The organism is Coxiella endosymbiont of Ornithodoros amblus, assembly GCF_019425495.1.
Lineage (GTDB): Bacteria > Pseudomonadota > Gammaproteobacteria > Coxiellales > Coxiellaceae > Coxiella.
The window spans coordinates 1-44,906 of record NZ_VFIV01000005.1 but is presented as its reverse complement, the minus strand read 5'-3'; the positions used below and the strand labels follow the sequence as shown (position 1 = coordinate 44,906).

Genomic DNA, 44,906 nt, shown 5'->3' with positions numbered 1-44,906 from the left:
AGATGAGATCATACAATAATTTTATCGGTATCGATATTGGTAAATGTTCATTTACAGTAGCTGTTTATGGCAGTAAATCTACGCGAGGGAATATGAGAATAATTCCCAAGGCATTAATACTTTCCTGGATAAAAAATATTTTAGATGGGAATCTATAATAAAATTTAATTATAGCAACACCTCCTATATTTAAGCGGGATTCAGAGTGCCCTTCATCCTCAGGCTAACTCAGTTTACTGGGGGAACTTAATTGGTTATATAATTTTTAACCGATTCAGAAATTTATTCCAAGAGGCAGTTTATGGTCGAGCTTTTATCATTTTTTAACGGGGTCGATTCAAAAAAGACTATGGTATGCGATAATCGTTTCTAATTTTCTATTTTTACTTACTCACTTTTACATCTGGCTTACATATGCGTATGCAGTTCTATTTACCGGGCCTTTTCTGGGAGCAGCTCTACTCACGCCATAAGATCATATCATCCTTGACGTCGCCGTCTCTCAGATTCTTATCAGCGTATGGGCGCTCTTCATTTTAGGATTTAGGCTTCCTCAAATTTAATCTCGGCCGTAAAGCACTAGAGATTTCTTTCTTTAAATAAATAACTTTGATTAATCCCAATAAACTAATTAACAACCAAGCAAACTCGATAATGATTGAAGGTGAATTCCAGTTGAAATATAAGGAAATTAAAATTAGCCCTGAGCCAAGCAAATTCATTAAAAAATATATAACCTGATTTTAATTAATCTTAATTAATCCACAATAAAAAAATAAGCTAATAAAACTAAAACGACGCCGCCAATAATGTCATCGTATTAATTTCCAAAGCGTTATAATGCACCATACTCACATTACATTACACTACATTCCACCTGATAACCGCCATATTTTCGGATATTAATGACGCCGTTATCCAAAATAAAGTATTGACCTTTAATGCCCAAGAGGCGACCAGTTATCGAATAGGTTTTTTCAAACAATAAGTTTTTAATTTTACTCGGATATTCCAATACGGGATAATTCAATTGAGTAATCGCGGCGGTTTCAATTTTACGAACATCGCCAGTCTTAAATTGAGCGATAACGGCAGAAAGCGAAGATTCCGCTTCTTTTAACAATGCATCTCGCGCCGCTATTAAATCAACATCGTCGGTTTCATTTCTTAACATGCGCCGCCAATCCGTACGGTCAGCAATAAACGCTTTTAAAACTACTTCTACCTGGCCAGCTTGATAACGATTAGCCGTGCAAAAAATGGGAATAGCCTGAACCGCACCTTGATCGATCCAACGCGTTGGAACTTGAGTATCGCGGGTAATCCCCACTTTTAACCCCGAAGAAATGGCCAAATAAATCACATGACTTTGATGACAGTAAGTGTGCACCCAATCATCTGTCGGGCAACCACCTATTTCTACCCGGCAACGCTCAGGATGAATAATGCAAAGATTGCATTCTTGTAAGCGGCGTAAACAGAGAAAGCAAAAACCCTGCTGAAAACTCTTATTTGTTTTACGTCCGCACTGGATACAATGGATCAACCCCGTATGATTAAGTGAAATAGATTTCCCCAACCATTCATTCAACCATACTTCTTCCTCTGCAAAAGGCAAAAAATAATCGATCGTCGTGTTCAATACACTTTTTAATTTTTTTAAATTCCCATTAAATTTCATAATATTTTAGACCGTTTTGGCTCCCTGATCCCCTCCCCCGCCGGGAGAGAAGAGAATGGGGGTGGGTAAATAAAATATACTCCTCCACTGGATTCCACCCAATAAAATGTTCTTGAATTATCCTCTCGATAACCACTGGTGTACAGTAGTGGTACCAAATACCATCAGGATACACTACCGCAATAGGTCCTTGGCAGAAAATTCGAAGACAATTAGCTTTAGATCGAAAAATATATCCTTCTCCCGTTAGCTTCAACTCATCCAAACGCTGTTTTAAATAATCCAGTGACTCCAAACCCACATTCTTGAGACAAAAATTGGGTTCGTCTGATCACAACATAAAAAAATATGATGACGAATTTCTCCAACTTTAATACATCAAGCTTCCATTGCAATTTTTCATCGGGCAGGATACTCATGCTGTTGCTCGAATACAGTTATAACTAAAATCCAACATCCGTTGGAGCGGCACTTTAGCCTTGGCCATGATTTCGGAATCTAAAACAATTTCATTACTTCCAGTAATTAAGGATTGCTCCAAGCTCTGTAAATTATTCATAGTCATCCACGGGCAATGACCGCAACTTCGGCAAGTCGCTCCATGGCCGGCTGTCGGCGCTTCAATAAAAGTTTTGTGGGGAGATAGTTGTTGCATTTTGTAAAAAATTCCTCGATCAGTCGCCACGATAAACGTATCATTCGGCAATGCTTGTGATGCTTTTAACAATTGTGTCGTTGAACCAACAACAGTCGCCTGTTCGATAATGGAAGGCGGCGATTCTGGATGAACTAAAACAGCCGTGTGAGGATATTGTTTACGTAGTTCAGCTAAAGCCTCCCCCTTGAATTCTTCATGCACAATGCAGGCGCCTTTCCACAAAATCATATTGGCTTCAGTTGTTTTTTGTAAATAACTGCCGAGATAACGATCCGGTGCCCACAAAATCTTTTTCCCTTCGTCATCGAGATGCTGGATAATTTCAACCGCATTCGAAGAAGTCACCACCCACTCAGCACGCGCTTTCACCGCGGCAGAAGTATTGCAATAGACAACAACTGTTCGATCAGGATTTTCATCACAAAATTGAGAAAATGTCTCAATCGGACATCCCAAATCCAACGAACAGGTAGCCTCCACCGTCGGCATGAGCACCCGTTTGTTGGGACTTAGTATTTTTGCACTTTCGCCCATAAATCGGACTCCGGCAACCATCAAAGTGGTTGCCGTTTGCTCCACCCCAAACTGGGCCATGGCCAGGGAGTCACCCACAAAGCCGTCGGTTTCATCGGCTAAGGCCTGGATTTCTGAAGGCGTATAGTAATGCGCCACCAGCGTCGCGTTTTCGGCTTTCAACAGATCGCTAATGCGGTCAATTGACTGCTTGAGTTCGTTTGAAAGAATTGTTGACATGATAATTTATAAACGAGCTGTTTCCGGCTTTCTCCCGTCGTTGGTTCCCTTACTGCCTCAGGAGAGGTGGTTGTACCTACCCTAATTTTTATTGGCGCCGGATGTCGGATAATACGCTTTCCATGTCTCGAAACCACCGATTAAACTGTAGACCTCTTTAAAACCTTGCTTAATCAAATGTTGAGCTACCGATTGGCTGCTAATACCATGGTAACAGTACACCAAAATGGGTTTCTCTTTATCCGCTTTTTCAAAATACTCCTGCAATTTTGCCATTGAAAGATGCAAAGCGTTAGCAATATGTTCTTCTTCATGGCTGTCTTGGTCGCGCACATCGGCAATGACGATGTCGCGCTTTTTTACCAACTCCCATGCTTCAACATGGGAAATTTGCTTATACATCATTTAACGCCCTCTTGAATAAGCTCCCCGCTAACTATTCAGGTACCTAACGTGAATGCTCAAAACACCTAGTTTTGACCCACAGGCTGAATAGTTACGCTCCTCGCATTATAACTTACCACCTCATACCCGCTCAATGCTTTCAGTTGCGAACAAATAATCCAGCCAAACATCCGACAAAATCTCTTGGGTCCGGTTTTGTAATAATCGTTCGTCGATATTTTTGATATCAATTAACTCCATCGGCTGGTGCTGCCAGGAACACGCATACACAGCTTTAGTCCGCTTTCCCGTAGCCGGGTCGATTTGCCATTGCAAACATTGTGCACAAACGCCTTTTATCATGCATTGCATCGGCCCATAAATGGAGGCGATAAATTCTGTCTTCGGCTTAAAGTATTCCTTCAAAAGCCCTTTCCGCGCTTTCTGAATGCCTCTTAATAAAGAGGTCGGCCCGATCACATAAACTTGATCAACGGATTCTAGCGGGATAGCTGGTTTTTCTAAAGTATAATTACGCAATACTGAGATTAATTCGCCTTGCATCGCTTTATCTTGAGGCCGATGAAGATCTACATGCCCGTCCTTCTCACTTACCCACAAAATGGAATCACTAGCGGCTTCAAGCTCCCCTTGCCAATACAATGCCTTTAACTTTTCGATTAAAGCCACGTAGAACACGCGGTGTCCCGCTTTACGTAATGCCGGCCCTAAAGAACGCAGGTGAGCTGCTGCCATTGAGCCGCCCACGACCATAATAGTTTTGGAATTGCCTTCGGGGATTTTCGCGCAACAACCCGTCGGCCCCATAATAGAAATCGGTTGCCCTGGTTTTAACGTGGCCACCAGCCGGGAACTTCCACCGCGTTCTAACACCATAAAGCCAATGACATCGGCTTCAGAGCTCTCATTCACACCAATCATCGCCAACGCTTCCGTCTGTAATCGGGTATCAGCAATGAGCGGCGATAGACACTCGTAATTTTGCAAGCGGTAAAATTGGCCAGCCCGGAAATTCCGTGCCGCCATCGGTGCTCGAATGCGACACTCCACCATCTCAGAGGTATGGCGGCGCACATCGACAACTTCTGCCTGAAATAATGCGTTCATCTGCTCTCGGAAATCCTCATACCCCTTTGGGTCACTATTAAATCGATGATTAGGCTCTAATGCCTTGACAATTTTCGGGAACGCGCGTTTCGCAGAAGCGATGGCTTTAACCACGCTCCCATGAAAGACAGGGTGCGTATCACCTAAAAAAGACACCCGGTGCTCTTTTTCTTCATAGCTGGTAAATGGGCCAAAATTTTCGGACTTGCAATGCTCTATTTCACCACCTTTGAGCGGCTCCAACTGATTGTTTGCGAACTCAAAGCGCTTATAATTAAATCCCTCCCGTAAAAATGTTCTTTTATGTTCATAAATATAAGCAATGTTGGGTTTCGCGCCCGTCGCTACAAAAATTGATCGAGCGGGCAAGGTTTGTTCTTCGTCAGTAGTCATCCAAATACCTTCTTCATCCATCACCCGCCGTCGGCAAACCAAGGCCGTTGCCCAGCCGTGCACGTCTATCTTTACAGCTTTTGGCTCCAGGCCTTCTGCGTAATAAATTCCTTCCTCGAGGGCTTTAATTACTTCTTCGTGATTGTGTTTATAGGCAGGTGATTCTTGCATCGTGCGGCGATAAGCTACCGTTATGCCGCCCCATTGGCAAAGAAGCGGGATAAAATTCACCGACCGTCCTTCTTTTGGTGCTCGGCAGCGTTCGTTTATGACTGCCTGACCATGCTGTAAAAATTCATCGAGAATAGCTAAAGAAATGCTATCAAAACGGGCCCTTACCGAACCTTCTCCAAAAAATTGCACGGCTTTTTCATAACGACGGGCAATTTTTTCGACCTGGGCGATATAATACGCTTGCACTTCCGTCGCGGTATCAATAGCCGTTAATCCACCACCGATCACGACAGCCGGTAATCGAACCTGCAAATTGGCCAAACTCGAGGGCTTGGCTGCCCCGGTCAACTGGAGTGCCATCAAAAAATCATTCGCTTGTCGCATTCCAGGCGCTAAGCTATTCGGGATTTGTAACTCACGAGGAAGTCCTGCCCCCACAGCAAGGGCGAGGTGGTCAAACCCTAAACGCCAAGCATCTTCCACCAACAAAGTCCCACCAAAACGAATGCTCCCAAATACTTGAAAATGTGGTCGGCGAAGCAAGCTAAGGTAAATCAGTTTTAAGAAATTTTTATCCCACCGAACCGTGATTCCATACTCCGCCACGCCTCCAAACCCTACCATCACCCGATTATCTAACCGCTCTCTTAATTCCTCGTAGCTGCGAAGGGGATTGAGAAGTAACTCGCGCGATAAAGGCTCGATTTTTAACCCATCAGCCCCCACTACCGCAAAGCCTTCCATCAGAAGATAATGAGCTAAAGTGAAACCCGCTGGCCCCATCCCCATAATTAATACTTTTTTGCCGTTATAGGGCTTCGGGACATATTGTTCTTGACGTAAGGGATTCCAACGCGTCAATAAATCGTAAATTTCTACTCCCCACGGAAGGTTAAGCACGTCGGTTAAAATGCGCGTTTCCACTTGGGGAATATTAACGGGCTCCTGTTTCTGGTAAATACACGCTTTCATGCAGTCATTACAAATGCGATGACCAGTTGCGGGACACAATGGATTGTCGATCATCACCACGGCTAAGGCAGCAATTCCAAAACCCTTCTTTTTTAAAGTGTGCATTTCTGAGATTTTTTCATCCAGCGGGCATCCTGTAAGCGTTTCGCCGAGTGGATTAATTTTCAACCCTTGGCTGGGGTCACTTTTCTTTACGGGGAACCCTTTGGAACAAAAATCGCCGTCTGTTTTGTGACAATAAATGCAATAATGCACATGAGCTAGAGTCTCTCGCCGATCCATTCGCGGGTCGGTCAACCCAAACCCATCACGATGACGTCGCGATTCACGGGGCCCCTCTATTCGCCCAAAAGGATCCTCGGGCACAGGATGAATTTCCACCAAATTTTCATAGTTTAAATGTTTATGCATCCGAAAACTCACCCAGTTTTTTACGGCCGCCTGCCCAGCGCGCTGACTCATCGCTGCAACGCACCAAGAGGTCAACCTTTCGATTGGTTCTGCATTGGCTTTAGAATCTTGTAATAATTGTTGCCCCCAAGTAGCAATCGCTAATTCCCGATCTTCAGTTTCTAAACCATTCTCCACTAGTTGTTCGGTTACCCAGTGGTTCAAAGAAGCAAAATTGTCTACTTCTCCTGCCTTTTTTAAAGCCCGCCGGGCTTCGCGAAGCACATAGAATTTTTTAAAAGCAAAAATAGGGCTTTCTTTTAAAGTTGCTGTCTGCAATCGTTTTACCGCTTCTTTAATAGAAAAAAGATCAGCAAGAAAAGCCTCTACATACGGACCGCATTCGATCAACAATTCGCTTAGTCCTTGAGATGACAAAAGGTCTCTTTTACGATAACGAAGTAATCGTGCATGTAATACGGCGTTCGCCGCTTTCAAAAACTCCAAGAAGGCAGAATCGACCTTACTTAAGCCATCCACCGTGAATAGCTCGCTAAAGCTGAAACCTTTAAAGGAAAATGAAGAACTAGTCATGGCATCCATTTCGCTTTAGAATGTAAAATCTCATGCATTAATTGTAGCAGAGGCTCTTCTATGTTTATAAAGAAAAAAAATGCTCATAAATTCCCTGCCGCCTACATCAGCGAAATAGACAAACGTCTGGCGGAATTCGATCGCACCCACGCCTGGTCTGCAAGGCAAATGGCTGAAATTAAAAAATATCAGCGTATTTTTCAACTGCGCAGTCAGCCCTTGCAACCTGAAAAGAAACCCTCAATTTGGGATTTTTGAGAATAACATCACCCTCGCTTTGCGGGGGTGATGTTAAAACTAAATTACAATAAAGGAGAAGCGGTACTGCGCGTCTTCAAGCTTTCTTCCTGAGAGGCCTCCGTTTTCACATCGGGATTTCTAAAGCGCAACATCTGCACTACTAAGCCAAAACCTACCGCACTTCCAATTCCGAGTCCTTATTTCTCTGAGCCCTCCAATAAAGCTCCCACCAAACTTCCCAGGCCAGCCCCGATACCAGTTTCTACTACAAAAATCGCTACATAGCAAATACATCGGCCTGTCAGATATTTATCTGCATATTTACCGAAATAGCTGCTCTAGGTGCATCAGAGTTAGTTGAGCGATGTTGTTCTCCCATTTTTGTTTTCTTTCTTTCTTCCCCAAGCATGGGAGGGATTAGGACTGTCCATTTCAATTTTGGCTTCGTCATTCCTGCACGGGGATGACGGACTTTAATTTCGAAACTTGAGACAACCCAGCAAAGGGGATTAATTGTTTCATGAAATTATTGAATAATCCCTTACTACTACAAGAGTTCCTCCAATTTCCCCGTTTCGAATAATTCTCCCACAATATCACAACCCCCAATAAACTCGCCCTTAATATAAAGCTGAGGAATTGTGGGCCAATTTGAAAATTCTTTAATACCTTGACGAAGTTCGGGTGATTCCAGAACATTGAAGCTCGTAAAATCGATTTTACATTGGCGTAAAATTTGCACGACACGTCCCGAAAAACCACATTGGGGAAAATCAGGTGTTCCTTTCATATACAACACTACCGGACTGCTCGTGACTTGCTGTTGAATTTCTTCGTGTACTCTCATTGTTAACCTCTCTCATATTCATCAGGGGTATAAGTTTTCAAGGAAAGGGCATGGATATCCGATTTCATATGACTGCCCAAAGCATTGTAAACCAGTCTATGTCGCGTAAGTACCGTTTGTCCTTCAAAGGTAGGGCACAACACGACTGCCTCAAAATGGTGACCGTCTCCTTCAGCGGAAATCACAAGACTTTCCGATAAACCCGTTTCGATCCATTGTTTGATATCACGAGTTGTAACCATATAAAATAACCCCCTATTATTCGCTCCAGGAAATTAATTTAGCTATAACTGAGTTGGAGGCTATTATAACATGACCTTTGTGGTAATCGATAATTGTATCCGCTGTAAGTACACTGATTGCGTAGAAGTTTGTCCTGTGGATTGTTTCCGTGAAGGACCCAATATGCTTGTGATCGATCCTGATGAATGTATCGATTGTAACCTCTGTGTTCCTGAATGTCCGGTGGATGCGATCTTTTCAGAAGATGACCTTCCCGAAGAAAAGCATGCCTTTCTTGAAATGAACGCCGACCTGGCAAAACGATGGCCTCTCATCACTGCCAAAAAAGAAGCCCCTCCTGATGCGGACGACTGGAGGGAGATTCCCAATAAATTTCAATATTTAGAAGAAGAGTGGCGCTAATTAAAAGCGCGTTAATCGAACGTTGGCTTGTTGGCAATCTTTTAAAAATTGTTCACTTTGCAAATAATCGTGTTCCCGTCGTCGGGCATCTACAATAGCATCTTTGTTAGAGTCGTCCACCCACCCCGGGTGACACATAATAACACCTCGCTGATCAATCCAATTTAGAAAACGTGGAAAATACTCTGCATAATCAATTTTATTTGAAAATCGTATTTTGATTCTCCTAGAGCAACTTCGTGTTGGTTTCGGGCGTTTTGCCTTTTCCACATGGCATTCTTCACACTTCTTCCCGCTTTTATTCGGCCTCAATTGCCTACAGACAGTGTAAAAGGAATCGCCTGGGGAAATCAGTGGCAATGGGGATATAGTAAACACCAATTCTTAGCCCCATGGTTGACCGCATTGTTCATTAAAATTTTTCATGCGGTAGATTGGCCTGTTTATTTCGTCAGCCAACTTATGGTCGTTACCTGTTTTATTGCTATTTGGCGACTCGCCCGTTTTACTAGCACCCACACAAACGCTAGTCAGCATGGGTATGGACTGGCGTGATGGTTGGGCTGGCCATGGATACTAAATACGAATCGATTCCTGCTCCATGCGCCGTTTTTTTATTTTTATTAATCAACCCTATTGGGCGGCAAACGTTAGTCACTCCAAAACCTTATTTAAGCTTCGTTATTGCTCTTCTTATTTTTATCCCTAATCTAATTTGGTTAATTCAATATTATTTTGCACCCCTGAATTATGTGAGTGATGAATTAACTTCACAAGTACCTTTTTGGCGCCGGCATTTTTACTATGCCTTCCGTTTTTTATATAAAAATATAAGATTATTAATACTTTTTTAGCGTTAGCTACTCCTCTTTATTTTTGTCAGCGCGATAAAAAATAAAATCGAGTTTATTGGACTGACAATTTTTGTAGATAGTAGGAGTAACTCCTTATTACTTTAACACTATTATTTTCAACAATCAGAGGCTTTTATTTAATCAGTCGGTGGGGTTACTTTTTTCATTAAGCGGCCTTTTATTAATCGCGTTAATCAAACCCATAATCGACAAAAGACGACTACTTCACTTTTTAAGTTTAATATCTCAATTCTAATCTCTTTTATTCCCATTGGTTATACTATAATTATACGCAAAAGCTAACGACTGCTTATAGCAATTTATTTCCAGCTCCGACTTTTGCTCAACGCCTTGAAAAAAATTTGACGGGAACATTATCCCCATCAGCCCCTAGTATACGTTGCTGGTTCACGCGTCCCTCTTCATTACTTATCCAGTTACGCTCATCCCAAGCTATCGCATATTTCAACTTGGATAATCGGCAAAGCCCTTAGATCGATGAAACAAGCCTTAAAAAGAAAGGCGCTTTATTTATTTATTGGGGAGATCATTTTCCGCCCTCTATCTTTAAACGGTATCCCAATCTAATTTTACTACCGACGCAACAGTTTTTTCCGAATTATTCCAGAAAAAATAAAACTGCTTATTTAAAGCATTTCACTTCTACCACCGGTGAAATATGACAAACACTAATGCTCAAATCAATTGTTTATCTCAAAAGAAATTATCTATTTCTTGTATTGTTCCCTTATACAATGGATAGGGAAATGTATTGTATTTTTTCCCAGCACTTTGTAACGAAATTTCTCAATATGCTGATCAATTGGAGATTATCGCTATTGATGATGGCAGCACGGATCAAACCCGAACTGATTTTAGCCAACTTTATCAGACGATCCCTGAACTCAAAACAATCTTTATCTCGCGACGTTTCAGCAAAGAAAAATCAATCAGTGCGGGAATCGATTACGTAAACGGTGATGTTACGTTGATTATCGACGGTGACTTTCAACACCCCTTTTCAGCCATAAAGGAATTTCTACGTCGTTGGACTGAAGGTTACGACATAGTTTACGGTATTCACCATGATCGTAAGTAAGAAGGATGGTTTAAAAAAAATTGTATCGGTTTATTTTACAAATTTACCCAATTTTTTATGGAAGTTCCAATCCCTAAAGACGCGGGTGATTTTCGTTTACTGGATAAAAGGGTGGTTGAAGCGCTACAGGCTTGTCCTGAAATAATCGCTTTATGAAAAGTCTATACGCCTGCTGGGTAGGCTTCAACTCCGTTGGCGTTGAATTTGAAGTACAGGCTCGTCAAGCCGGTAAACCATCGTGGAGTTTTAAACGTTTATTTAGTCTCGCTTTACACGGCATCTTTTCGTTTTCGGATGTGCCCTTACGTTTCTAGAGCCTTTTAGGTTTTACTATTTCCAGTATCTCCTTTATTTATGCCTTATGGATTATTTTAAACACATTATTGTTTGGCGTTGATTTGCCCGGTTTCGCAACCATTGTCGTTGTAATTGTATTTTTTAGTGGCATCCAGCTTTTATCGATCGGCATTTTAGGTGAGTACATCGGCCGAATTTTCACCGAAGTCAAACAGCGGACCCGTTATTTAATTGCAAAGAAACACGGCTTCGATGATTAGGCCATCATTCATCACGTTATTTTCTGATTCCTCAGATATAAATCATTTACCAATAAAATGGTAAAATTAATTAAAAGTGGAGCAGAAATACACAATACAATCAAATCAAAAACAAAACTTAAATAATTCTGAGCAAGCCATTTTCGATGTAAAGTAGCGGGTGAAACAAAAAGAAATACGAAAATGTAAGAAGCATATAATGCAAACATCCACAGCCAATTTTGATAGCCAACCCACTGAGCGCTCTGATAAAAATCTTGCCATACAGTAAGCATTTTTGTCACTAACAAAGTCCACGCTGGGGAAAAAACCAAAAAAAATCGTTATCGGTAATCCAGAAAACACCAATAATACTAAGCCTTGTATTAACAGATCATCGACAAAAAATCTGGCAGCTAAACTACTTAATATAGATAACCAATAAAAAATAACGAACAAACACCGATAATTAAAATAAAAAATCCCAGATAAATTAACGACAATTTAGAATAAACGACACGGAAGGCCGTTTTTAAACGAGCAGGCCCAGAAACAAAAATGGAATGCGCCCTATACAGCGCCACCGACCATAAATACGTGATTAATAGCACTGTAATAAAAAGCACAATTAAACGGACCTAACTCTCGGTGGAAACACCTCCTAAATAAATAGGAGCATTTTTAATTATTGAGATTAATGAAATTAACGGAAAAATAGCTTTAAAAATGCGACTATAATATTTAAACGATCTGCCAATTAAATAAGGAAGCGCTTGAGGCTGATTGGGATACAAACTCATGCGAACTATCCTTCGCTAGGTAAAAATCGTTCACCATATTGTTTTACTAAGCGTTTTAAAATTTTAACGACATCGGCCTCTCCACGACTCTTGGCATACTGTACTGCATCGGTCCACCCCGAAACGGTGCAAACCCAATGCTAAATACGATCACTACATCGGCTAAATTTTCCTAGCCGATCATTTTCTCATCCAAACATTTTTTGACTTCATTAACGAGTTGTAGTATTAGTCGTAATATTAATTGGTCAGTTAAATTAGGATTCATTGATTCAGCTGTAGACTTTGATTCGATACGTTTTGTTTTGATAATGATAAAAACCCTTGACCCGCTTTAGCGCCTAGATGGCCTTTTTTAACAAAGATTTTTAATTGTTCTGAAACTTCGGGATTCTTGTAAAAATTTTTCAGATGTTGAGCAACAGACAAGCATATATCCAACCCAATCCGATCGGCTAGCTCGATTGGGCCAATTGGCATCCCAAAATCAGTTGCCGCTTTATCAATTTTTTTATGGAAAACCCATTGTCTAAAAAAACGGTTCGCTTCTAATAAATAAATCATTAATGCCCGATTGACTAAAAATCCTAGACTGCTGCTGCTCACCACCAACGGCAATTTATCAATAGCTCCCACAAAAGCTAATGCTTTTTCAGCAATATCCACCGATTTCTGCTGACTACTTGCCACTTCAACCAACGGTAATTTAGCCAGGGGATTGAAAAATGAATAGCCACTAAACGCTCAGGATTTTTTAATACCGAACTTAATTCATCTAAAGAAAGACTGGACGTGTTAGTCGCTAAAATAGCCTCTGGTTTTAATTGCAGTTCGATAGCACTTAAAACCTCCTATTTATATCCTAAAAAAACACCTTCAATCAATAATTAAACCGCTTTTTTAATGCCCGCTCCTTCCACGTATGGCTCCAATCGATCTATGGCTGCCTGAATTAAGCGCGGGATTTTTAATTTTTTTTCATAAAAAGTATGCACCCACTTTATTAGAGCGTCGCAATTTTTTCAGCTGATTTATCGTGTAAAGTCACGCGGATGCCACGAAGTGCACACCAAGCTACAATATCGCCACCCATCACACCAGCACCAATAACGTGAATTTGTTGCGGAACGTAGCAAGTTTTTTGGCAAGTGACTTCAAGCGTTCTCTTAAAAAAACAGACCCGCCATGTTGCGATTGCTCTTAGTCATCATTAATTGCACGATCGACTGGGCTTCTGTGAAGTAGGCTTCTTTGCCAACTCCCTCTTTGATCCAATTATGGACGATGGCGTACAGCATTGAATAAAGCGTTTTTTCCACTTTTGCAGAGAGTTTTATAAAATAAGCCCTAGCCACGGGCGAATATAACTTAACATTAGTATATTTTTCCCACCCTTTCAATTTATGGGGAGGGGCTTTTGCAAAGCAAAATAAGAGCGGTATTTTCTAAATTGCAAAGTGGTACTGCGGCGTCAGTCATCCTGAGCTTAGCGGATTTTCTCGCCAAAACTGCTTCACCTGATAACATAATTTCCATCGCTTTCGGCGCGCCGATTAATTTAGGCAATCGAATGGTGCCACCCCACCCTGGATGAATACCCAATTTCACTTCTTGTAATCCAATCAGTGTGGATTCATTATCTTCCACCACTCGATAACGACAGGAAAGCGCCACTTCCAAACCGCCGCCTAAAAAAAATCCGCTAATCATCGCTACAGTTGGCATGGGCAGCGCTTCGAGTTTATCAAAGACGAGCTGCGCTTGGCGGATTAAATTAAAGGACTCATTTTTGTTTTTTAAGTCAGCAAATTATTTGATGTCTGCACCGACGATGAATCCTTTTTTCTTTCCTGATTGAAGGATAACGACTATGGGATTTTGAGCAGCAATTTCATCGAGTACTTTATTAAATTCAGTAAAAACTTCCCGATTCATTGAATTTACCGATGCATCTTCACGGTCGAGTGTTAGCCAAAGAATACGATCTTTATCAATTTTCATTTTCCAGTGTTTGTAAACTTGTAATTCCCGCATCTTTACTTTCTCACTGCCATTTCAATTTTAAGCTTCGTCATTCCCGCCTACGCGGGAATGACGAGGTCGGCGATTACTGCTTTTAAAATTTATCTACTTACAATACATCCCAATAAAGTACAGCAAAAGCTTGCAATTTATCCCGTCCCTCAGATGGCAATTGATCCGCCTGATAAGCCGTTTCAATGCGACTTGATAAATTTCCTTTCATCCCGTGAATTTCTTCCATAATGGTTTCCGTTTTGCCATTCTTAAAAAACGCCTTTTCAAGGCGTCCGGCGGGGAATATGCGCGCCTCGAGGGAAAAACCAAACAACACATTAAAAAATGCCCATTGTCAACAGGCCATCCGTTGTCACGATTTGATACCGCGGATGCCAAATAAAGATGAGCCACTATATGGCTTAACCGCGCTGTCAACGATTCTTTTGGCTTTAATTCGCCACTAAGAGCTAATAGTGTTAGATTTCGAACCACATTTAACACGCAACTCATTTGTATCAATTGTCGTAAATAATTTTTCAACCGCGTTTTTTACGAATAATAATTCTACATCCGTCGCTAATTCCATAAAAAAATAAGCCGGTATAAATTAGCTGAAAACAATCCCATCTGGCTTTAGTAACAATCCAGCAAATTCTGACCGGTCAGCTTTTTACGCCGCAATTAATTCTTTTCCTAAAATAAGGATGACAACGCAATACCCCATGACCAAAAATAATTAAATTACGGGTTAAATTAAAATATTGGCGCCCTCCACAGTTATGCTGATGGGCACCGCTTGTAGGCCAAGTCTAATAATTACGCGGCTCTAACTGAATACCACACCCGACGTAAATATCCATGGCATAGTTAAGGGCTTTTCGCCATAATTCAGTTAAATAATATTTGGCGATAACCGAGGCAATCGAAGGGTGTAAACCCTCATCCACCGCCTGTGCTGAAAATATTCATGTTGCTTCACTAAAAACGTAATTCCGCCGATTTTCGCGAGCGAAAACGCAATCCCTTCAAAATCACCGATAGGGCGTTTAAGTTTAAATTGATGACTGATTTGCGCATAAGCACCGCTGGTTAAAAAGACTTAATTGAGCTCCTACTGTTACAACACAAGGAAAAGAAATCCCTCGCCCTAAAGATAAACACTCCGTCATCATCCTCCACCCTTTTTCTAAGGCAAATTTCCCACCAGGAATAAAATCAAATGGGATAAACACATCCTCACCACAAATAGGGACGTTTAAAAAAGCTACTACTAAATTAGGAGATTTATAACGAACGCCCCTTTTAATCCATCGCTGCCAGCCTCTACTGCTGTCAGCGCAAAGCAACCAATTTCTTCGCCTTTTGCTAATCGTGGTAAATAATAGCGTGTTCTTCAGTTCCATAATGGGACAAAAATTCTGCCGGACCAAGCGAGTGCGGCACCATGACTGTGATCACTGCGACAATGCATTGGTTTTTTTAAAGCAAATAATTGCTCCCAATCGGGATTGCCACTAAGAAATTGCTTCTCCCACCAGGTGGCACGGGCTTGTAAAACTTCACGCTCAATTTGAGAAGTCGATGGTAACTGCTGGCGAAACCGTGTTAGCAATGCCATAAAATAGCTTCACCGATATTGCTGTTCAAGGTAATGGAAGACAGCGCGCAAAGCTACCGCTTCTCCACCGATCGGTCTGCCAGGCAAGTCCTCCATATTCCATGCGAAGATATCAAAATGCGCCCACGGAATTTGATCGGAGACAAAATGCTGTAAAAATAAAGCGGCGATAATGGCGCCAGCCATTCGGTTTTGTGAACTATTGGTGAGGTCGGCAACCTCACTTTTTAAATAATTCCGATAAGGCTGAAACAAAGGCAATCGCCACAATGGATCATCGGTTTTAAGTGAGGCGTCAATCAATGCTTGCGCCAGTGAATTTTGGTTAACAAATAACGCGGGTAAATTCGGCCCAAGCGCTACCCGCGCAGCGCCGGTGAGTGTAGAAAAGTCGATGAGCAAATCAGGGTCTTCTTTTACCGCTTCCGCTAAGGCATCCGCCAGGATGACTCGACCTTCCGCATCTGTATTGGTAATTTCGATTGTTTCCCGAGTGCGAGTTTGCACTACATCGCCAGGGCGATAGCTTCGACTTCCAATGGCGTTTTCCACGGTGGGAATGAGTAAGCGTAAACGCACGGGCAATTGTTGCAGCATGATCATCCGAGCCAGCCCTAGGGCATGTGCCGCACCCCCCATGTCCTTTTTCATTAAGAGCATATCCCCAGAGGTTTTTATATCTAAACCACCGCTGTCAAAACACACTCCTTTGCCGACTAACGTCACTTTCGGGGCTTTTATATCACCCCATTTTAGATCGATTAACAGCGGCGGCTGGCTACCAGAACGGCCAACGGCGTAAATTGCCGGAAATTCGGTTTCAAGGTCTTTGCTTTCGATTATTTTGACTTTTGCTTCAAATTCTTTCGCAATATGCTTAACCGCTTGTGCTAATTCCGATGGCCCCATGTCTTCGGCGGGTGTGTTAATTAAATCACGAATTAAATAAATCGTAGTAAGCCAATCGGTCACACGTTTTTGGTGTGCTTGTGGCAAAAATAATTTTGCTAAATAAGGGGGCCTTTCCCGATAGACATCAAATTGATAACTGCCAAGACCAAAGGCGAGCAAAGCTCGCTGATAATATTCTTCGTTTTCAAAATCATCTTGGCTCATCTCGAAGGCTCCTGGAGGCAAAACTTTCGGCAATCCTCCGAAATGCCAACTGTATTCACAATCAGTCACACCGAGCAAAATCCGCTGCAAGGCGCCCGTGGATTCCGGAATACAGCAAACAGTGCCTGCCAAGCCTACAAATCCACTCGCTTTCACCCATCGTTGGGTGCAGACATCTTGCGTATCTAACCAATTCGGCAACTCATCCGGCATCATGGGTTGAATCGGTATGAAATTCTTTTTCTTTTCAGTGATATAGCAATCGACCACCGATGACTCCTGGATATAAAGTAATTGTATAATGGTATATTACTTCACGTGAAAACACAAAGCTCGTTGGGATTAGCCTTAAGTTTTTCTTGAAAAAGGATCAATATTTTCAGAATTCAAGAGAAATTAGGATTGATGGGTGCTAACCTAAAATCCATTATCTTCCCCCGTTCCTAATCCTTCATAGTGTAACCAGGATTGGTTTGAAGGATTTATTGTTATCGTATAGTACTACAAGCTTTTCTTATGGTAATGCTAGACATAGTAATTGTGTTTGGTTACGTGATCTCTGTGATGAATAAGGAACATCACGTTTGAACCTCCATCATAGGTAGATACAGAATAGTCAAAGCTCAATTGGAGATATTTACAGGTTAAGCTGATGTTAAAGTTTGCCCTGCAGGGCGGGGCTAGTACCGCTACCACAAAAAGCATCACCCGCAGGACCCCAGTGGGGGCAGGCAGTTCAAGTTGTGCAGTTACTTCTACGGAATATTCTTGCACTCCTTGTGGCTGGGTATAATTTACAATTCTGAAATTTGTGTTAATTAAGGCCAGCCGTTGAAAAAAAGAATGCACAAACTATCTATAAAATTGGATTGGTAAATAAAATTGCTGTAAATCTAATCATGATTGATTATTATATGTGCAACTTGCAATTATGACTATTAATCAAATGAAATGAAGAAACATCTCATTTTACTCACTCTCTTGGTAAGCACGCTAAGCTACCCCTATCTATAAATTTCCCCTTACTAACAATACGTCGGAGACCTTTTTCATACAAAAAACGGGTCAACTCTGCGTTCATGACGGGAAATATTGAGAAAATCCAGGAAGAAACTTATCACCGCATACATCGTACACGATGTGGTATGATCAAAACTCAACCGGAGGCGGTTGTTATGGGAATTCTAGTTTAAGTTTAAACTATCAGCTCCGTAACTCACCACTCTCTTCAAGCTAAGATAGTTTTGTGGCACATTAATAGTGAGTTGGTTATGTGCAGCATAGAGGCTGATGGAGGAGAGTTTTCTACTCGTTATTTCTTACTGCCAGCGACTGTATGAAGTGAAAGTAACATAAGGAGGTAAGCGTCACCCGGCGCGTAATCCCCTACCTCTTTCCTCTGTCCTCAAATTAAGATTTGAACCCATCTCGGCAAGCAGTTACAATCTCCCCCACTATTTAATGACCATGAAATCGAAATAGTGTGTAGCCGATAGGAGAGACTTTATGAATGACGTGCATGCCTACAAACGACGTATTGGCCCGATTGGTTTAATGATGTCAGCGGTCAGCGCTATGATCGGGTCGGGGTGGTTATTTAGTTCGCTGTACGTCGGTCGTTTAGCAGGTCCCGCATCCCTACTTGCCTGGGTATTCGGGGGCATCTTAGTTATGATAGTGGCTCTTACTTACGCAGAAATAGTAACTATGTTGCCTATCACCGGAGGCAGCACGCGCTTCCCTCAATTAACGCACGGTACCTTTGTAAGTCTTTTTTTTGGGTGGATTACCTGGTTCAATCTGATGACCGCCCCCGCTATCGAAGTTCAGGCCATGATTCAATATGCGGCGAATTACTGGCCAACTTTAATTCGGGATCATGGGGCGGGTATACATGGATTAAGCCCTCTTGGGTATGTAATTGCCACGCTCATGATGGTCGGTTTTAGCTTAATTAATATTTATTCCATTCGTTTAATTACATGGCTCAATAATATTTTCTCTTTTTGGAAATTAATTATTCCCCTTTTGACGGCAATTGTGTTGATGGCCGTGGCCTTTCATCCCCATAACTTTAATAATCCTCACTATGGCGGATTTATGCCTAATGGATGGAAAGGGGTTTTTGCCGCATTGGCAACGGGCGGTATTTTGTTTGCTTTTAATGGCTTTAAACAAGCCGTAGAACTAGCCGGTGAGGCGGAAAACCCCCATCGAACCGTGCTTATCAGCATTCTCGGTAGTTTAATCATTGTATTACTTATTTATTTATTACTCCAAATCGGCTTTATCAGTGCGCTAACCCCAGAGAGTTTATCCAAAGGCTGGCTTTTCGTGCATTTTATTGGTGATGCAGGTCCTTTAGCGGGTTTATTAATGACTTTCGGTGTTACTTGGATGGCTATTCTTTTATATATCGACGCTATGATTGCCACCAGTGCCGCTGGGCTTGTTTATAGTACGAGCTCCTCGCGAATTCTCTACGGTTTAAGCGCCAACCGCCAATTACCTAAATTCTTACAAGAAGTGAATAAACGCGGTATTCCTGCTAAAGCGGTGTTCGTGAATTTTATTGTTAGTATGACATTTTTTCTGCCTTTCCATGGCTGGTACGCCATGGCTGAATTTATGTCCTCTATTATCGCCTTATCTTATATCACCGGCCCGATTTGTTGTTTGTCTCTACGTTATCAACTGCCGGAACATAAGCGCGTTTTTCGTTTACCGTTAATCACCGTCTGGAGTTTTTTTGGTTTTTATATTTGCACACTCATTGTTTATTGGGCTGGATGGAGTGTCGTTTCTAAATTGGGATTGAGTCTTTTTATTTCTTTTATGCTTTTTGTGGTTTATCGTTTGTTTTCTAAACGTCCGCGTGGTATTCACATGAATTGGCGCGCAGCAACATGGATGTGGCCCTATTTAGTGGGCTTAAATATTGTTTCTTATTTAGGTTCTTACGGCGGCGGTATTAATAAAATTCACTTCGGTTGGGATTTTCTGTATCTGGCTATTTTATGTTTAGGTTGCCTTTATTTAGCGGTCACATTTCGAGCCAGTAACAAGCACGTTGCAGACACCCTCGCCCACCTGGAAGAGGAAGTCAATACAGGCATTCCCTCACAGTGCCCGATGAAGAATTTGAAACACACTCGCTGGCCGCAAAGAAATCTCCTACATTAATTAATTAATTAATTTGAACTTTGGATAAATGAAAAAACTGTATTTAAAAACAAACGGCTGTCAAATGAACGCGTATGACTCTGCAAAGATGGCAGACGTGCTTAAGTACTCCCATGGCTTAGAATTAACGGACGATCCCGACCTTGCTGATGTTTTTTTATTAAATACTTGCTCAGTCCGCAAGAAAGCGCAGGAAAAAGTTTTCTCGGACTTGGGTCGCTGGCGTCCGTTTAAAGAAAAACGTCCTCACGTCGTCATCGGGGTGGGCGGCTGTGTCGCTACTCAAGAAGGTGAAACTATTTTAAAACGAGCGCCCTTTGTTGACATCGTTTTTGGTCCTCAAACCTTGCATCGCCTCCCCGATCTTTTGGATTCCGTTATTCAAAAAAGAAAATCAGTAGTAGACATTACCTTCCCCGAAATTGAAAAATTCGACCGCTTGCCAGAGCCTCGCGCAGAGGGGCCAAGCGCTTTTGTTTCGATTATGGAAGGGTGCAGCAAGTACTGTACTTTTTGCGTGGTCCCTTATACCCGCGGTGAAGAAATCAGCCGGCCATTTGATGATGTGATTACTGAAGTCGCCAGTTTATCCGAACAAGGAGTGCGAGAAGTCACTTTACTCGGGCAAAATGTAAATGATTATCGTGGGCTAATGCACCATGGACAGGTAGCGGATTTAGCATTATTGATCCATTACTTAACCGCTATGGATAACATTGAGCGAATTCGTTTTACCACCTCCCATCCTTCAGCTTTTTCTGAAAATCTAATTGACGCTTATGCAGAAGAGCCCAAGCTCGCCAATCATCTGCATCTCCCCATTCAAAGCGGGTCGGACCGCATTCTCACCGCTATGAAACGCAACTATACCGTCCGCGAATACAAATCGAAAATTTGCAAGCTTCGAGCAGTACGTCCAGATATTAGTCTTTCCTCTGATTTCATCATCGGTTTTCCTGGGGAAACCGACGCGGATTTTGAGGCAACGATGAATTTAATCCATGACATTGATTTTGATCATTCGTTTAGTTTCATCTACAGCCCTCGCCCCGGCACGCCAGCGGCTCAATTACTAGATGATGTGCCCATGGCTGTTAAAAAAGAACGTTTGGCCATTCTTCAAAATTGCATCAATGCGAAAGCGACTGAAATCAGCCAATCGATGCTTGGTACCCAGCAACGCATCTTAGTCACCGGACCATCCAAAAAATACCCCGGTCAATTAAGTGGCCGCACAGAAAATAATCGAGTCGTTAATTTTAATGGCGATACCCCATTGATTGGGCAGATGGTCACGATTAAAATTAAAGAAGCTCGCCCTTATTCACTCTGGGGCGAAGTTTGTTAAGGATAACCTTTTGGATATTTCTGAATCAACGCGACGATTGGAATTAACGCCTCACGATAATAAACGCCTAGCGAAGCTTTGCGGGCAATTCGATGAGAATTTACATCTTATCGAACACCGCCTCGGCGTGGAAATTAATAATCGGGGCAGTAATTTTGAAGTTATTGGTATCCCCAAATCCGTAGATAAAGCTGCCGAAGTGCTAAAAACTTTATATAAAGAGGCTGCGTATCGCCGAAGTATTACCCCGAATGAAGTGTTGTTACGTATCTGCGAAATGGATTACCCTGAATCCGAAACAAAACATAAAGAAAAAGTGGGTGACTATGAACTTAAAACACATCAGCTCCGCGTTAAAGCGCGCACCCCTAATCAACAACATTACCTAAACGCGATACAAAAATACGATATTAATTTTGGCACCGGTGAAAAACTGGGTTATTTACCCGGTGATCTCACGCAAAAAATTGATCCCTATCTGCGTCCTTTATACGATGCATTGTTTGAAATGATCGGGATTGCAAAAGTTAGTCAACTTTCTGAAAAAGGGATTATTGAAATCGCGCCTCTCGCTTATATGCGCGGTCGAACACTCAATGATTCTTTTGTTATTTTAGATGAAGCTCAAAATGCGACGAGAGAACAAATGAAAATGTTTTTGACCCGCATCGGATTTTGTTCGAAAGCCGTTATCACAGGAGACATTACGCAAACAGATTTACCAAAAACGACAGAATCGGGATTGCGCATGCTATTACTTTATTGCGTGACATTGACGAAATTCAATTTACCTTTTTTAAATCAAATGATATCGTTCGGCATCCGATGGTTCAGTGGACTATTGAAGCTTATGAGGAAGAAAGCGCCGAATGATCTCTATTGATGTTCAGAACGCAACACAATTCGAAGATCTTCCGAGTCTTTCAAAGATAGAGAAATGGATCAAAACAGCATTACAATTTATCCCCACAGATAAAAATAAATCGGCGTTAACTATCCGTTTTATTGATAAAGAAGAAAGCGCTGAATTAAATGAGCACTATCGATATAAAAAGGGCCCTACGAACGTTTTATCCTTCCCAGACGAGGCAATCCCGGGCTTCCCCTCGGAATCGTTCGGGGATTTAGCGATCTGCGCACCGCTAGTGGCGGAAGAAGCTCACGCACAACACAAAACTACAGAAGCTCATTTTGCTCGTTTAGTTACCCATGGCTTTTTACATTTGTTAGGGTATGATCATGTTGAAAACGGAGACGCTGAGGAAATGGAAAATTTGGAAATAAAAATTTTATCGCAACTTGGATTTAAAAAATCTGTATGAAGAATAATTAAGAAACACCTTTACAATCCCAAGAACGCGATCCCCTCTTTTTAAGAGACTCTTTAATTCCGTGGTTGATTTGTCTGCTCGCCGCTTTATTTTATTTCTATGATTTTTTCTTTCGCGTAACGCCCAGCGTAATGACCCATCTTTTAATGTATCAATTCAACGCCGTAGCACCCATGATTGGTTTATTTCGGCTTTTTATTTTTATATGTCTATACCCATTTACAAATTCCTTGCGGCGTTATCATGGACTGCTAGAATCCTCGGTGGAACTCACCTTATCTTCATTTTTATGCAGCGTTGGCGTTTTCATTTTTACTACTTTTCTGAATTTACCGTCTACTTTTTTCGGCTGTATTCTGATGGGGGTAGATCTGCCTTTGGTTTTATTGGTGCCTTAAAATTAACAACTTTATGGCTCCCTAAAAAACATTTTGCTCTATTTGCGGGCATCGCTACCGCATTTAGGCACCATCGGCACTGTGTTGCGGATATTCTCTCATCCCAGATCGTGGTCGTTTTTGGTTGGCGTCAAGCTGTTTATTTAACTATCTATATCGGTCTAGGTTTAACTGTTTTGTTATTTTTATTAATTCGCAACAAGCCCTCTTGAAGAGCTCAAGTCCCTCGCAGTTATTTTTCATGGAAGGATACCTGGGGACGTCTACTTGAATTATTAAAAAATTGGTGTTTTTGGATGGCCGGTTTTGTAGGATATTTTCTCTTTTTATCCATTTCAGTATTGGCTTCATTATGGGATGTTAATTTTATGATTCAAGCCTACTATCTGCCTCCGGCTGAGGGCGTAACCGCTGTTACTTTACTGTTTATCGGCAGTGCTTTTCTGGGTTCTCCCTTTTCCGGCTGGCTTCCAGACCGCATCCAAAATCGTCGCGTACCTCTTTTCATTAGGGATCAGCAGCACTTTCTCTTGTTCCCTCATTCTCATTTACGTTCCAGGATTTCTCCTTTTCAGGGGCTTTAAGCTTGCTGTTTTAATTGAATTTTGCGTGGGACCACAAGCGTTGATATTCTCGACCACCAGAGAAATCCGTCCACCACGGTCCATCGGTATTTCCACGGTCGCCACGTTTCATACTGACCATTGGAGCAGTGATCTTTCAGCCCCTTATTCGTTATTTACTCGTCTTTATTGGTCAGGTACTCAAACGATGGCAGTAGGAACGCCATTTTATCCAGTTCAAAACTATCAGTTCATGCTTTTTCTTTTACCGGTGTTGTTATTCATCGCCTTTTTTGTGATGTTCGCCGTGCCAAAAACTGCTTGTCAGAAATTGTACGACCAACGCCACGTGACGGATTGATTATAACGCATAGCTGCTATAATAACCTTCTAAATTAATTAATTGTGAGAAACCAATGAAGGAAGGTCTCCGCCCTCACCGATCCTGGCTGGAACGTTTAAGCCATGCTTTACTTTGGGAACCAAAAGACCGCGAACAACTCATTGAACTCTTACATGATGCAAAAGAACGTAATCTTTTGGATCAAGGTGCACTGGCGATGATAGAAGGTGTATTGAGGGTTTCTGAAAAGAAAGTGCGCGGTGTAATGATTCCTCGCGCCCAAATGATTGTCGTGGACCACGATGCTACACCGCAATCAACATTACCTATTATCATCGAATCCGCACATTCCCGCTTTCCCATTATTAGCGAAAACCGCGACGAAGTCATCGGTATTTTATTAGCCAAAGATTTATTGCAATACATGGTAGAAGAAAAGCAAGGCAAAACCCAAATTAAAGATCTTGCACGTCCCGCTATTTTTATCCCAGAAAGTAAACGTTTGGATGTCTTGCTAAATGAATTCCGGTTAAAGCGCTATCATATGGCCATCGTTGTAGACGAGTATGGGAGTGTCTCTGGTTTAATCACTATCGAAGATATTCTCGAGCAAATTGTAGGCAGCATTCAGGATGAAACAGACATTGTTGAAGAAGAACCTATTACCAAACTTAATTCTAAGGAATTTACGGTTAAAGCCTTAACGCCTGTCGATGTTTTCAACAATTATTTTGAGACCAAGATTGATAATGAAGATTTTGATACAATTGGCGGCTACGTAATGCAACAAATCGGACACTTACCGAAAAAAGGCGAATCCATCGTAATTGATTCCATGAAAATAACCGTCATGCTAGCCACTAAACGAAGTATTCAATTGCTGCGTTTAAAGAAGAAACCCGAAAATGAATAGTGTTCTTGCACTAATAGCTGGGGTAATTTTGCCGCTCGCCTTCGCACCATTTAAGTGGTTTCCTATCGCTTTTATCTCTCCAACAATTTTACTCGCCGTTTGGTTACGTTCGCGACCACTTGTCGCATGGTGGCGGGGTTACCTTTTCGGATTTGGCTTTTTTGGGGTGGGCGCTTCGTGGGTATACGTCAGCATTCATAATTTTTCTAATGCCAACGTCCCTTTAGCTGTTTTGATTACCGTTCTGTTTGTTTTTATACTGGCTTTATTTATTGCTTTCCAAGGTCTTTTCTTTTCGTTACTTTTTAGAAAAAGAAAATCGGTGTTAACAGCTTTGTTTGCTTTTCCAGCGTTGTGGGTTATTTGGGAATGGCTACGCAGTATATTATTTACTGGATTCCCTTGGCTTTTTTTGGGTTACAGTCAAATTAATTCTACTCTAAAAGGTTTTGGACCTGTCTTTGGTATTTATGATATTTCACTCATTGTGGCTTTTATCAGCGGATGTATTTACCTTCTTGTAACCTCTAAAAAGATTAGTAGAAAAATAATGTGCCTTATTCTCATAATTCTACCTTTTATCGCGGGTTGGGTTTTGACTTTTATCCCTTGGACGCACCCAGGTTCAGAATCCATTCAAGTAGGATTAGTGCAAGGAAACATAGGCCAACGATTGAAATGGAACTCCGACACTCTTTATTTCACTTTGCATACGTATTATTCTGAAACACAGAAAAATTGGGATAACAGCATCATTGTTTGGCCAGAAGCTGCTATCCCTATTTGCCCCCAACAAGCTTCCTTTTTTCTTCAATCTATGGATAAAGAAGCCAAACAACATAATACGGCTTTAATGACAGGCATTCCCATTTACCATGAAAAAACAAACAAAGTATTTAATGGACTAATGATTCTCGGCGATGGCCACGGCCTTTATTTAAAGCGACATTTGGTTCCTTTTGGAGAGTCATTCACTTCGTCAAAAATATGTAACCTCCTTATGAAATATTTTGATATTCCCATGTCCGACTTAAGCCCCGGCCCTGAGGATCAAGAACCCACTGTTGTTAAAGATATTCCATTTGCACCGTTTATTTGCTATGAAATCGCTTACCCTAATGAAGTGCTAAACCATTTGTCTAACAAGCAGTTTATCGTTGTAGTCAGTGATGATAGCTGGTTCGATGGAACCATCGCCCCTGCACAACAATTGCAAATCGCGCAAATGCGAGCGCTCGAAACGGAGCATTATTTACTCTATAGCGCCAACACCGGCATTACCGCCATTATCAGTCCAGAAGGAAAAATCGTAAAATCCGCTCCGCAAAATCAACGACTCGTATTAAACGGCCAAATTAAACCAGTCACCGGGAAAACACCTCTAATGAGCTGGAATTATTATCCTGTAGTAGGAATAATTATCGTTTTCCTATTATTAACCTTTCTTTAAGTCTGTAGAAGACTGGGCTTGCGAAGCCAAATGAGCTCATTACTAATATTCAAATAGAAGCATGCTATACTGAGAAATAAAGTTAGGGAGTCGGACTACAAAGATGAAACTTAAGTTAGTTTCATTTTGCGGGAGTGTGGAAGTTAATCCTATTCAAGCCAAGGGCTCAAGCAACATCACTTGCGGATCCCATTATGACCGTGGAGATCTTTATATATATTACTTTAACAGTCAGGAGGTTGGTGTCGGTCTTGATCTAGGCGAACATTCACTAGATAACTCGCGCCAAAAACTAGGAGTGGAAGAAATATCACGGGATAAATTTTCGGATTCTGGAATTTATTGCATTTGCACAGAAGATAGAAAAGCACAATCTATCTTTATTAGGTATTCTGATTCATCTGATCCGTAAGTTTCTTACTTTATTAGATTTTATTTATCCCTACCACACGGGTTAGGCTTCGCAAGATCAGTCCAACCCACGGATTCAGTGGTCAAAAATCTCTAACACTATACTATATAATTAATTAAGATAAAATCAAGATATTATTCCATTATCAATGGGGGTATTATGGCGACGGTCTCTGCACACTTGCTTAAAAATATCATTTCTGACCAGAGAAAAGAAGAAAATATTACTCTTAATTATTATTACCAAAGCGCGGAGAAAAACTATAATCTTTAGTAAAAAGTAAAGAAGTTAGTGTAATCATGGGGGGTTCTGGATTATATAACGGTGGTAATAAAATTATAATCACGGGTTCAAATGCAACTTTATTTAGTGAGAAGTTAGGGACCCGATTAACTGGTTGTTACATGGATATCAGTATTTATCCATTTATGAGTACGTACATTATGAAGATTCTAATTTACTGGATCAAGAGAATCTATCAACTAATAAAATTAGTAAAATTAAACAGTTATTAAATAAATACTGCACCTATGGCGGAATACCAGAATATGTAAAAAATTACCAGATAGATTATTCACATACTTTGTACGAAAGCATTCTCTGTCGCGATATTGTTTCAAGATATAAATTACCAAATCCTATCGCTTTAAAAAACTTATTCTTTTCCTTTCCAGCAATTGCAGAAAGGAAACAACATACGTTTAATTACAAAAATTATTTAGGCTCGGCAGCTCTACTACCATGTCCGGATTATTGTAGTTATCTTGAAAATAGCTATTTGTTCTTTTTTCTTATATAGATACAGTTCATCTATAAAAGCGCGATTATTATCGTCTAAAAAAGTTTATTTTTTGATCACTCATTAGAAAAAATACTCAGTTTCTATTTTAGTGTTGACCATGGAAGGCTGTTGGAAAATATAGCGTTTATTGAATTAAAACGAAGATATAAAGCAATTTATTATAATAAGTCTGAGAATGTAATTTTCTAGTTCAGGAAAGAATAAAAATTATTAAAGAAATTCAAGTTTGACAAACTCTTTTCGATCCTAACACTAAAAAAGAGAAATAGAGCGACTCCTTGAAGCTTTAGAAAGCTACAATCTCTACAATCTCAAAGAAGGTTATATTTTAACTGAAAGTGAAGAAGGTAATGAAACAACTATAAGCGCATCGTCGAACCCCTGTTCGTTAGGGACTAAAGCAGTATATCGAACAAAAGCAATAAAAATACCAAATTCATATACTACCATTATTAAAATGGTTACTAACTTAAATCAATGAGCCAAACCTACGGATTTTAACGAATGTATTGATTGTGAATATATCTTTAGAAAAAATTTTTATTTTTTATAATTACTTTGATCCTATCCATGAAAATATGTGCATTTTACTTTATTGTCCGTTCATCATAATTTAATTGCTTTCAATTCTCCAGCCAGAATTAAACTCTTTAAATAAGAGCCAACATAAAACAGCGTTCTGAGAGCTGATAACGTATTTTACCACTGAAAAAGGTGGCATTCTGCCGGGGTTTCGGCTAAGTGTCATGGCCTTAAATGCTGTCAGCATTAAACCATCGATAACTCCCTCTCACTCACCTTTTTACACCTTTGAGTAAAATAGTTTCTTTACAGAAAGTGTTTTAAAAATGATTACACCGACTGAAATCAATTCAAAAGGTTCTACCTTATCTCAAATTACTCAATCGTTAAAAACTTCTAATATTTTTGTAAAAATATATCACGGCAGAGAGGAAGGGATAGACAAAAAACTATTTCGAAAATTGGCCATCGGCGCCGTTATCTCATCCCATAAGTTCATTATTGTTAATTTTTTCTGTAAATATATAAAGGAAAAAGGTTTCGGTCATTTTTAACCATTATCCGCTTATAATATAAAAGCAGATCGATTTTTATTACTTGATATTTCCCATTATAAATATCTTCCATTTTAGATTAAAACAGATAAATTGTATCAAACACTAAGAAAAGATAATGATCTAAAAACCCAAAAGTCAAAGGGATTTAGAATTGAATCTTAAAAAGAGAAACATTTTTACTTTATTTTCGGATTCACGCTTGAAGTCGGGGTCGTAGGAATATTCTTCGACTTTTGAGCAGACGATAATTTAAATACGATGTCGGCAACGGAATTTCAGCAGGTGTAAAAATCAAATTGGGATCGGCGATAAGTACTCCTTCCCGAGTAGGACTTGCTCTTCGTATGCCGATGAAGCCGGCAACCCCTATTTTGAATTTACCTTTAAACTGCATCGGGATATTCTGAAAAAAGCTGTTCAAATCGATAATCAATACCACTTAAATTTTGTAAGACCGAATAAATTTCCAAATTGTTGATAGACAGTAAATAAATTCACTGGCACATTGAGATACAAATCAATGTATTGCTTAAATATCCTTGCTTTCTCCAAGAAAACGCCCTCCGCCTCCACCCTCATTATCGCGTAAAGCTTGCATCCAATCGGAAAAAAGACGCATGTCGCTTATCAACCATAAAAACCCTTCATCAGGCAATAATTGACGCACTAAAATAGGTGTGATTGAAGGAATATTACGCTGATAATACGACGAAAGCGGAATAATTTTATAATATTTTATTTCTACGTCATCGATTTAACGGCCAATTAAAAGGATTCCATTGTTTAATAAAATTGCCTTCCTCGTCAGTAATAAAAATTTTCTGATTGACAACCGCATATGCTACTTCAAGCAATAATCCTGATGAAAATAGTGCATAGTGCTCCAGCGGTGTGGCTTCGGGATGATTCTGAATGTAGTGATTCAAGGAATTATTCCCCGCAGCAAACCTCCATTCATTAAACCGCATAAAGGCTCATCCAATCGAATCGGCAATACCTGGACGAATTCCACAAACCGGTACACCAAGGCTTCGTATAACTGAGCATACTGCTCTCTATCGGCAATAAACTTACGTTTTCTATTTGCTGTAAGAGAAATTGGTGACACCGATTTAAGTAACCCTGCGGCTGAAAATACCGGCACTAACTAACATACCGGGTTTATAAAACTGATTCTTAGAGGTTTGATCATGATTTGATCTGATAAACATGCCCCCCCTTTTTTTAATTTTTCTTTAAAAATTAAAGCGTCGTCTCCTAAGGAGTCAACTTTTAATCATATTTAACATTTGCTTAAGGAAAATAACCTATTCTTCCATCCGCCAACCCACTGAGGTATCCTAGCCAACTATGAATGAATCCTACCAACCCACCCTAATCGAACAACTGGCTCAAGAGTACTGGGAAGAGAACGAGACTTTTGAAGTAAAGGAGGATTTAAGCAGGGAAAAATTTTATTGTCTGTCCATGCTGCCCTATCCCAGCGGCGATCTGCACATGGGGCATGTACGCAATTATACGATTAGCGATGTTATCGCTCGATACCAAATCCATAAAGGCCAAAATGTTTTACAGCCCATGGGCTGGGATGCTTTTGGATTGCCCGCGGAAAATGCAGCAATCCAGCGCGAACTTCCCCCTGCCGAATGGACGCGCAAGAACATTAAAAAAATGCGCAAACAATTAAAGCAGCTAGGTTTTGCTTACGGTTGGTCGCGTGAAATTACCACCTGTGATTCGAGATATTATCAATGGGAACAATGGTTATTTTTGCAACTTTACAAAAAAGAGCTGGCTTACAAAAAAAATGCCGTCGTTAATTGGGACCCTGTCGATCAAACTGTTTTAGCCAATGAACAAATTGTCAATGGTCGTGGATGGCGCTCGGGAGCGCTTGTAGAGCGTCGTGAAATTTCTCAATGGTTTTTAAAAATTACAGACTACAGTGAAGAATTACTTAAAGATCTCGATGAATTAAAAGAGTGGCCAGAACAGGTCATTACCATGCAGCGTAATTGGATCGGTCAATCCCAAGGGGTGATCATTAACTTCAACCTTGAAAAAGCCCCTGATAAATTGCAGGCTTATACCACCCGGCCAGACACATTAATGGGTGTTACCTACCTTTCCATTGCGCCCGAACACCCACTTACAAAAGAACGCGCTAAAAAAAGCAAGAAAATTGCAGCCTTTTTAAAAAAATGTAAACAAACACGTGTAGCCGAAGCCGATATCGCTACGCAAGAAAAAGAAGGCATCAACAGCGGACTTTTTGCCGTTCACCCTATCTCTCAAGAAAAATTACCTATTTGGATCGCAAACTTCGTTTCAATGGAATATGCCTTCGGCGTTGTAATGGCAGTACCAGCGCATGACGAACGGGATCATGAATTTGCCTTAAAATATGATTTACCTCTCAAGCCTGTGATTGAACCGGCTGATGGCCACGATTGGGATTATAATCAATCCGCCTACACCAATCCGGGTAAGCTGATTAATTCAGGTTTCTTTAACGATATCGATTCAAAAACCGCCTTTAACACTATCGCTGATTATTTAAAAATTAATGGTGCTGGTAGCCGACAAACCCTTTATCGGCTACGTGATTGGGGAATCTCACGGCAACGCTACTGGGGAACGCCCATTCCTATTATCTATTGCAAAACTTGTGGAACAGTTCCTGTACCGGAAAATCAATTACCTGTTTTGTTACCTGAAGATATTATTCCTACTGCTCATGGATCTCCTTTAAAAAAAGCAGCCAGTTTCTATAAAACCCGATGTCCTATTTGCAATAAATCAGCGACCCGCGAGACCGACACCATGGATACCTTCGTTGAATCTTCCTGGTATTACGCTCGCTATAGTTGCCCGGAACAAGATAAAATAATGCTAGATGATCGAGCGAAGTATTGGACGCCTGTCGATCAATACATCGGCGGTATCGAACACGCCGTTATGCATCTTCTCTATGCGAGATTCATGCACAAAATATTGCGCGATCTCGGTTTATTAAATTCAAACGAACCTTTTATTCGATTATTGACGCAAGGAATGGTCTTAAAAGACGGCACAAAAATGTCTAAATCTAAAGGAAATGTTGTCACTCCCCAATCGCTCATCAAAAAATACGGTGCAGACACAGTTCGATTATTTATCATATTTGCTGCTCCGCCCGAACAAAACTTGGAGTGGTCCGATAGCGGGGTCGAGGGTGCTTATCGTTTTTTAAAAAAATTGTGGGGCTTTTCTTATCGGATTAAAGATGCTTTGCTCGTCATTAATCAACAAAAAGAGAGAAGCAATTACCAATGGGAAGCACCCGAGCATCGTCAACTCCGACAACAAATACACGAATATTTACAACAAGCCAACATCGACATGAAATGCCTGCAATTTAATACTGTCGTTTCAGCCATAATGAAAATATTAAATATATTAATAAAGTTAACGACCGATAACGATGCTGAAACGCATTTAATTCGAGAAGGTACAGGAATTTTATTGCGGCTTTTGTCACCGATTGCGCCACACATTAGTCACCACTTATGGCAATCCCTCGGATTCGGCGGCGATATTCTTAACGCTCCGTGGCCTAAATCTGACCCTAAAGCATTACAAGCTACTGAACTTGAATTAATTGTTCAAATTAACGGAAAACTTCGCGGCCGTATTCAAGTGCCAACAGAAGCATCGAAAGAAATTATCGAAAACACTGCATTAAACCAGGAAAATGTGCAACGCCACCTTGCGAATAAAAAAATCAAAAAAGTTATCGTCGTTCCTAAAAAACTCATCAATATTGTAGTGTAACGGCATCATGAAAAAAATTCGGCTAATTATCCCACTCCTGATGGTCATTTTTATTAGCAGCACTCTTCCCGCCTGTGGTTTTAGACCACGTTCACCTAACGATGTTCCACCACAACTACGTATTCTTTATTTAGATGCTCACAACCCTTATGATCCTTTAGTCGTTCAACTCAGCCGGACGTTACGCGCGCTTAATGTTCATTTAACCCAAACGCGAGAAGCTGCTCCAGTAACATTACGGGTTAGTCACATTAGCTGGGAAACTGCGATCCCCACTATTTTATACAGTAGCAATGCCACAACTTATTCTTATACATTAAGTGTGGATTTCGTTGTGGAAACGCGAGACGGCCGTACAATTAAAGGTCCGCGAAATTTAACGCTAATCCGATCACTACTGCAAAATCCGAATCAAGTTTACACACCAAACGCCGCTCATTTGATGAAGCAAGAAATGACGCGGACAATGGTGACATTGATTTATAATTATTTGGTTGCAGGTTTAGCCCCTCCTCCTCCGAGAATTAGAAAGAGAGGAGTTTAACCATGCAACTCCTACAAAAACAGCTCGACAACCACTTAAACCGACAAGCGCTTCTTCCCCTTTATCTCATTTCCGGAGACATTCCGCTTCTCGTCCAGGAAACCCGCGACGCTGTCCGCGAAGCAGCTCGGCAGAAAGGCTTCCACCAGTGTGAATTATTATTTATTGAAACGGGATTCCATTGGCAAAACCTAACACAATCTTTCAATAACTTTAGTTTATTAAGCGAGAAAACGCTTATTGAACTTCACAATCCCAAAGCAAAATTCGATGAATTAGGAACACGGGCTTTATTACATTATCTTAACAACCCACCCGAGGATAAACGCTTAATAATTATCACTAATAAATTAACGGCCGCTCAACAAAAAACAACATGGTATAAAGCCATCGACCGTTCAGGCGCCGTAATTTCCCTTTGGCCTTTGTCAGGACAATTACTACTGGCTTGGATTGAACAACGCTTAAAAAAAGCAGGCTTAAAAGCTGATAATGAAAGTATTTCGCTTCTCGCTGAATTAACTGAAGGTAATTTATTAGCCACACACCAAGCTATCGAAAAATTACGCCTTCTTCACCAAGACAAATCTATCACTCCCAAAGCGATTATCGGAATTGTTAACGATAACGCACGATTTACCATTTTCGATCTCACAGAAGCCGCCTTAATGGGCACGAAATCCCGTGTCGTTCGCATTTTAGCGAATTTATATTTTGCCGACAAAGAAGCAGGGCTGCTGATATTATGGGCCATAACTCGCGAATTGCGTCTGCTGTATCTACTGGCCATTGACTATCAGCGAGGTAAACCGCTCACCGAACTTCTCGCTTCCCAATGGCAAACACGTAAGCAGCCGCTAAGAATGGCGTTAACGCGCTTAAATACAACGATTATCGCTCAACTATTACAACAAGCAAAACGCATCGAGCATATCCTCAAAGGCTTAACAGCGGGCAACGCGTGGCAGGAATTAGAAACATTAAGTTTACGCATAGCCGGGGTTAAAAAGGGGCTCCTTTAAAATGTTTCCATTGCTCGGGTTATTTGGTGGCACTTTCGATCCTATTCACAATGGCCATTTAGCGCTAGCCAATGAATTAATACAGAAACTGCCATCGTTGACAGAAATTCAATTTATACCTTCTCGACAACCGCCTCATCGTCCACCTCCTATCGCCAGTCCAGCTGATCGCTTGGAAATGATCAAGCGTTCTATTGCAAACCAGCCTAATTTAGTTCTAAATGATGTCGAAATTAAAGGAAACGATATTTCTTATACTATTAACACACTTAAAACCCTACGACCCTTATTTCCTACTCAGGCACTTTGCTTCATTCTTTCAACTGATGCTTTTTCTGATTTTAAGCATTGGCACCAATCTTCGGTAATTCTGGAGTATTGCCATCTCATTATAGTTAATCGTCCAAATTATCCTTTACCCCAACAACCGTGGTTGAGCGATCTTCTTTGTCACCATCAAACAGAAAATACTGAGGATCTTGGTCGATTCCAGTTCGGAAAAATATTTTTTCAAACGCTTTCTCCCAAGGCCATCAGCGCCACTCAAATCCGTTGTTATCTGCCTAAGGGCGATTATGAAATCATAGCGCCTCTTTTGCCGAAAACTGCACTTGCTTACATTAAAGCGCATAAACTCTATCAACAATAATTACTCCTTAGACCAAAATAAAAAATTAATATGCTAAATTTTTTATAAGTCTAAACGCAGAATAATCGAGAATATCTATGGAAATGATAAAATTCAGTATTACTTATTGGCATTAGGATTTACAGTTTCAGGAGCTGGAGCAGCTTCAGCCGGACAAAAACCCCCATCCAATAAGTCCGTTCAGTTAGCGCAACATCGTTTTCGTGGTTTTTAGGTCTGCTACCCTAGGCGCTTCTATAGTGGCCCTCACTGACATCATCGTTATCAGCGTCATTTCGTCGGTTGCGCTATTTACCCCTGTCTCTGTTTCCACTATGGCAAAAATCAATTTGAATGGTTCCACCATTACAGGTACGGCCCGACACGCTCTTTGGCGGTACAACCGTTTTTACTACAGATAAATAGCCAATATAGTAGGTTAACAGGCCTTAAGCCATTGTAGCTTTAGCTATAATGCGCTCTTTTACGATGATCCATTTCTTATTTCTTATCAAACACAAAAATATGGATGTGTTGCTTTCCCCTCCCACAATAAATGAAAGTTCATAGGGAGGGTCGGTATGTTTATTATCAGGCACCCCATAGTGAAGGGAATGTCGTAATGCTTCTAAATTGATTCCTGAACACTTCAGATAAGTAATTTTATGTCTTCTATTATCGACGATAGAGAATCCTACATACGAATAAAGTTTATCAGCGCAACCGCACATTCCGGAACCATGTGTTCTACATTCGAATGAATACCCTACCTTAAATGCCACAGACTTAAATCCTTCACCGGGAGCTAAGTTGTTTGAAATTCGCAATCCCTTTATCATTAGGGGGTTTTTACCCAAGGAGGACTAATTTAATAATCCGATGAAAAATGCCGATCTTGCCAATTTAGTGATTAACACGCTTGATGAGCATAAAGCTCTTCAAATTACCGATCTTGATGTGAGTACATTGACCGACCTGATGGATCGAATAATCGTCTGTAGCGCAACTTCAAAACGCCATGCTAGTGCACTTGCCGATAAAGTCATTCGGCGAGCAAAAGAAAATGGAATACGTCCGTTGGGCGTGGAAGGTAAAGCTGAGGCTGAATGGATTCTCATCGACCTTTACGATGTAATTGTGCACATCATGCTGCCCGAAGTCCGTGATTTCTACAATCTCGAGAAATTGTGGAGCGTTACGGAAACTGACTACCAACAATATGAAAATTAATGTGGTTACCGTTGGGAAAGCGTCTACCGGCTTGGATAAATTCTGGCTTTCAAAGCTACGGCGATCGATTGCCTCGCGATTTTGACTTAAATCTGATTGAAATAGCAGCGTTTAAGCGCTCTAAAGGAGCCAATCTTAAAAAAGATCATGCTTCAAGAAAGTCAACAGTTTCTCGACGCCGTTCCGAAAGAGTGTGAAATTATCGTTCTGGATCGCTTAGGAGAAGAAGTTGACAGCTCGACTTAGCCTAAAACTGTTCACAATGGCGTCACGAAAATTGATCGATTAGCTTTCTCATCGGCGGTCCTGAGGGTTTGTCCACTACTTGCATAGACAAAGCCGATGGGTCTTGGTCACTCTCTGCGTTAACGTTACCGCACGCGTTAGCGCGTGCCATTGTTGCTGAACAAATTTACCGCGCGTGGAGTATAATAACGAATTATCCCTATCATCGATAGGTCGCTCAGAAAATAGACAAAGATCGACATGAATAGAGAACGGCTGACAATTAAAAATATTCATCTTGAAACACACTTGTTCAAAAGTCGCTGCTTGACTGCCCTTATTCTACTTTTGATTTTCGCCTTTATCCTCATCGGAAGGTTAATCTATCTTCAAATCAAAAATCACCATTTTTATTCCACCCTTTCACGCCACAATCTATTAAATATTATTCCCATTGAACCGAGCCGCGGTCTGATATTTGATCGAAATGGCGTGTTGTTAGCCAAGGATATTCCGACTTACATATTAACCATCCTCCCCAATGGGACACATCACTTAAACGAAACCATAAGAGAACTCACCAAAATAATTCCCATTTCCTCCGATGAAATTAAACAATTTCATCATATCCTCTATCAATATCACCGCTGCCAACCCGTCCCACTAAAATATAAATTAACAAACGAAGACGTTGCCCGTTTTTATGTAAACCAATATCGATTTCCCGACGTGCGGATTGAAACGCGAATGATGCGTTATTACCCGCTCGGGGACATCACCAGCGATCTAGTGGGGTACGTCGGTCGAATTAATGCTCGAGAACTGCAAAAGATAAACACCAACAATTACAACGTCGATGACGATATCGGCAAAATGGGGATCGAAAAATATTATGAAAATGAACTCCACGGCACAATGGGCGCTGAAGAAGCTGAAATCAATGCCAGTGGACGGATCGTTCGTATATTAAAAAGCGTACCACCTACACCGGGAATTAACATCTATCTCACTATTGATAGCAATCTTCAGGCTGAAGCAAGAAAATCCCTGGGTGATGAGAGTGGTGCTATCGTTGCCATCCAACCCAGCACAGGACAGGTTTTGGCGTTGGTTACCAAGCTAAGCTTTGACCCTAACCCCTTCGTCTCTGGCTTGAGCCAACAAGACTATCAAAAATTAGTAAACTCGCCGCAGCACCCCCTCTACAATCGAGCGATCCGCGGACAATTTGCCGCGGGCTCAACAGTTAAGCCTTTTTTAGCTCTTTTCGGTTTGGATATGGGAATCATCACCCCCCAATACCGAATTTACGATCCGGGGTGGTTCCAGTTACCCAACACCCAACATATTTATCACGATTGGCGAGAACGGGGACATGGCTGGGTTAACGTCGTCAAAGCGATCGCTGTCTCTTGTGATGTTTATTTCTATAATCTAGCAGTGGCGCTGGGTATTAAACGGATGGATGATATCCTCCAGCGTTTCGGGTTTGGCCAACTAACGTGGATCGATTTGCCGGAAGAGGTCCCCGGGCTTGTTCCCTCTCCGCGCTGGAAAATGGGGACGCAAGGCAAACCTTGGTATACCGGCGATACCATTGAGGCTGGCATTGGTCAGGGATTTTTCCTAGTTACCCCTTTGCAGCTCGCACAAGCGACAGCGATTCTTGCCGAACACGGAAAACGCTATCGCCCCACGCTGTTATTGAAAAGTGTGGGGCCCACGGGAGAAGTCAACGTTCAACAGGCGATCCCCGAACCACCCATTCTTTTGAGGAACTCTGATAATTGGGATATTCTTATCCATGCGATGCAAGACGTGGTGGATAAGCCGTGGGGAACAGCTCATTTCTTTGGTGGGCACCCTGATTTTACGGTGGCTGCCAAAACCGGCACCGCCCAGGTCTACGGGCACCAACGCGACGAAGATAAAAGCCGCACCAATATTCCCAAGCGCTTACGTAACAACCACCTTTTTATTGCTTTTTCGCCGGTCGAGAACCCGCAAATAGCCATTGCAGTAGTGGTTGAACATAGCGCAATGGCTGATAAAATGGCAGGAGAAATCATTAACTATTATTTCAAACATCGGCAAAAATAATTTCCCTTCTTTCTCGTAGGGAGAAAGGTAAAAGAGATTGTATTGACAACACGCGCTTATATGCTTAACAAATTGAACTCCGATTCCCGCCTTAAACGGCGTATGGTTCACTTCCGCTGGCAAGCCCTACCTATCGATCCCTTACTTTTAATTTTTGTTTTTCTGCTCGTCAATGTCGGACTTTTTATTTTATTTAGCGCGAGCAATCAAAACGTCAGTGTTATGCTTAAACAAACGGTGTGGTTGCTGATCGGTTTTTTAGTCATGTTTATTTTTGCCTATATTCCTCCTAAATTTTATTATCACTGGACACCATGGATATTTAGCGTCGGATTATTATTGTTAATTGGGGTATTAGTTTTTGGAAATATTAGTAAGGGTGCCCGTCGGTGGTTGGATTTAGGTTTTTTTCATTTACAACCTTCCGAAATCATGAAATTTGCGATGCCGATGATGTTATCGTATTATTTCGATAAAAAACAACTTCCTCCAAAAATCAAACCGCTCATCATTTCTCTAATTTTATTGGTTTTTCCGGTAATTCTGACCGCAAAACAGCCCGACTTAGGAACGGCAATTATCATTGCTGCTGCGGGTCTTTGTGTTTTATTATTAGCTGGATTAAATTGGAAATTAATTCTCGTTTTTTTATCCTTGGGTGCGTTAAGTACCCCCATTCTTTTGGACTTCATGCACGGCTATCAAAAAGAACGTGTTCTAACCTTTCTCAATCCTGAGCGAGACCCGCTGGGAAGTGGCTATCATATTATTCAATCAAAAATTGCCATCGGTTCCGGTGGCTTATTTGGTAAAGGTTGGCTGCATGGAACACAGTCTCATCTACAATTCCTACCGGCCCATGCGACCGACTTTATTTTTGCTGTGACGGGCGAGGAATTGGGATTAATTGGCTGCCTTGCTTTCCTCATTCTATTTTTAGCCGTTTTCAGCCGCGGATTTTACATTAGCAGTCAAGCGCAAGATACATTTACGCGCTTATTAAGCGGAAGCTTAAGTTTAACTTTTATTTTATGCACGTTTATTAATATTGGAATGGTCGTTGGAATTTTGCCAGTCGTTGGCGTTACGCTTCCATTAATTAGTTATGGCGGCAGTTCAATCATTACAACAATGGCTGGATTTGGTATGATTATGTCAATCCACACACATCGAAAATTATGGCCCAGTTGACCCGTCATGCCACCTGCGCGGGAATGGCTGCCTGAAGAGACACGGCAAGCCGTGTGGAAATAAATTTATAATAAAGGATATTTATGTTAAATTGGCTTCAAAGTGGATTTTGTACGCTGTTATTGTTGTTTTCCACACCAATATTAGGTACCGAAATGAAAAAGCAAAGCACAGTGGCACAAAAAGAAAAAACTTTCATTAATTACATGGCAAAGCGTTATCACTTCAAACATGAAAAACTGGTCGCTGCGCTTTCTCAAGCGAAATACGATGAAGAAGTGATTTTCCATATCACTCATCCTTATGAAAAAAAACCGTGGTACGTTTATCGTCACTATTTTATAACCGAAAAGCGGATCCAAGACGGTATTAATTATTGGAAAGTCCATGCAAGAGCGTTGGAATATGCCGAACGCCGGTATAGCGTCCCACCCGGTGTTATCGTCGCCATCATTGGAATTGAAACCGATTATAAAGAACGTATCGGAAAATATTCCGCCCTCAACGCATTAACGACGTTGGCTTTCCATTATAATCATCGGACGAAGTTTTTCACCCGAGAGCTCACTCAATTTTTTTTGCTTATTGAAGAACAGCGCTTACCCCTTCCCCTATTAAGAAGCTCTTACGCTGGCGCTATCGGAATTCCTCAATTTATGCCTAGTACTTACAGGCATTATGCAGTTACCTATACCAAGCAGGGCCACATTGACCTCATGAATAACGACGAAGACGCCATTGTTAGTATTGCAAACTTTCTACATGCCAACGGCTGGCACAAAAATCAACCTATTGCCTGTGCTTTTACCAGCAAAAAACCCCTTGACCCGCAGTTGATTTCCAAAAGGACTATTCCCAAAATTTCTATTAAGCAATTGAAAAATAAGGGAATTATACCATCTATTCCGATACATGATACTAAAAAAGCGGCCATTATCCAACTGAAAATGGAAAATGGCCATGAAAAATGGCTCGTGTTTGCTAATTTTAGTGTGATTATGCGGTATAATCCGCGTATAATTTATGCAATGACCGTTTATCAATTGAGTCAATCCCTTCAAAAACGATATGACCAACAAGCTCCTGGAACGCGCAATTCAACAACACCAACAAAGAAGCCTCAAAAACAACGCTCTTAAGAATTACCTAAGGTACTTCTGGATGATCCCAAACAAGCTCTGCCGCCTTTCACGGTGCGGGAATTGCCTTATCTCAATTAGGTGTCGTAATGATGAGAAGCCCTTCGCTATATCAATCGTGCTCTTGTTCTAGAGCCCCTAAACGCCATCTTATCAAAATAGCTGGGGGAATATATTGTCCCAACATGGAAAATTAGTCGAAGCTACCATTGCTTACAATCAGGCTATTCAATTACAACCGGACTGTGCCACAGCCTACAATAATATTGCCAATTGTTTTTTTCGACAAAAAAATTTTATAATGCTAAAAAATACTATCAAAAAGCTATTGCTTTGAAACCCAATTTTGAAAACGCGAACTTCAATTATGACCGGCTTTTAATCAAACTTGAAAACTACCATCAAGCTATTGCTGAACTAATAAAGAACTATTGCGATGTCCTCGCAGCATTCTGCTGCTTTTAGGCAACTCGCTCACGTTTATATGTATCTGGGCGATTTCTCAAAGGCGATTACTTACTACAAAAGACGCTTAACCCTAGAACCAAAAAATTCGGATGCTTAATACGATTGTAGATTGGCTCATCTTAAAGATAATCAATTTGAAAAAGCCATTGACTATTTTACGAATACGCTCTCGTTAAATTCGGAACACCCTAATTGCCATTAAGCTTAGCCATCGCTTTATCTTCAGTGTGGAGAGCATATAAGCGCTCTTCATTATTTACGGCAATTGAAAAAACTGCAAATAAAATGCTATTTATAACATCAGTGTTTTACACATGTATCAAGAACGGCATTGGGAAGCCATTGATTATTTCAAACAAGTACTCACCTTAGATCCTAATTATCGTGAAGATTACTTAAATATCGCGGCGGTTTATTTAAAAATAAATCAAATAAACCAGGCCATTGAACACTATAAATCCGCCTTTCTCCTAAAGCCAAAAAATTCTGAAATCGAACATATTTTAACAGAACTCCAAAAAAAGAAGTCCCAGAGCACGTGCCCAATTCGTACGTTCGTCATTTATTTAACGAATATTCTACTTATTATGACCAGTATTTAACCTTGCATTTGCAATACCAAGTCCCTCAAAAGCTTTATCAAGCCGTTGAAACTGAATCGAGTGGCGGCAAGACTAAATGGTGAATTTTAGATTTAGGCTTCGGAACAGGACTTTGCGGTGAGCTTTTTAAATCAATGGCTAAAGAATTAATCGGTATTGATGCTTATGAAAATATGCTCATCATTGCTGGAAATAAAAATATTTACGATAAACTTAAAAATCAAACATTGAAAAATGGGTTAGATAAAAACCATGGATTTAATCTTATTTTAGCAGGCGACGTTTTCACCTACATTGGTGATCTGGATGATATCTTCAAAAAAGTAAAATTAGTCTCAAATGGTTTTTTCTCGTTCACAGTCGAGAAAACACATCGATTTCCTTATGAATTATTACAAATGATTCGTTATACTCATTCTAAAAAAATACATAACCACCATAATCAAAAAATGACTTTAAATTTCTGTGTTTTTATAATATCGTTTTACGAAATTAAAAAAGGAAAGTAATTAAATGGTACCTTTTTTTACTAGAAAATACTAATAAAGATGAGTAATGCCAAACTCTACAATCTTCTCCTTGAAGAAATTAATCTTATCCGAACACGAGAAAAAATAGTTAAAAAAAAGAATCCGAAAGCTATTTTAAATATTTTCAAATCTTACTTCGAAACTTACTTTACTATCCAAAAAACGTCAATAAAGCCGAATGAAAATATATTGAAAACAATATAAAAATTATTAACCGCACTTATTGTTAACTTTTATCTTGAACACACAGAGCCACTACTCGTTTACGATCCCGAAAGTGGTGAAAATACTTTTAACTACTTACTCGTTAAAAATTATTGTACTTATGAAAAAATTTTATTTGATTATATAGAACTTGATATTGATCAGGGTTATGTAAAAAAATTGGAACTGCTAAAGGATACTTGCGATTATGTTCTGTTGAGAATAACATAGGAAACTATACTTCCATCGATGCGATTTGATTATTACGTCATATCCTCTAATCGTCGATAAAACCTCACTTTATTAATTAGCCCGCTTGTCTTTCTTTAGTTTTTTAATAAAACAAGTTCATTTTTAAATAAAAAATACTTCTCTTTTATAGATAGGATGTAACTATGATGAGGACGCAATGGTTCTCTATGAAATTTCATCGAATAACAACCTTAAATTAACAAACAAAACGGATAGATTTCTAAATAGGAATTCCTATTAAGGACCTATCCTTTTATTTAAGCAGACGTTATTTTTATTTAACAACAAGAAAATTTTTACTAAAATATGAATATTTTTGACTTTAGTTATCAAATTTTTATTTTAAAGTCCGATAATCAAGATGATATCATTACCTACAGGTGGTAAAGACAAAGCCTAAAATTAAAAGGGGTGTGACTGGTGTGGAATGATACATCAAAGATTTGACCATATTTCTTTACCGTTCTTTAAGTTTATAATCTATCGTCGTCAAACGTTTTACTAATGATGGATAAGTAGAAAAGAAATCGCTCAACGAATGCATCAGTTTGATACCCACTGTGTTACAGGATCAAAAATATAAGCGGCTTGCCGAAGGCTTTCGTGGAGAGTTTGTGGATATTCCTGTATGAGACTGAGGTATAGCATAAAATAACCATTAAAAGTGGCATCCAATAGCACAATAGTAAAATAAACAGCCGATTTCGTCTCTCACCACTTTCTTGAGAGCATCCACTATACATAGAACTAAAAAATAGAATATCAACAGTAATCAATAAAATGTTAGCCAAAATTGAAGATGTTAACGTCAATTTAATATCTATATGGCGAATATGACTAATCTCATACGCTATCATCACCACAAACTCACTGTGATCTAATTTGTACAAAAACATTTCGTAACAATCACCATCGCTAATTTTTCAGTATAATCGATCTCAAAGAAATTCATTTAATCTGCCTAAATAAGATAAAATTTTTGTATAAACTTAAGTGTCACTGCGATTCTTAATTCTTCTACAAAATTGTAAATAGCCTTTTATTATGGTGTTTTTGTACTCTCAGGATTAATTGTCACGGTAATTGAAGCCTAATAGAATTAGCTTGTTTTTAAAAGTAAATGTCAGGTACAACGAAATTAATGAAATTAAATCAGTGAGTACGATTTTTATTGGAAGAATTTTAAAAATTAGCATCGCCGTCAATAATTTAAATAAAGAAACATTTGTATAATATAACAAATTAATGTAAATATTAATCAGTAATCCGATCTCTAAATAAATTGCCAAGAAAGTTGCAATCACATACCGGTATATCATCGATTACACTATAGCGATTGATACCAGTCAACTAAATACAATTTAAAATCATGAATTTAATCTATGATAAAAATTTACAATTATAATTTATAATCTTATTTATTAATTATTTTATTAGGTTGAAATTTCCAACAGGGGAAATCAAAATTTAACCTACTAGGAAATTCAGAAACCACAATTGAAGGAAAAACGATTTTTTTATTTGCATTATATCGTTCAGAACTATCATTGTAAACTTGATTTACGTACGAAAATTTATTTTCCGTTAATAGTGTAAAAGTTTTAAAGATAGACTCGTATTTCTCATCCGTCTTGTTTCCTTTTCCTATCAGTATTACTCTTGTCAACAATCGAAAACAATAACAACGAAATCAATGAAAAACGGATTGCTAATGAATAAAACATTAATTTTATATGTTCAGAAATTAATTATGAAAACTCAAGTATAAAAAATAAAACGGACCTTTATAATCAGTGACAATATAAAGAAAAACTGTGTTAATCTTAATCACTACTATAAGAATTGATAAAACATAAAGTGATTTCCACTTATACGAACTTATCTTTTTTTTAAGTAATTGTGAAATTCAAAAAATTGAATAAATATATTTGAAAAATCATATTTTTGTAAGTAATAAAATTTAAAATAAATAATTTATTTAATTTCGATAAAAAATAAACAATAAATATAAATAAAATACATAATATTTAAAGCTAATAAAATTTCTAGCACTAATTCCAAAGAATAGTTCTGTCTAAACATATTAGTTTCTAATAAAAAGTAACTTATTGTCACAATACCAATTCGTTCGCTCTATCAGGAGATAACACTCCTGCTCCGATCCAAGCGCAGCGCTAAAAATCCAGCGGCGATTTGCAGAAAATCAATCTGAAATAAGCCACAAAATCGTTGCAG

The 44,906-nt window shown here is 40.1% G+C and carries 24 protein-coding genes and 19 pseudogenes; 27 read left to right on the top strand and 16 right to left on the bottom strand.

What is annotated here, in order from left to right; all coding sequences use genetic code 11:
* Positions 1–536: 536 nt before the first annotated feature.
* The 6 genes and pseudogenes from FIV31_RS01530 to FIV31_RS01505 form a co-directional block, all read right to left on the bottom strand.
* Positions 537–855 (bottom strand): annotated as a pseudogene (locus FIV31_RS01530) (CBU_0592 family membrane protein).
* A 1-nt stretch (position 856) separates the two neighbouring features.
* On the bottom strand, positions 857–1,681 hold the full coding sequence (locus FIV31_RS01525; RefSeq protein WP_280123567.1) for a DUF2797 domain-containing protein: 825 nt from the start codon (positions 1,679–1,681) through the stop codon (positions 857–859).
* Positions 1,678–2,100 (bottom strand): annotated as a pseudogene (locus tag FIV31_RS01520) ((2Fe-2S) ferredoxin domain-containing protein). The gene FIV31_RS01525 and the pseudogene FIV31_RS01520 overlap by 4 nt, the downstream one beginning before the upstream one ends.
* Positions 2,097–3,092 carry a quinolinate synthase NadA gene (gene nadA, locus FIV31_RS01515; protein WP_280123566.1) on the bottom strand — a complete coding sequence of 332 codons (996 nt, stop codon included), beginning with the start codon at positions 3,090–3,092 and terminating at the stop codon, positions 2,097–2,099. The pseudogene FIV31_RS01520 and the gene nadA overlap by 4 nt, the downstream one beginning before the upstream one ends.
* 81 nt (positions 3,093–3,173) lie before the next feature.
* A complete protein-coding gene (gene glpE / locus FIV31_RS01510; RefSeq protein WP_280123565.1) occupies positions 3,174–3,497 on the bottom strand; it encodes a thiosulfate sulfurtransferase GlpE in 324 nt (107 codons plus the stop codon).
* 120 nt (positions 3,498–3,617) lie between these two features.
* A complete protein-coding gene (locus FIV31_RS01505) occupies positions 3,618–7,136 on the bottom strand; it encodes an FAD-dependent oxidoreductase (protein WP_280123564.1) in 3,519 nt (1,172 codons plus the stop codon).
* Positions 7,137–7,187: 51 nt separating this feature from the next.
* On the opposite strand from FIV31_RS01505, the gene FIV31_RS01500 reads away from it, so the two are divergent.
* Positions 7,188–7,385 (top strand): CBU_0585 family protein, encoded by a 198-nt coding sequence (locus FIV31_RS01500; protein WP_280123563.1) that lies wholly within the window; start codon positions 7,188–7,190, stop codon positions 7,383–7,385.
* 44 nt (positions 7,386–7,429) lie between these two features.
* Here FIV31_RS01500 and FIV31_RS08365 read toward each other — a convergent pair.
* The 3 genes and pseudogenes from FIV31_RS08365 to FIV31_RS01490 all read right to left on the bottom strand — a co-directional run bounded on the left by FIV31_RS08365 (position 7,430) and on the right by FIV31_RS01490 (position 8,456).
* Positions 7,430–7,746 (bottom strand): annotated as a pseudogene (locus tag FIV31_RS08365) (hypothetical protein).
* A gap of 168 nt (positions 7,747–7,914) precedes the next feature.
* Positions 7,915–8,214: a Grx4 family monothiol glutaredoxin gene (gene grxD / locus FIV31_RS01495; protein WP_280123562.1), complete on the bottom strand. Its 300-nt coding sequence runs from the start codon at positions 8,212–8,214 to the stop codon at positions 7,915–7,917.
* A 2-nt stretch (positions 8,215–8,216) separates the two neighbouring features.
* Positions 8,217–8,456 carry a BolA family protein gene (locus tag FIV31_RS01490; protein WP_280123561.1) on the bottom strand — a complete coding sequence of 80 codons (240 nt, stop codon included), beginning with the start codon at positions 8,454–8,456 and terminating at the stop codon, positions 8,217–8,219.
* A gap of 70 nt (positions 8,457–8,526) precedes the next feature.
* Here FIV31_RS01490 and fdxA point away from each other — a divergent pair, with 70 nt between their 5' ends.
* Positions 8,527–8,859 carry a ferredoxin FdxA gene (gene fdxA, locus FIV31_RS01485; RefSeq protein WP_280123560.1) on the top strand — a complete coding sequence of 111 codons (333 nt, stop codon included), beginning with the start codon at positions 8,527–8,529 and terminating at the stop codon, positions 8,857–8,859.
* Here fdxA and FIV31_RS01480 read toward each other — a convergent pair.
* Positions 8,860–9,069 (bottom strand): annotated as a pseudogene (locus tag FIV31_RS01480) (ChbG/HpnK family deacetylase); the annotation flags it as partial.
* Positions 9,070–9,078: 9 nt separating this feature from the next.
* On the opposite strand from FIV31_RS01480, the pseudogene FIV31_RS01475 reads away from it, so the two are divergent.
* Positions 9,079–10,406, top strand: a pseudogene (locus tag FIV31_RS01475) (glycosyltransferase family 39 protein); the annotation flags it as partial.
* Positions 10,393–11,369: pseudogene (locus FIV31_RS01470) on the top strand (glycosyltransferase family 2 protein). The pseudogenes FIV31_RS01475 and FIV31_RS01470, both read left to right, overlap by 14 nt.
* A gap of 11 nt (positions 11,370–11,380) precedes the next feature.
* On the opposite strand, the pseudogene FIV31_RS01465 reads toward FIV31_RS01470, so the two are convergent.
* The 4 genes and pseudogenes from FIV31_RS01465 to FIV31_RS01450 all read right to left on the bottom strand — a co-directional run bounded on the left by FIV31_RS01465 (position 11,381) and on the right by FIV31_RS01450 (position 17,171).
* A pseudogene (locus tag FIV31_RS01465) lies at positions 11,381–12,157 on the bottom strand (hypothetical protein).
* Positions 12,154–14,207 (bottom strand): annotated as a pseudogene (locus tag FIV31_RS01460) (3-hydroxyacyl-CoA dehydrogenase NAD-binding domain-containing protein). Before FIV31_RS01460 ends, FIV31_RS01465 begins: the two co-directional pseudogenes overlap by 4 nt.
* 72 nt (positions 14,208–14,279) lie before the next feature.
* Positions 14,280–15,785, bottom strand: a pseudogene (locus tag FIV31_RS01455) (acyl-CoA dehydrogenase domain-containing protein).
* A 9-nt stretch (positions 15,786–15,794) separates the two neighbouring features.
* Positions 15,795–17,171: a leucyl aminopeptidase family protein gene (locus FIV31_RS01450; protein ID WP_280123559.1), complete on the bottom strand. Its 1,377-nt coding sequence runs from the start codon at positions 17,169–17,171 to the stop codon at positions 15,795–15,797.
* 1,236 nt (positions 17,172–18,407) lie between these two features.
* On the opposite strand from FIV31_RS01450, the pseudogene FIV31_RS01445 reads away from it, so the two are divergent.
* The 12 genes and pseudogenes from FIV31_RS01445 (at position 18,408) to FIV31_RS01400 (ending at position 28,720) form a co-directional block, all read left to right on the top strand.
* Positions 18,408–20,088, top strand: a pseudogene (locus FIV31_RS01445) (APC family permease).
* A gap of 24 nt (positions 20,089–20,112) precedes the next feature.
* Positions 20,113–21,432 carry a tRNA (N6-isopentenyl adenosine(37)-C2)-methylthiotransferase MiaB gene (gene miaB / locus FIV31_RS01440; RefSeq protein ID WP_280123558.1) on the top strand — a complete coding sequence of 440 codons (1,320 nt, stop codon included), beginning with the start codon at positions 20,113–20,115 and terminating at the stop codon, positions 21,430–21,432.
* A gap of 10 nt (positions 21,433–21,442) precedes the next feature.
* Positions 21,443–22,305 (top strand): annotated as a pseudogene (locus FIV31_RS01435) (PhoH family protein).
* Positions 22,302–22,761 (top strand): annotated as a pseudogene (gene ybeY, locus FIV31_RS01430) (rRNA maturation RNase YbeY). The pseudogenes FIV31_RS01435 and ybeY overlap by 4 nt, the downstream one beginning before the upstream one ends.
* A gap of 207 nt (positions 22,762–22,968) precedes the next feature.
* Positions 22,969–23,373: a hypothetical protein gene (locus tag FIV31_RS08360; protein WP_425278256.1), complete on the top strand. Its 405-nt coding sequence runs from the start codon at positions 22,969–22,971 to the stop codon at positions 23,371–23,373.
* A gap of 84 nt (positions 23,374–23,457) precedes the next feature.
* Positions 23,458–23,745: a hypothetical protein gene (locus FIV31_RS08355; RefSeq protein ID WP_425278255.1), complete on the top strand. Its 288-nt coding sequence runs from the start codon at positions 23,458–23,460 to the stop codon at positions 23,743–23,745.
* 40 nt (positions 23,746–23,785) lie between these two features.
* Positions 23,786–24,085 carry a hypothetical protein gene (locus FIV31_RS08350; protein ID WP_425278254.1) on the top strand — a complete coding sequence of 100 codons (300 nt, stop codon included), beginning with the start codon at positions 23,786–23,788 and terminating at the stop codon, positions 24,083–24,085.
* Between the two features lie 55 nt (positions 24,086–24,140).
* Complete coding sequence (locus FIV31_RS01420) at positions 24,141–24,980, top strand: HlyC/CorC family transporter (RefSeq protein WP_280123556.1); 840 nt, start codon at positions 24,141–24,143, stop codon at positions 24,978–24,980.
* Entirely contained in the window at positions 24,973–26,430 is a 1,458-nt protein-coding gene (lnt, locus tag FIV31_RS01415) for an apolipoprotein N-acyltransferase (RefSeq protein ID WP_280123555.1), read from the top strand. The genes FIV31_RS01420 and lnt overlap by 8 nt, the downstream gene beginning before the upstream one ends.
* A gap of 118 nt (positions 26,431–26,548) precedes the next feature.
* Positions 26,549–26,842, top strand: a pseudogene (locus FIV31_RS01410) (hypothetical protein); the annotation flags it as partial.
* A 159-nt stretch (positions 26,843–27,001) separates the two neighbouring features.
* Positions 27,002–28,117: pseudogene (locus tag FIV31_RS01405) on the top strand (ATP-binding protein).
* Between the two features lie 375 nt (positions 28,118–28,492).
* Positions 28,493–28,720 carry a phytochelatin synthase family protein gene (locus FIV31_RS01400; protein ID WP_280123554.1) on the top strand — a complete coding sequence of 76 codons (228 nt, stop codon included), beginning with the start codon at positions 28,493–28,495 and terminating at the stop codon, positions 28,718–28,720.
* A gap of 179 nt (positions 28,721–28,899) precedes the next feature.
* Here the strand turns inward: FIV31_RS01400 and FIV31_RS01395 are convergent.
* Positions 28,900–29,934: pseudogene (locus FIV31_RS01395) on the bottom strand (conjugal transfer nickase/helicase domain-containing protein).
* A gap of 139 nt (positions 29,935–30,073) precedes the next feature.
* Here FIV31_RS01395 and leuS point away from each other — a divergent pair.
* The 11 genes and pseudogenes from leuS to FIV31_RS01340 all read left to right on the top strand — a co-directional run bounded on the left by leuS (position 30,074) and on the right by FIV31_RS01340 (position 42,181).
* The gene (gene leuS / locus FIV31_RS01390; RefSeq protein WP_280123553.1) at positions 30,074–32,536 is read left to right on the top strand and encodes a leucine--tRNA ligase; all 2,463 of its coding nucleotides are present in this window, start codon (positions 30,074–30,076) and stop codon (positions 32,534–32,536) included.
* A gap of 7 nt (positions 32,537–32,543) precedes the next feature.
* Positions 32,544–33,080, top strand: a complete 537-nt coding sequence (locus FIV31_RS01385; RefSeq protein WP_280123552.1) for an LPS-assembly lipoprotein LptE — start codon at positions 32,544–32,546, stop codon at positions 33,078–33,080.
* A gap of 2 nt (positions 33,081–33,082) precedes the next feature.
* A complete protein-coding gene (gene holA / locus FIV31_RS01380) occupies positions 33,083–34,102 on the top strand; it encodes a DNA polymerase III subunit delta (RefSeq protein ID WP_280123551.1) in 1,020 nt (339 codons plus the stop codon).
* A gap of 1 nt (position 34,103) precedes the next feature.
* A complete protein-coding gene (nadD, locus tag FIV31_RS01375) occupies positions 34,104–34,751 on the top strand; it encodes a nicotinate-nucleotide adenylyltransferase (RefSeq protein ID WP_280123550.1) in 648 nt (215 codons plus the stop codon).
* Positions 34,752–34,954: 203 nt separating this feature from the next.
* Positions 34,955–35,156 (top strand): annotated as a pseudogene (locus tag FIV31_RS01370) (hypothetical protein).
* Positions 35,157–35,609: 453 nt separating this feature from the next.
* On the top strand, positions 35,610–35,960 hold the full coding sequence (gene rsfS / locus FIV31_RS01365; protein ID WP_280123549.1) for a ribosome silencing factor: 351 nt from the start codon (positions 35,610–35,612) through the stop codon (positions 35,958–35,960).
* Positions 35,950–36,418 (top strand): annotated as a pseudogene (gene rlmH / locus FIV31_RS01360) (23S rRNA (pseudouridine(1915)-N(3))-methyltransferase RlmH). Before rsfS ends, rlmH begins: the two are co-directional and overlap by 11 nt.
* 28 nt (positions 36,419–36,446) lie before the next feature.
* A complete protein-coding gene (mrdA, locus tag FIV31_RS01355; RefSeq protein ID WP_280123548.1) occupies positions 36,447–38,285 on the top strand; it encodes a penicillin-binding protein 2 in 1,839 nt (612 codons plus the stop codon).
* Between the two features lie 42 nt (positions 38,286–38,327).
* On the top strand, positions 38,328–39,476 hold the full coding sequence (gene rodA, locus FIV31_RS01350) for a rod shape-determining protein RodA (protein WP_280123547.1): 1,149 nt from the start codon (positions 38,328–38,330) through the stop codon (positions 39,474–39,476).
* Between the two features lie 83 nt (positions 39,477–39,559).
* Complete coding sequence (mltB, locus tag FIV31_RS01345) at positions 39,560–40,615, top strand: lytic murein transglycosylase B (RefSeq protein WP_280123546.1); 1,056 nt, start codon at positions 39,560–39,562, stop codon at positions 40,613–40,615.
* Positions 40,545–42,181 (top strand): annotated as a pseudogene (locus tag FIV31_RS01340) (tetratricopeptide repeat protein). Before mltB ends, FIV31_RS01340 begins: the two are co-directional and overlap by 71 nt.
* 947 nt (positions 42,182–43,128) lie before the next feature.
* Here FIV31_RS01340 and FIV31_RS08345 read toward each other — a convergent pair.
* Positions 43,129–43,295 (bottom strand): annotated as a pseudogene (locus FIV31_RS08345) (zinc metalloprotease HtpX); the annotation flags it as partial.
* Positions 43,296–44,906: the final 1,611 nt, after the last annotated feature.

Bases quoted from the DNA above. Each gene is read 5' to 3' on its own strand.
- FIV31_RS01525 (WP_280123567.1), bottom strand. From the start codon at position 1,681: ATGAAATTTAATGGGAATTTAAAAAAATTAAAAAGTGTATTGAACACG.
- nadA (WP_280123566.1), bottom strand. From the start codon at position 3,092: ATGTCAACAATTCTTTCAAACGAACTCAAGCAGTCAATTGACCGCATT.
- glpE (WP_280123565.1), bottom strand. From the start codon at position 3,497: ATGATGTATAAGCAAATTTCCCATGTTGAAGCATGGGAGTTGGTAAAA.
- FIV31_RS01505 (WP_280123564.1), bottom strand. From the start codon at position 7,136: ATGGATGCCATGACTAGTTCTTCATTTTCCTTTAAAGGTTTCAGCTTT.
- FIV31_RS01500 (WP_280123563.1), top strand. From the start codon at position 7,188: ATGTTTATAAAGAAAAAAAATGCTCATAAATTCCCTGCCGCCTACATC.
- grxD (WP_280123562.1), bottom strand. From the start codon at position 8,214: ATGAGAGTACACGAAGAAATTCAACAGCAAGTCACGAGCAGTCCGGTA.
- FIV31_RS01490 (WP_280123561.1), bottom strand. From the start codon at position 8,456: ATGGTTACAACTCGTGATATCAAACAATGGATCGAAACGGGTTTATCG.
- fdxA (WP_280123560.1), top strand. From the start codon at position 8,527: ATGACCTTTGTGGTAATCGATAATTGTATCCGCTGTAAGTACACTGAT.
- miaB (WP_280123558.1), top strand. From the start codon at position 20,113: ATGAAAAAACTGTATTTAAAAACAAACGGCTGTCAAATGAACGCGTAT.
- FIV31_RS08360 (WP_425278256.1), top strand. From the start codon at position 22,969: ATGTCTATACCCATTTACAAATTCCTTGCGGCGTTATCATGGACTGCT.
- FIV31_RS08355 (WP_425278255.1), top strand. From the start codon at position 23,458: ATGGCCGGTTTTGTAGGATATTTTCTCTTTTTATCCATTTCAGTATTG.
- FIV31_RS01420 (WP_280123556.1), top strand. From the start codon at position 24,141: ATGAAGGAAGGTCTCCGCCCTCACCGATCCTGGCTGGAACGTTTAAGC.
- lnt (WP_280123555.1), top strand. From the start codon at position 24,973: ATGAATAGTGTTCTTGCACTAATAGCTGGGGTAATTTTGCCGCTCGCC.
- FIV31_RS01400 (WP_280123554.1), top strand. From the start codon at position 28,493: ATGATTACACCGACTGAAATCAATTCAAAAGGTTCTACCTTATCTCAA.
- leuS (WP_280123553.1), top strand. From the start codon at position 30,074: ATGAATGAATCCTACCAACCCACCCTAATCGAACAACTGGCTCAAGAG.
- FIV31_RS01385 (WP_280123552.1), top strand. From the start codon at position 32,544: ATGAAAAAAATTCGGCTAATTATCCCACTCCTGATGGTCATTTTTATT.
- holA (WP_280123551.1), top strand. From the start codon at position 33,083: ATGCAACTCCTACAAAAACAGCTCGACAACCACTTAAACCGACAAGCG.
- nadD (WP_280123550.1), top strand. From the start codon at position 34,104: ATGTTTCCATTGCTCGGGTTATTTGGTGGCACTTTCGATCCTATTCAC.
- rsfS (WP_280123549.1), top strand. From the start codon at position 35,610: ATGAAAAATGCCGATCTTGCCAATTTAGTGATTAACACGCTTGATGAG.
- mrdA (WP_280123548.1), top strand. From the start codon at position 36,447: ATGAATAGAGAACGGCTGACAATTAAAAATATTCATCTTGAAACACAC.
- mltB (WP_280123546.1), top strand. From the start codon at position 39,560: ATGTTAAATTGGCTTCAAAGTGGATTTTGTACGCTGTTATTGTTGTTT.